This is a genomic window from Microcoleus sp. S36a_B3, assembly GCF_036700745.1.
GTDB lineage: Bacteria > Cyanobacteriota > Cyanobacteriia > Cyanobacteriales > Microcoleaceae > Microcoleus.
In genome coordinates this window covers 1-54,119 of record NZ_JAUBPN010000030.1, presented here as the reverse complement: position 1 = coordinate 54,119, position 54,119 = coordinate 1, and the positions used below count along the sequence as shown (strand labels likewise).

General features: G+C 43.9%; 40 protein-coding genes and 1 pseudogene. 19 read left to right on the top strand and 22 right to left on the bottom strand.

Annotated elements, in window-relative coordinates; translation table 11 throughout:
* Positions 1-753 precede the first annotated feature (753 nt).
* A complete protein-coding gene (locus QUA01_RS23410) occupies positions 754-1,494 on the top strand; it encodes a GerMN domain-containing protein (protein WP_194069054.1) in 741 nt (246 codons plus the stop codon).
* 447 nt (positions 1,495-1,941) lie between these two features.
* Here the strand turns inward: QUA01_RS23410 and QUA01_RS23405 are convergent, their stop codons facing one another.
* From QUA01_RS23405 to efp, 3 genes are all read right to left on the bottom strand, one after another.
* Positions 1,942-2,301, bottom strand: a complete 360-nt coding sequence (locus tag QUA01_RS23405; RefSeq protein ID WP_194011574.1) for an ArsR/SmtB family transcription factor — start codon at positions 2,299-2,301, stop codon at positions 1,942-1,944.
* A gap of 65 nt (positions 2,302-2,366) precedes the next feature.
* Positions 2,367-2,909 (bottom strand): acetyl-CoA carboxylase biotin carboxyl carrier protein, encoded by a 543-nt coding sequence (gene accB / locus QUA01_RS23400; protein ID WP_333091715.1) that lies wholly within the window; start codon positions 2,907-2,909, stop codon positions 2,367-2,369.
* A 185-nt stretch (positions 2,910-3,094) separates the two neighbouring features.
* Positions 3,095-3,652 (bottom strand): elongation factor P, encoded by a 558-nt coding sequence (gene efp, locus QUA01_RS23395; protein ID WP_333091714.1) that lies wholly within the window; start codon positions 3,650-3,652, stop codon positions 3,095-3,097.
* Between the two features lie 381 nt (positions 3,653-4,033).
* Between efp and QUA01_RS23390 the strand changes: the two genes are divergently transcribed.
* The 3 genes from QUA01_RS23390 (at position 4,034) to thiL (ending at position 6,877) form a co-directional block, all read left to right on the top strand.
* Positions 4,034-5,155: a peptidylprolyl isomerase gene (locus tag QUA01_RS23390; protein ID WP_333091712.1), complete on the top strand. Its 1,122-nt coding sequence runs from the start codon at positions 4,034-4,036 to the stop codon at positions 5,153-5,155.
* Positions 5,156-5,389: 234 nt separating this feature from the next.
* Entirely contained in the window at positions 5,390-5,704 is a 315-nt protein-coding gene (locus QUA01_RS23385) for a hypothetical protein (protein WP_333091710.1), read from the top strand.
* Between the two features lie 177 nt (positions 5,705-5,881).
* On the top strand, positions 5,882-6,877 hold the full coding sequence (thiL, locus tag QUA01_RS23380) for a thiamine-phosphate kinase (RefSeq protein WP_333091709.1): 996 nt from the start codon (positions 5,882-5,884) through the stop codon (positions 6,875-6,877).
* Between the two features lie 94 nt (positions 6,878-6,971).
* On the opposite strand, the gene QUA01_RS23375 is transcribed toward thiL, so the two are convergent.
* From QUA01_RS23375 to QUA01_RS23350, 6 genes are all read right to left on the bottom strand, one after another.
* Positions 6,972-8,435 carry a hypothetical protein gene (locus tag QUA01_RS23375; protein ID WP_333091708.1) on the bottom strand — a complete coding sequence of 488 codons (1,464 nt, stop codon included), beginning with the start codon at positions 8,433-8,435 and terminating at the stop codon, positions 6,972-6,974.
* On the bottom strand, positions 8,422-8,757 hold the full coding sequence (locus QUA01_RS23370; RefSeq protein ID WP_333091706.1) for a hypothetical protein: 336 nt from the start codon (positions 8,755-8,757) through the stop codon (positions 8,422-8,424). The genes QUA01_RS23375 and QUA01_RS23370 overlap by 14 nt, the downstream gene beginning before the upstream one ends.
* A gap of 148 nt (positions 8,758-8,905) precedes the next feature.
* Positions 8,906-9,742: an Rpn family recombination-promoting nuclease/putative transposase gene (locus QUA01_RS23365; RefSeq protein ID WP_333091703.1), complete on the bottom strand. Its 837-nt coding sequence runs from the start codon at positions 9,740-9,742 to the stop codon at positions 8,906-8,908.
* A 25-nt stretch (positions 9,743-9,767) separates the two neighbouring features.
* Positions 9,768-12,656, bottom strand: a complete 2,889-nt coding sequence (locus QUA01_RS23360; RefSeq protein WP_333091701.1) for a CHAT domain-containing protein — start codon at positions 12,654-12,656, stop codon at positions 9,768-9,770.
* A gap of 184 nt (positions 12,657-12,840) precedes the next feature.
* Positions 12,841-13,863: a hypothetical protein gene (locus tag QUA01_RS23355; RefSeq protein WP_333091698.1), complete on the bottom strand. Its 1,023-nt coding sequence runs from the start codon at positions 13,861-13,863 to the stop codon at positions 12,841-12,843.
* A 236-nt stretch (positions 13,864-14,099) separates the two neighbouring features.
* A complete protein-coding gene (locus QUA01_RS23350; protein WP_333091696.1) occupies positions 14,100-14,660 on the bottom strand; it encodes a Uma2 family endonuclease in 561 nt (186 codons plus the stop codon).
* 22 nt (positions 14,661-14,682) lie between these two features.
* On the opposite strand from QUA01_RS23350, the gene QUA01_RS23345 reads away from it, so the two are divergent.
* On the top strand, positions 14,683-15,039 hold the full coding sequence (locus QUA01_RS23345; RefSeq protein ID WP_333091695.1) for a hypothetical protein: 357 nt from the start codon (positions 14,683-14,685) through the stop codon (positions 15,037-15,039).
* 238 nt (positions 15,040-15,277) lie between these two features.
* Here the strand turns inward: QUA01_RS23345 and mutS are convergent, their stop codons facing one another.
* Positions 15,278-17,905, bottom strand: coding sequence for a DNA mismatch repair protein MutS (mutS, locus tag QUA01_RS23340; protein WP_333091694.1), 2,628 nt, complete (start codon positions 17,903-17,905; stop codon positions 15,278-15,280).
* 494 nt (positions 17,906-18,399) lie between these two features.
* Here mutS and QUA01_RS23335 point away from each other — a divergent pair, with 494 nt between their 5' ends.
* The 3 genes from QUA01_RS23335 (at position 18,400) to QUA01_RS23325 (ending at position 20,700) form a co-directional block, all read left to right on the top strand.
* Positions 18,400-19,566, top strand: coding sequence for a zinc-dependent alcohol dehydrogenase (locus tag QUA01_RS23335; protein ID WP_333091692.1), 1,167 nt, complete (start codon positions 18,400-18,402; stop codon positions 19,564-19,566).
* A gap of 27 nt (positions 19,567-19,593) precedes the next feature.
* Complete coding sequence (locus QUA01_RS23330; protein WP_333091691.1) at positions 19,594-19,809, top strand: acetyltransferase; 216 nt, start codon at positions 19,594-19,596, stop codon at positions 19,807-19,809.
* A gap of 210 nt (positions 19,810-20,019) precedes the next feature.
* On the top strand, positions 20,020-20,700 hold the full coding sequence (locus QUA01_RS23325; RefSeq protein WP_333091690.1) for an HAD family hydrolase: 681 nt from the start codon (positions 20,020-20,022) through the stop codon (positions 20,698-20,700).
* Between the two features lie 31 nt (positions 20,701-20,731).
* On the opposite strand, the gene QUA01_RS23320 is transcribed toward QUA01_RS23325, so the two are convergent.
* Both QUA01_RS23320 and QUA01_RS23315 read right to left on the bottom strand, forming a co-directional pair.
* Complete coding sequence (locus QUA01_RS23320) at positions 20,732-21,892, bottom strand: AAA family ATPase (protein WP_333091688.1); 1,161 nt, start codon at positions 21,890-21,892, stop codon at positions 20,732-20,734.
* A 15-nt stretch (positions 21,893-21,907) separates the two neighbouring features.
* The gene (locus tag QUA01_RS23315) at positions 21,908-22,696 is read right to left on the bottom strand and encodes an RNA ligase family protein (RefSeq protein ID WP_333091686.1); all 789 of its coding nucleotides are present in this window, start codon (positions 22,694-22,696) and stop codon (positions 21,908-21,910) included.
* Between the two features lie 144 nt (positions 22,697-22,840).
* Between QUA01_RS23315 and QUA01_RS23310 the strand changes: the two genes are divergently transcribed.
* Together QUA01_RS23310 and QUA01_RS23305 are read left to right on the top strand one after the other, a co-directional pair.
* Entirely contained in the window at positions 22,841-23,710 is an 870-nt protein-coding gene (locus tag QUA01_RS23310; protein ID WP_333091685.1) for a prohibitin family protein, read from the top strand.
* Between the two features lie 185 nt (positions 23,711-23,895).
* Positions 23,896-24,315: a peptidylprolyl isomerase gene (locus QUA01_RS23305; protein ID WP_333091684.1), complete on the top strand. Its 420-nt coding sequence runs from the start codon at positions 23,896-23,898 to the stop codon at positions 24,313-24,315.
* Positions 24,316-24,748: 433 nt separating this feature from the next.
* On the opposite strand, the gene yhdJ is transcribed toward QUA01_RS23305, so the two are convergent.
* Both yhdJ and QUA01_RS23295 read right to left on the bottom strand, forming a co-directional pair.
* Positions 24,749-25,600, bottom strand: a complete 852-nt coding sequence (yhdJ, locus tag QUA01_RS23300; protein WP_333091682.1) for an adenine-specific DNA-methyltransferase — start codon at positions 25,598-25,600, stop codon at positions 24,749-24,751.
* A gap of 66 nt (positions 25,601-25,666) precedes the next feature.
* Positions 25,667-26,791 carry a THUMP domain-containing class I SAM-dependent RNA methyltransferase gene (locus QUA01_RS23295; protein ID WP_333091680.1) on the bottom strand — a complete coding sequence of 375 codons (1,125 nt, stop codon included), beginning with the start codon at positions 26,789-26,791 and terminating at the stop codon, positions 25,667-25,669.
* 421 nt (positions 26,792-27,212) lie between these two features.
* Between QUA01_RS23295 and QUA01_RS23290 the strand changes: the two genes are divergently transcribed.
* The 3 genes from QUA01_RS23290 to QUA01_RS23280 all read left to right on the top strand — a co-directional run bounded on the left by QUA01_RS23290 (position 27,213) and on the right by QUA01_RS23280 (position 29,936).
* Positions 27,213-27,395, top strand: a complete 183-nt coding sequence (locus QUA01_RS23290) for a hypothetical protein (protein WP_194010158.1) — start codon at positions 27,213-27,215, stop codon at positions 27,393-27,395.
* A gap of 166 nt (positions 27,396-27,561) precedes the next feature.
* Positions 27,562-28,710, top strand: a complete 1,149-nt coding sequence (locus tag QUA01_RS23285; RefSeq protein ID WP_333091679.1) for a cupin domain-containing protein — start codon at positions 27,562-27,564, stop codon at positions 28,708-28,710.
* Positions 28,711-28,862: 152 nt separating this feature from the next.
* Positions 28,863-29,936 carry a sucrase ferredoxin gene (locus QUA01_RS23280; RefSeq protein ID WP_333091678.1) on the top strand — a complete coding sequence of 358 codons (1,074 nt, stop codon included), beginning with the start codon at positions 28,863-28,865 and terminating at the stop codon, positions 29,934-29,936.
* Here the strand turns inward: QUA01_RS23280 and QUA01_RS23275 are convergent, their stop codons facing one another.
* The 5 genes from QUA01_RS23275 to QUA01_RS23255 all read right to left on the bottom strand — a co-directional run bounded on the left by QUA01_RS23275 (position 29,937) and on the right by QUA01_RS23255 (position 36,206).
* Complete coding sequence (locus QUA01_RS23275; protein WP_333091676.1) at positions 29,937-30,371, bottom strand: GNAT family N-acetyltransferase; 435 nt, start codon at positions 30,369-30,371, stop codon at positions 29,937-29,939.
* A 147-nt stretch (positions 30,372-30,518) separates the two neighbouring features.
* On the bottom strand, positions 30,519-31,865 hold the full coding sequence (locus QUA01_RS23270) for a TldD/PmbA family protein (RefSeq protein WP_333091674.1): 1,347 nt from the start codon (positions 31,863-31,865) through the stop codon (positions 30,519-30,521).
* 95 nt (positions 31,866-31,960) lie between these two features.
* On the bottom strand, positions 31,961-33,448 hold the full coding sequence (locus QUA01_RS23265; RefSeq protein WP_333091672.1) for a TldD/PmbA family protein: 1,488 nt from the start codon (positions 33,446-33,448) through the stop codon (positions 31,961-31,963).
* Between the two features lie 165 nt (positions 33,449-33,613).
* On the bottom strand, positions 33,614-34,918 hold the full coding sequence (locus QUA01_RS23260) for an aspartate aminotransferase family protein (RefSeq protein WP_333091670.1): 1,305 nt from the start codon (positions 34,916-34,918) through the stop codon (positions 33,614-33,616).
* A gap of 274 nt (positions 34,919-35,192) precedes the next feature.
* On the bottom strand, positions 35,193-36,206 hold the full coding sequence (locus QUA01_RS23255) for an adenosine deaminase (protein WP_333091667.1): 1,014 nt from the start codon (positions 36,204-36,206) through the stop codon (positions 35,193-35,195).
* A gap of 453 nt (positions 36,207-36,659) precedes the next feature.
* Here QUA01_RS23255 and QUA01_RS23250 point away from each other — a divergent pair, with 453 nt between their 5' ends.
* Both QUA01_RS23250 and QUA01_RS23245 read left to right on the top strand, forming a co-directional pair.
* Positions 36,660-38,000 carry an adenylosuccinate synthase gene (locus QUA01_RS23250; protein WP_333091665.1) on the top strand — a complete coding sequence of 447 codons (1,341 nt, stop codon included), beginning with the start codon at positions 36,660-36,662 and terminating at the stop codon, positions 37,998-38,000.
* 502 nt (positions 38,001-38,502) lie between these two features.
* Entirely contained in the window at positions 38,503-39,114 is a 612-nt protein-coding gene (locus tag QUA01_RS23245; RefSeq protein ID WP_333091663.1) for a 50S ribosomal protein L25/general stress protein Ctc, read from the top strand.
* 219 nt (positions 39,115-39,333) lie between these two features.
* Here the strand turns inward: QUA01_RS23245 and QUA01_RS23240 are convergent, their stop codons facing one another.
* Complete coding sequence (locus QUA01_RS23240; RefSeq protein WP_333091662.1) at positions 39,334-39,996, bottom strand: Uma2 family endonuclease; 663 nt, start codon at positions 39,994-39,996, stop codon at positions 39,334-39,336.
* A 114-nt stretch (positions 39,997-40,110) separates the two neighbouring features.
* Between QUA01_RS23240 and QUA01_RS23235 the strand changes: the two genes are divergently transcribed.
* The 4 genes from QUA01_RS23235 (at position 40,111) to QUA01_RS23220 (ending at position 51,913) form a co-directional block, all read left to right on the top strand.
* On the top strand, positions 40,111-40,395 hold the full coding sequence (locus QUA01_RS23235; RefSeq protein WP_333091660.1) for a hypothetical protein: 285 nt from the start codon (positions 40,111-40,113) through the stop codon (positions 40,393-40,395).
* A 70-nt stretch (positions 40,396-40,465) separates the two neighbouring features.
* On the top strand, positions 40,466-45,139 hold the full coding sequence (locus tag QUA01_RS23230; RefSeq protein ID WP_333091658.1) for a tetratricopeptide repeat protein: 4,674 nt from the start codon (positions 40,466-40,468) through the stop codon (positions 45,137-45,139).
* 477 nt (positions 45,140-45,616) lie between these two features.
* Positions 45,617-49,069: a tetratricopeptide repeat protein gene (locus QUA01_RS23225; RefSeq protein ID WP_333091655.1), complete on the top strand. Its 3,453-nt coding sequence runs from the start codon at positions 45,617-45,619 to the stop codon at positions 49,067-49,069.
* Positions 49,070-49,147: 78 nt separating this feature from the next.
* A complete protein-coding gene (locus tag QUA01_RS23220; RefSeq protein WP_333091654.1) occupies positions 49,148-51,913 on the top strand; it encodes a methyltransferase domain-containing protein in 2,766 nt (921 codons plus the stop codon).
* Positions 51,914-52,040: 127 nt separating this feature from the next.
* Here QUA01_RS23220 and QUA01_RS23215 read toward each other — a convergent pair whose 3' ends face one another.
* Together QUA01_RS23215 and QUA01_RS23210 are read right to left on the bottom strand one after the other, a co-directional pair.
* Entirely contained in the window at positions 52,041-53,333 is a 1,293-nt protein-coding gene (locus QUA01_RS23215; protein WP_333091652.1) for a glycosyltransferase family 2 protein, read from the bottom strand.
* A 174-nt stretch (positions 53,334-53,507) separates the two neighbouring features.
* Positions 53,508-54,119, bottom strand: a pseudogene (locus tag QUA01_RS23210) (hypothetical protein); the annotation flags it as partial.

Below are 54,119 nucleotides of genomic sequence, written 5' to 3'. Positions count from 1 at the left end.
TCTATCAACGGCTAAGTTTTAGTCTGAGATTACAAAAAGCGCTCCTAGAAATAGGGGCGCTTTTTGTTTGGGGAAAAATATTTTTTTTGACCTCATTCTTGCTTAGACGTTTTGCACTCATTCGCTTTCAATTAGTGAATTATTTGCGTTTATCTTTGTCTTTTGGTTGAACTCTGCGGTTAACAGATCGAACTATTTATCAGAAAATTGGGTTGAAAACCCCGTCTTTTGAAGACGGCTTTTTTCCGTTGTTAAGTAAAACAATAAATCCATATACAAATGCAGCTCTGAACATTCTGTATAAAGGACTGAATATTCTTGGAGTTGAGTGGAATAAACACAGTACGCCAGGGCATGACGAATCTGGCTCGGACGAGCGAAAGCATGGGGAGAAGACCACCACTGCTGTTGATCAGCAATTTGATGCGGTAAGTGGACTTCGATGAACCATGAATAAGAATCCCCCACGCTGGTGCGGTACTCCGCGAGCGTGGTGGGAGTATGTCAAGACTACTATAGAATATAGCGGCGACTAGGCCGATCGACATACTGTGACATACTCCACGCGCGAAACCTCATATAATGGTCTAGGGTTCCAATAGTCGGATTCAGGATATGTGAGACTTGCCGTAAAGAGTTCGCTAGCAGCAATGCAATTGTGTCAATTCCAGAATCTAACCACAGACAAATGTAGCCGATCGGGAGTCGCTCCTCACCGTGCGAAGCACTCTATCTGTAAGGAGGATTTGTATTATGAAAGATGGACCAGAAGTAAGCCGCATCTCCACAGCAGTCATTGCCGGTGTTTGCGGGTTCGCTTTAGCAGCGGGAGGGGGTATTGCCTTGTGGACGGCGAACCGTTCGCCAAACTCCGCAGAGACGCACTCCTCCGCTCCGACTACCGCTCCGGCGCTGTCCCCAACTCCTGCAGAATCCCCTGCTGTAATTATTCCCGTACCTCCTCCCAATCCTGTTGAGGTGCCGCAGGCTCAGACTCCACAGACTCTGCCACAGCAGGCTCTGGTTTCCAAGTCGCCACAGCCAAAGCCTTTGCCGGAGGCTGGTGCTCCAACAGTCCAAGTTTACTGGGTTAAAGGGGCCGGTGGTAAATTTGAAGCAGTTCCTACGAAAGTAGCTGTCAAACCTGCTGACGAGCCTGATACAGCTTTAGAAGCTGCTTTTAACAGTTTGTTGGCTGGGCCCAAGGATGCAACTGTTTATAGCGAAATTCCCCAAGGGACAAAACTCCGCAGTTTGAGTGTCAAGAATGACGGAGTTTATGTCGATTTGTCGGCCGAATTTACTTCGGGCGGAGGCAGCACTTCGATGACCGGCCGGTTAGGGCAAGTTATCTATACGGCTACGAGTTTAAAACCGAATGCTAAGGTTTGGATTTCGGTGGATGGCAAGCCTTTAGAACTTTTGGGTGGCGAAGGTTTGGAGGTTGCTCAGCCGAGTACCCGCCAAAGTTTTGACAAAAATTTTCCTCTTTAAAAATTAGGAGTCATTAGTTATTAGTCATTAGTGCTGTCCCCGCTTGCGAAGATCATCGATCGGAATGAAAAAAGTAGGGATTGATAACTGATAACTGATAACTGATGATATTTTTATATTTTACAAAAAATAATATTTTCTGAGTGCAGTGCGATCGTGCAGCTAAGTGTCCCGCTCGTTTGTCAGGTATAATTCCGCAGTTACCGGATTTGAGATAACTGATGGCTGGGGACTAATGAGGTTTGCTATTGGGGGGCGATCGCACTTGTGACTAATGACGTTAACTGGTGGCTTTCCCAGAGCCTGGAAACCCATGTAAGCGAGCCAGAGCCGAACCATCTGCCATGCTCTCGAAGAGCATGGTAAGGAATAGTCCTGCAAATCCTGCAAGGATTACTGTAATGACTAACAACTAAGGACTAAGGACTAACAACTAACAACTAAAAACTAATTTTTAGTATTTGATGTCAGGCTAAATGCTCTAAAGTGCAGGGCTTGCTCTTCGATCCTGGTAGCAAGCCGATCGCACACCATATTGCACAGCTCAAAAATTAACTCGTCCTGCACCTTATAATAAGCTGAAGTCCCTTCGCTCCGGCGAGTGAGGATACCAGCTTGCACCATAAGTTTGAGGTGCTTAGAAACATTGGCTTGACTCGTTTGAGTAGCTTCCACCAACTCTTGCACGCATTTTTCGCCGTCGCGAAGCAAGTTCAAAATTCGTAAACGCATTGGTTCGCTCAGGATGCTGAAATACTCAGCAACTTGTTGCACAACCTCTTGCGGGACAGGCTGGGATGACTTCATCAAACTCACCGGAGAGAAGCGATTTGGAAATATTAGGATTTATTCCATAACAATAAAGTAATCTTTCAATCCGGATTAATTCGCATCAAAACTTGACCGTATTCGACAGGTTCCGCATTTTGAACTAAAATTTCCATCACTTGACCGGACACTTCATCAGCATCAATTTCGTTCATCAGCTTCATCGCTTCGATAATACAAACTGTCTGGCTGACTTTGATCCGATCGCCCACATTGACAAAAGGTGGCTCATCGGGGCCTGCCGCGCGATAAAAGGTTCCTACCATCGGCGAGATAATTGGCACCCATTTGGTATCGACAGGAGGAGAAACGGCAGCAGAAAAGGCAGCAGGGGGATGAGCCTGAGCCGCTCCTGAATTTTCGCCAACAGCATCCGGTGATGCCACAGTGGAGCTACTAGCAGCACCCAAGGCGATCGGAGCGATTGTCGCAGCAGCAGGGAGCGCTGCAGCGGTGCTTGGTTCGCTGGCTAGAATGCCTTTGCGTACTGTCAGTTCAAGCTCCCCACTTTTTAACGTCAGTTCCGAAATGCCTGTTTTGTCTAAAACAGTTAGCAATTCGCAAAGCTGGTTTAAGTCTAATTCCACAGCAAATTAAAGGGTAATTGAGAATTGATAATTGAAAATTAGGAATCCGGCGCAGCTAGGAAACTCACCGAGTTTGGAGATAAAAGGGATAGTTTTTAAGCTTTGAGCGATAAGTGTGGAATTTTTAGCTATTTAACTTAAAACTCTAAAACCCGAACTCAAAACTCCCTTTTCCTCCGTCGTTTCTACTCTCGACCGAGGTACTTGTCTTCACGAGTATCAATCCGAATCCGTTCTCCAATCGAAATAAATAGAGGCACCATAATCTGAGCGCCGGTGGAGAGGATGGCGGGTTTGCTGCCACCGGTGGCAGTATCTCCTTTGACTCCGGGATCGGTTTGCGTCACTTCCAAGACGACAGAGTTGGGCAGATCCACTTCCATGATTTGGTCATTCCAGCGAAGGATGCTAACTTCCATTCCTTCAGTGAGATATTTGACACGATCGCCTATTTCCTTAGCACTGAGGCGACTTTCCTCGTAAGTTTCCATATCCATAAAGACAAACTGGTCGCCTTCTTTATAGGTATGCTGCATCGAGCTCTTTTCGAGATTGGCTTGAGGCATATTCTCCCCAGCCCGGAAAGTTTGTTCTACTACGCTTCCTGTTTGGACGTTTTTTAATTTTGTCCGCACAAAAGCTGAGCCTTTTCCTGGCTTAACGTGGAGGAATTCGATAACCCGCCACACGCCGTTATTCCATTCAATTGAAACACCTGTTCGGAAGTCGTTACTGGAAATCATATAAAAAATTTTTGCGGGCAATCCCGTCGCCGGAGGGCACGGGGGAACTACAGTCAGTCGATTTTAGATTTGCCATTTTTCGATTTGAGATTTACTGGTGGCTGAGTGAGTCACCAAAGCAGGAACCTCGGTCTAAAATGTTCGATCTCTCCACGACAGGAGTCTGGGGATTGTATCAGTTTTTGAGCAGTGTCAGCTTAAAGCCGCAGTCTAGCCGACGGCATCAAAAAGCAATTGGCATTTTATTTTACCGTTGAAAGGGAGCAACTTCTGTACCGAAAGCTAAAAAGCTCTCTCAGGAATGAAGTTTGGGAACGGATGTAACGGTTAGAAGGCGGGCAGCGCTGTGGGAAGATAAAAGAGGCAATAAAAGTTAAAGTTATGTTGCATTTGCAGAATTTCTCGATCGATAGGTGCAAGCGCTTGGTCAAAACCGTCGCTTTAGCACTCCTGCTGTTCTCACTCTCCCTGAGTTTCAGTGAAGTATCCCATGCCAAACGCCCCAGCAGTATGCCTGCGGGGAATGCGATTACCGACGGCCGGGCGCTGCTGCGCTTAGCTTTACCGATTGACAATCAGACTGTGCGAGAATTGCAAATCAGTCTCGAAGATATTGGCAACCACATACGTTCTAAGCGTTGGGGGCCCATTAGCAGCGATGTCAGCAAGGCTTCAAGGATTCTCAACCTGCGGGAGTCAGATATTTTAGCGAGTATTCCCGAGGCGCAAAAGCCGGAAGCTGAGGCGCTAGTCGTGCGAGTCAAGGAGGGAGTTGCCCAACTGGAAAAGGCTGTTGAGGCTAAAGACAGGGAAAAAGTGATTGATTTGAAAGCCACAATCCTCGGTTCGGTAGGCGAAATCCAAGAGTTGATGGTGACAGAGTTTCCGTTTGAAGTACCGGCAAAGTATGCTAATCTGCCTCAACTGAAAGGGCGCGCTACTGTGGCTGTGGAAACTCAAAAGGGAAAAATGACTCTTGTGGTTGACGGTTACAGCGCGCCGGTGACTGCTGGTAATTTTGTGGATTTGGTCGATCGAGGTTTTTATGACGGTTTATCGTTTATTCGATCGGAAGAATCCTATGTTTTGCAAACGGGAGACCCCGAAGGCAAGGAAGTGGGTTTTATTGACCCAGCTACTGGCAAATATCGGAATATTCCGCTAGAAGTGCTCGTTAGGGACGAAAAAGAACCTGTTTACGGGATTACTCTAGAAGATGCGGGGCGCTATCGCGACGAACCTGTTTTGCCTTTTTCGGCTTTCGGTACTGTGGCGATGGCTAGGGAAGAAGCCGAGCCCGACAGCGGTTCTTCTCAATTTTTCTTTTTCTTGTTTGAACCTGAACTTACGCCCGCTGGTTTGAATCTGTTGGACGGTAGATATGCTGTTTTTGGTTACGTGACTGAAGGAAAAGAGGTTTTGGAGCAACTGAAGCAGGGAGACAAGATTGTATCTGCTAAGGTGATTAAAGGTAAGGAAAATTTAGTTCAACCTCAAGTTTGATCGGTACGCAAACAAAGACGGCGATTTAAATCGCTAGCAACACGATCGCACAAACAAAGCCCGCTTCTGCGGGCTGCAAGAATCAATTAAAACGGTGATTTAAATCATTTCTACAAAAACAAAGCCTGCAGAGGCAGGCTGCAAAAATTTATTAGATAAGTAGAAGTTGAATTAACATCATTATTTCATTTAGTTTTATTCAGCGTTATTCAAACTCGCAATACAATCGATTTTATGGCAATTTTAGAATTTTTATTGGTAATTGGTTTGGGCGGATTCGCAGGCTTGTTGATTGTCAATAATCTGAATGAAAGCAAGCAAAAGCGACAGTTGGATGAGGCTTTTTATCAGTTGTTGGAAAATCAAAACAGTCAGATGTCGCTGATTCAGTTGGCCGCCAGCGCTAGGGTGGAGGCTGAAGTTGCTCAGGAGTATTTAAACCGGCAAGTTAAAGTTTTTTCGGCTATTTTAGAAGTGGATGATGAAGGAGATACTTTTTATCGATTTCCTAGGTTGCGCTTGCCGCCTAGTTCGGGTAAGGAATGGTAATTGGGAAGTCAGTAGTCATTAGTCAGTAGTCATTAGTCATTAGTCATTAGTCAGTAGTTATTATTGATTGGTTGTTAGTGATTGGTTGTGAGTGATTGGTTATTAGTTATTGTAATTAGTTATTAGTTATTGGTTATTAGTTATTGGTTATTAGGAAGAAGGCAGGAGAAAGAAGGTATGAAAATTAAGGACATCGGAGAACAGGGACTTTTAACAATTTTGCAGAGATTTTGCCCTGCGGAAATTGTGGGAGATGATGCAGCAGTCATTGCCGTTCCAGCCGATCGCTCTTTAGTTATTACTACTGATATGCTGGTAGATCGAGTGCATTTTAGCGATCGCACCACAGGCCCTTATTATGCAGGCTGGCGCGCCGCAGCGGCAAATTTGTCGGATCTCGCGGCAATGGGAGCAACCCCTCTGGCGGTGACGGTAGCCCTGGCTGTGGCTGCGGATACGGCTGTGGATTGGGTGGAAGAGTTTTATCGGGGGATGACGGCTTGTTTGGAAGTTTATCATACGCCGATCGTGGGTGGGGATGCGGTGCGATCGCCCGTGGTGACAGTTGCGATTACTGCTTTTGGACAAGTTGAGGAAAATCGTACCATTCGCAGGTCAAATGCGATCTCGAATTGGGCGATTGTGGCGACTGGCGTGCACGGAGCCTCCCGCGCGGGATTAGAATTGTTGTTGAATCCAGAATTTGGGCTCAATCTGGAAAAGGGCGATCGAACTTCTCTAATTCTCGCTCATCAGCGGCCTAAACCGCGACTGGATGTTTTGCCGGTTGTTTGGGAAATTTTAGATGCTGCGGGTGAATTTTCCATCGCCGGAATGGATAGCAGCGACGGTTTAGCAGATGCGATTGTGCAAGTTTGTCGGGCTAGCGGTGTGGGTGCAAAAGTCGATCGCGCCACAATACCAATTCCTCCTATTTTAAGGGAAATCGTATCAACCGAAACAGCTTTAGATTGGGCGTTGTACGGCGGCGAAGATTTTGAGTTAGTGTTGTTTTTGCCGATCGCCCATGCTAAGCTATTGGTCGATCGAATTGGTGATGGTGCTGCGATCGTGGGAATCACTACCGAAAGCAAGGATATTTTGTTGAGTGATAGCAGCGGTATTTGTCCTGATGTGGGCTTAAAGATCGATCGAGGATTTCAACACTTTTGAATTATCTCTTAGCCGGCGGAATCAGAAACCGGCTTTTTAGGAAAAATCATTAATTGTGGCGCAAAGATTCGGTAAAAACCCGGTTTCTTTGGCCTTATTGTTCAGAAGTCTGTTGCACTTGGGCCGCTTCCTGTACAATATCATTAACTGGTGGACGTTGGGAATCGTGCAATCTCCGAGGTTCAGACTTGCGCCGCAACCATCTCAAATGATTAATCTTCCACGCACCATTAATCCAGCCCATCAATCCAGAAACCAGAATTACAACCAAAAGACTCAACAACAGACTAGCTACAGCCGGATGAAGCACATCCCCTTTTTGAGGTATTCTGAACACTAGGGGTGTCTGGATATAATTTGAAACCGCAGACACCACAAGGCCTCCAGCCCCTAATCCAGTACCCCATATTTGAATAGTTCTTTCTAAAGAGCGATCGATTTCTGCTTGTTCGATATCCACAATCCCCGCTACCAAATCCACCGCAATCTTAATCAAATCAGTACCATGTTTAAAATAGCCTAAATCGCCCTGAATTTGTCGTTGAAAATACGGACAACTTCTCTCAATGAAAAAATTAAATGTTGTCAATTTATCCGTTGAAAATTGCCATTTATAAGAAATCTCAGACAGCTTTTCCTGATAATTGTAAACGTGAATATTAATCGTATTATTAAAATCTTCGAGATATTCTAAGGCTCTTTCATAATTCAAACTTTCTCCCAGTAACTCTTTTAGTTTGATTTTGAGATAGGTTAAAGACTTATCTAGATTAACATTTTCCTGGGAATCAACATCATTGTTCGATTCAAAGTCAGCGATTTTTGTTTGTAAGCTAGCGATTGTCACCTCAATTTCTGCGTAGAGTTTCTTAAGTAAATCATAATTGCTGCGACTATCCAGAAAAGCTTTAGTGATTTTATGGCGGTAATAAAACAGTTCAAACAAAGGTTGAATAATTTGCCCTAATTTGCCCTCAATATCATCATCAACCAGATAAACAAAGACTTGCAGTTGACTTTTTATCGAACTATACTCAAAAATTGGAGAACCCAGTAACTCAGTATCGCGGTAAAAAGGTGGACGGACAGATGCTTCGGGGAACAGATTATTTAAACATTTATCTGCAACTTCGCGGATGGAATCTTTGGTTGGATGTGAATAACTTTGTAATTTGTAGGTGATAAAAATAGTCTGTCCTAGCCAATCTTGATAATTATCAGGAATTAGGAGATTATTTTCATTTAATTGTTGTAATCCTGTGATTTCGAGGCCTTTATTTTCATCGGTTTCTGGGCTACCAATTCTCGCTAAAATGCCTTCGCTATCCTCCAGAAGGCAAAACTTAAAAGAACCATCAATTTTATTGGAATGCGAGATTTTTTTGACTTTAGTTAGGGGATAACCGAGGTTGGCTTGGGAAAAAATTATCTCTTTTTCTAGGCTAAAATGTTGCCAGATACTATTAGCCCAAGTCCAGATTGAGTTAGCTTTGGTTTTGCTTTCCTGGCTGAGTTGGTAGCTGTAGATGTAGATTTGGGGATGGTCAATTTTTAGCATCGGCTTTGTCAATGCGTTTTTTCAAGCTTGCTTCTAGCTTTTTGATGTCGGGATAGGTATTGACGATTGTTTCATAACCGGGCGTGGCTTCTGCTTCTACATCATCGAGATTTTTTCTGACCAGATTTTTGATTGCATCTCTAATATCTTTAAATTGTTTGTAGAGTGTATTTATAGCATCTTCTACAGTATCATTATCAGCACCAGATTCTGCTAAAGGGAGGACTTCGGCGAGCAATCTTTCGATGAAAGGGGGAGTCAAAATTGCCGGGGCGGTGGTAATGGCGTTATAGATTTGGGACAAAATATCGACTTCGTTCATAATTTTATCTCACAAATGGATGTTGTTTGAATGAGCAATTAGGCAAGTGTCACACTTTGATCGACTTGTAAAGTGGGTCAGTATTAGGTTGGTCGAAAAATCAGGGTTTTCGTAACTGACGCACCCTACTAATTTTAGCGTGGGTTGATTAATTTTGCTCGGCTTGTTCAGCTTGTTCTTTTTGAGCTTCGGCGATAGTCGCTGTTACTTCAGCTAGGGGTAAGTTAAAGATTGTAGCAATTTGTTCTGTAGCCAATCCCAGACTAAACATTTTGAAAATAAGAGCTTTGTCTCGTTGTTTAGCTTTAGCTTGTTCTTCTGCTTGTCCTTCGGCAAAAACATCTTGATAAAATCGGGTTTGTTTTAAGTCGGTTAGGTTAAACATGGCGGCAACTTCCTCTCTAGTTTTTTGGGGTAATTTGTAAACAATGATGGTTTCTAGTAAGTTGATGAAGTTTTTTCTGGCTGTGGAATCCGATATTTCGGTTTCGGCTTGTCTGGCTAAATCTATGGCAAAGTTTTCGGCGGTGTTGTCTGGTTCGATTACCAGTTTAATCAATTTTATGGGTAGAGATGCTGTTTCTGATGCACTTAGTTCATTGATGTAAACACGGGTGATTTGTGGGAGGGCGAGCATTTCCTGAAAGTGGATGCTATTTTCTCTTTCGGTTTGCCGATTTGGGTAGATGACTACCAATTGCCAAGGGTGCGGCGGTTGGTATTGTTTGAGATAGATGAATAGTTCGGCAAAAAGACGGTAGTAGAGTGTTGGATCTGGTTGAAATTGGACTTCTACAACGTAGAATGGTAGTTGAGAATCGGGAATAATTGGTAGAAATAAACCGTCTAGGCGAAAAGCTAATTGTTTGACTTCTTGGGATGTAAATTGGTATTGGTTGGCACTCTCGGCGGGTATGCCCAGAAGGGCAAAGAATACAAAGGGGAATTCTTGGAAGATGTTGTAAAATATGCTATCGGTTTTCATCGATTAAATTAAATCTTTCCTTGGATTATAATCCTATCGCACAAAACGCTCCCCAATGATAAACATCGCCATAGGGTTGTTCGTCATCATTGTAGCCTTTTAATTCCTTGAGGATCGGTTTTTTTCTATCGGCCTCGAAACTGTCCGATTCCTGCACCCATGATAGCAAATCGGAAGTCGCGGCAGACTTAAACCAGCGCTGGGTATCGTGGAGGGCTTTACCGATGCTAACTCCTGGTTTGAGCAATTCATAGAATTTTACCATGATCAAGGCGGTGGAGAGGTCGTTGACAGCCCAAAGACTGGCTAGGGTTCCCATTGCACCGGCGTGGATAAATCCTGTCGGTAATCCAATATAATCGGAGCGATTGTTGGTGTCAATTAGCGCGGTTTCGCAGGCGGAAAGCACGACTAGGCGGCAATGTTTGAATTGCAGTAACAAGATATCTGCTAATGTTAGGCATTTGTTAATGTCCGCTGTTTTGCCGTCGCGCCATTCCACGTAACGATCCGATTCATCTAAATCCGATCCCCCTAAATCCCCCTTTAGAAGGGGGACTTTGACAACTTCTTGCTCTTCTTCTCGTAAATCCGATCCCCCTAAATCCCCCTTAAGAAGGGGGACTTTGACAACTTCTTGCTCCCCCCTTCTTAAGGGGGGCTGGGGGGGATCTCCGGGTTCAACAACGGGGACTTTGACAACTTCCTCCTCTTGCTCTCCCCTTGGTAAGGGGGGCTGGGGGGGTTCTTCCCCTACGATGCCGCCAGACAAGATTAAAAACGATTTTAGCGGATCGTCGGGATTGAAAGAGCCGTGACAGGAAAAGTGCGCGCAGTCGGCGTTTTCTAACTGTTCTAGATACTTTTCTAGGAGATTTGTTTTACTCGCTTCATCGCCGGGGAGAATTTGACTGAGCGCGAATTTGGGGGCGATGCTGGCGACTTCTAAATCGGTGTAGCGCAGATCGGAGGTGGGGTTTTGCAGGGCGAGGAGTTGGTCAAAATTTGGGTGGATGGTAATCTGTTGCAGGAGTTGGCAACTGGGGCTGTATTGAATGCCTTCGAGGTATTTATCTAATAAGAATTCGCCGTCTGTTAGGGGTAGGGCGTGGAGGGGGAACAAATGCAGCAACCAGTGGGGAATTAGGATTAATCTGGTACTTGATGGCGGCAGAATTGTGGTGATTTGGAGGATGTCGGCGAGGCGCTGGAGCCTGGTAGCAAGTTGTTTTTGCCAGTTGGTTTTGCTGGTTTTGTAGGATTCTCGGTAGTCGTTAACTAAGTCGGTTAATTCATCGTGTTGAGGGTTGCGATGCACTGTCAGCACGTCGGGGTAAGGGACTACAAAGGTGATGATTTCTGCGTCGGTGATGTACCACTCAATGAGGGCGGTGTTTGGGGTGAGGAGTTGGGTGATTTCGCTGAAGGTGATGGGTGTTAGGGTTTTGGGAATTTCCTGTTTTTGGGCGATTAATTCGGCAAGGTTGCGGGCTTTGTTCGCTTCGGCATATAAGAGTGCTTCTTGGTTGCTGGTGCGATCGAGACATACTTGCACCATACCCCTGTAAAGCCTATCCCACTGCAAGTCGTGTTTTTGTTTGTTTTCATTTTGCGATTCCAACTTCCGCAGTTTGGAGGCTCCGATTATGGCAGTTTTAAAGGTATCGTAGGCACTTTGGAGAGTTGCTGGTTTTTGGTTTGTGTCTGCTGGTTTTTCTAGGTTGATGTAGTCTAGTTTTGCCAGATAAGCCCAGCCCAGGTTATTTAAAGTTCGTGCGTTTTCTAACGGGAAATCCTCAAGGGTATAGACTGTTAAAGCTGCTTCAAAAAAGCCCATAGCCCGTTCCAGATTTTCCGGGCGCGAACCCTTGATTCTATTTTTGTAGGCATTAGCTAGGTTATTGTGAGTCAATGCCCATTTTTCAGGGAAATCCTCAAGGGTATAGACTGTTAAAGCTGCCTCATAACAGCCGATCGCCCGTTCCAGATTTTCCGCCCGCGAACCGTTGATTCTTTTATTGTAGGCATTAGCTAGGTTATATTGAATCATTGCCCATTTTTCAGGAAAATCCTCAAGGGTATAAACTGTTAAAGTAGCCTCACAAAAACCGATCGCCCGTTCCAGATTTTCCGCTCGCAAACCGTTGATTCTGTCAGTATAGGCAGCAGCTAGGTTATTTTGAGTCCATGCCCAATCTTCAGGGAAATCCTCAAGGGTATAGACTGTTAAAGCCCTCTCATAAAAGCCTATCTCCTGTTCGATATTCTCTGCTTTCTTTCCCCTGATTCTCTTACCGTAGGAACTACCTAGGTTATTTTGAGTCCTTGCCCAATCTTCCTTCCCCGGTTCCCGATTATTTGAAACTATTTGATAACCAGCGATGGCAATTTCAATATTATTCGCTCTATTCCCACGAGGAAAGTTACTAATACGAATACTCAAATTTTCAAGGAGGCTGACAATTGAGCTAATTGTTTCTGCATTTTCGCCATCAAGTAACCTCTGAGCTACTTGCTGTAAAGTCTCGGCAAAACGGGCATTGAGGAGATGTTGCCGCCCGTCCAGCATGGGGTAAATTACTTTAATATCGCCCTTACTAGCTTGTTGTGCTTGCAATAATTCTAGGATAAAGTTGGCATACTCTTGGGGATTTTCACCTTGAGAGTTATTGCTATCTCCGTCATCGTTCATATCGATGAATTGCCCTAGGTGACTGACCAGATTTCGGAGAAAATTCGCGCCATTTTCGCCTCCTTGTGCTGCCAACTTTGCCGCTACTGACTCGCAAGTTTCCAGAAATCCGCGATCCAATAATTCTGAGTTATCCTGTAATATCTGGGGTTCGTGTCCGTTGGGGCAATTCAGCAGGGTGTGAATTAATTGGAGATAAGCTCGATCGCGGTTTTCTTGCATTATGGGGAGTTGTCAATAACACGGATGTTTATTTACCATGATTCGTCGATGGGTTGCCAGAAACCGGATTTTTTCGAGAATATTTGGTTACAGGCGAAGAGATGGGAAAAAACCCGGTTTCTGAGATGGTGCGCGAAGATATCGGAAAAAACCCGGTTTCTGAGATTGTTAAGGCTACCTCACATTAGGCATTAGCCAGCTTCTTTTGAATCATTGCCCAATATTCAGGGAAATCCTCACGGGTATATACTGTTAAAGCTGCCTCATAAAACGATCGCGCTTTTGCCAGATTTTCATCCCGCGAACCGTTGATTCTGTCATTGTGGGCATTACCTAGGTTATATTGAATCATTGCCCAATCTTCAGGAAACTGTTCGGGGTTACGAACAGTTAAAGCAGCCTCAAAAAATGCGATCGCGCGATCAATATTTTCCGCCCGCGAACCGTTGATTCTGTTGGCGTAAGCAGCAGCTAGGTTATTTTGAGCCATTCCCCAATCTTCCGGGAAAGCCTCAAGGGTGTAGACTGTTAAAGCAGCGCCATAAAGGGCGATCGCCATTTCCACATTTTCCGCCCGCGAACCCTTTATTCTGCTAATATAGGCAGCAGCTAAATTGTTTTGAGTTTGAGCAAATTTTTGGCTTCCCGGTTGCCGATTATTCAAAACAATCTGATAAGCAGCAATGGCAATTTCAATATTATTCGCTCTATTCCCACCCGAAAAATTGCTAATATTAATGGTCAAGTCTTCCACGAGGCTGACCATTGAGTCAATGGTTTGGGCATTTTCGCCAGCAATTAACCTCTGCAATACTTGCTCTAAAATCCCCGAAAAACTGTCATTGAGGAGATGTTGTCGTTCAGCTAGCATGGGGTGAATTACTGCTGCATTGCTAGTGCTAGCATCTTCTGCTTGCAATAATTCTAGGATAAAGTTTGCATACTCTTGGGGATTTTCACCTTCGGAGTTATCGCCATCGTTGATATCGATTAATTGTAATAGCTGACTAATCAGATTTCGCAGGAAGCTAGCACCGTTTTCTCCTCCTTGCTGTGCCATTTTTTCTGCTACCAACTCGCAAGTTTCCAGAAATTCGACATCCAACAATTCTATATTATCTTGCAATATCTGCGGTTCCGATCCGCTGGGGCAATTCAGCAGGGTGTGAATTAGTTCTAGGTAGGCTTGGGCGCGGTTTTCTTCCATTGTGGGGAGTTGTGAATAATATCGGGATTTATTTTATCATGGTTGTGCGTGTGGCGAGAAACCGGGTTTTTGCGAAGATATTCGATTAGATGCGAAGATATCTGAAAAAACCCGGTTTCTGAGATTCTGCGTGTGGCGAGAAACCGGGTTTTTGCAAAGATATTCGATTAGTGGGGAAGATATTGGAAAAAACCCGGTTTCTGAGATTGTGCAGGGGTAGTAATTATTCAAAATCTCTAGACAAATAATGTGGCTACCGACACGCTAAAACCGGGTAACAAAGGACTGGTTAAATTATCTTCTTTAAATAAAGTCATCGCTAATTTCAAAATTCCGCTTTCCCGACGGTAAATTTCTACTTTTTGCTGTATGCGGTCAAATATCCAATATTCGCGCACGCCTTGAACTGAATATAATTTTAGCTTGGATTGGCGATCGCGCTTTTCATTCTCTTCACCGGGAGACATCACCTCTACCACCAACTCCGGTGCACCCGCCAAATGTCCGGCTTCATCTAATATCTGTGCTAAACGTTCATAGCTTACCCAAACTACATCAGGAATAACATTATCACTATCCGTAAAAACAAGACCCGGTACCTGGACAGCTTTACCTAACTTCGTCTGTCTTGACCAAATAGTTAATTCAACACAAACATTGTTAGCAACGTCTTGATGTTCCCAATGAGGTGCTCTTGTCACAACCAATTCTCCTTCGATTATTTCGTAACGGTTGCCGTTATCGGGTAAGGATTCTAAATCAGCGCTTGTCCAGCGAACTTTTTCTGTGGTTGACATAGCTTTGACTCCGCTCTGTTCTATGTTAATTATATACGAGTCTTTTCATAATTTGGCCGCAGATGTTGGCGGATTTACGCGGATGGACGAAGATAAATCAGGGGTTGGCGGCGAGAAATCGGGTTTTTCTGAGATTGTGCGTCGTAGCGAGAAACCGGGTTTTTGCGAAGATATTCGATTAGATGCGAAGATATTGGAAAAAACCCAGTTTCTGAGTGGAATAGCTTTGAACGACGGTTTTGCAGCGGATTTTGACCTACCTGCTGCACTTTGCGATCGATATGAGCGGGCGACTGAATACGGGCGGTTGCTAAATGAAGCTCTGGAAATTGGAATGAGCGTGCACAAAGAATTAATAAAGTTGAAGAATGAACGCTAGTTATTAGTTCGTAGTAAGGATTTTAGTCCTTAAATCTGAGTTTGGGTTCCCCTTTATGAACCAGTCGGCGCAGGCCGACATGGTTTGTGTAGATGCGGTTTCAACCGCCGAATCGTCAAGGAGGTATGTTACTTTATGAACCAGTCGGCGCAGGCCGACATCGTTTGTGTAGATGCGGTTTCAACCGCCGAATCATTCTGAGTTTTTAAGGGAGATGCTTTTAGCTATACTTAAAGTTTCAATCATCAAAGATATCTAACTGTTGGCCTTCAGACTCTTTTTCCCCTTCTTTTTTAACACCCTTCCGCAGTCCGATCGCAATTTTGCTATGTTTCTCAATCTGCTTCATCACCTGTCTCGCCCTCTCAATCACCGACGGCGGCAAACCAGCCAACCTCCCCGCTTCAATTCCGTAAGATTTATCAGCGCCCCCTGGCTGAACTTGGTGCAAAAATACAATTTGATCCGGCAATTCCTTCACAGTCACCTGATAATTTGCCACATTATCCAAAATAGAAGCTAACTCATTTAATTCGTGATAGTGAGTAGCAAAAATTGTCCGCGCCCGAATCTCGCTTGCTAAATATTCGGCCACAGACCAAGCAATCGAAAGTCCGTCAAACGTCGCCGTTCCCCTGCCAATTTCATCCAGCAAAACTAACGATTGTGGCGTGGCGTGATTGAGAATATTGGCAGTTTCGTTCATCTCCACCATAAACGTAGATTGACCCGTTGCCAAATCATCCACCGCGCCGACACGGGTAAAAATGCGATCGCAAATTCCCAAAGTCGCAGCTTTCGCCGGCACAAAACTGCCCATCTGCGCCATTAACTGAATCAAACCCACCTGCCGCAAATAACAACTTTTTCCGCTAGCATTTGGCCCGGTTAAAATTATTAAATCTGGGCGATTTAGCGATGCTTCCCGACCCAAAAAAGCCGAGTTTGGGACAAAAAATCCCGGCGGTAAAGACTTTTCTACCACCGGATGACAACCTTCAATAATTTTAATTTCCCGACTTTCAACCATAGTCGGGCGACAGTAATCTTGATAAACCGCTACTTCCGCCAAACCACACAAAACATCGGCCGCCGCCACCGCGCGGGAAACGTTGCGAATAATTTCCGCCTGCTCTCCTACCTCCGATCGCACTTTTGCAAAAATATCGTATTCCAACTGATTTAAATCTTCCCGCGCCGTCAGAATCCGCACTTCCCTTTCTTTTAATTCTTCTGTACTGTAGCGTTCTTCATTGGTAAGAGTTTGCTTGCGAGTGTAATCGTTCGGTACTTGGTCAATTTTAGATTTTGTAATACTGATGTAATAGCCGAAAGCTTTATTGTAGCCTACTTTTAAATTAGTAATTCCGGTGCGTTGCCGTTCGTTAGCTTCTAAATTAGCAATCCATTCTTGGTCTCCTGATGCACTCTGGCGCATCTCATCAAGCATTGCATTAATTCCCGATCGAATCAAACCTCCTTCTTTTAAATGAATCGGCGGTTCGTCAACTAAATGAGCGTGAATTGTAGCTGCTAATTCTTCGAGAATTGGCGGGACATTTTGCAGCGCTTTCAAATAGGGCGAGATCCCTTGAGTTGCGATCGCGGCCAATTCCGGCAGTTTCGAGAGAGAATCGGCTAAAGCTACCAAATCTCTGGCGCTAGCTGTTCCAGAACCGGCGCGCCCTGTCAGTCTTTCGATGTCGTAAATTTGGCGCAGCAACTGCTGCAAATCTTGGCGCAGCGGATTATCTTCTACTAATTCTTGAATCGTGTCGTGGCGGGCGCAAATACCTTTAATGTTGAGCAAAGGTTGCAGCACCCAGCGGCGCAAAGCGCGGCCTCCCATTGCGGTGCTGGTTTTGTCGATCGCCCACAGCAGCGAACCGTGAAAAATGCCATCTCTGACGGTTTGAGTAATTTCTAAATTGCGCCTGGTTTGGTAGTCGAGGGTGAGAAAATCGGTGAGGGTGTAAGTGTGCAATCTTTGCAAAGCAACTGCTTTTTCTTTTTGAGTTTCTTCGAGATATTGCAGCAAACCGCCGGCGGCGCGCACTGCGAGGGAAAGGTGTCCGCATCCCATACCTTCGAGCGATCGCACTTTGAATTTTTGCAAGATTCTTTGTTTTGCTTCAGACAAAGTAAACGGGATTTGCGATCGCAAAGAATAGCAAAACGAATTCGGCAAACAATCGGGTAAATGGTCGGATTTCTCTCCGGGCCTCAACATCGTCACCAAATCCGGCGCATTAGTCGGAACTAGCACCTCTGAAGGCTGCAATCGCAGTAATTCTAGGGTTAATTGTTCTAAACTGTCCGCTTGGGTAGTGACAAATTCTCCCGTCGAAATATCAGTATAAGCTAATCCCCAATGTTCCCCAGCGATGACAACTGCTGCTAAAAAATTATTTTGTCTCGGTTTGAGCATTCCATCATCAGTCAAAGTTCCGGGAGTGAGAATGCGCGTAATTTCTCGCTTGACTTGGCGGCCTTCACGGGCGGCGATTGAGGCATCTTCAACCTGGTCGCAAATTACCACAGCATAGCCTTTTTCTACTAACTGAGAACTGTAGCGATCGAGGGCGTGGTGCGGCACTCCTGTCATCGGCACTTTGCCGATTTCTTTGCCGCTTTCTTTGCTAGTACAAACAAGTTCTAATTCCCTCGAAATCGTCACGGCATCTTGGAAAAAACACTCAAAGAAATCTCCGACTCGAAAGAATAAAAGTGCGTGGGGATACTGTTCTTTCACTTCAACATACCGCTGCATCATCGGTGTCAGCTTAGTGAATTCTAGTAGGCGGTAGTCGGCATTGCGGATGTTGGATTGATTGGGGTCTGTTGGGGTAGATGCAGTGTAAGGCATAAAAGGCGATCGATAAATTTTAATCTTTAACAACTTTAGCGCAAGCTCGGCTTTTAGCTATGGCTAATGATACAATTTTTGACGATTAATCATTCTCAAGCAGGGTGCGTGACTCTCAAGATGCGATCGCAGTTATATGTTTTGTAGTGCGGACTCCAGGACGCACTACGAACTGCGCGTGCGGTTAATCGAGCGGACGCGATATCAGAGAGCAGCAACTGACGATCGCCAAAAACAACCTCAGCCATGCCGCCTTGAGCTGTTAACTCTTAACAGAAGAATGCGAAAGCTTCTGCAATTTATTTGGGAACTGAGTTACCTTTTTTGTGATTTTAAACAGCCCAAAGATAGATTTATAAATTATACCTCGGATAGAGAAACTTTTTATTTAAGATGATTAAAATTACAGCATCTCCCCAGTGATTTAGCTGCGGAGTAAATTTAAGATTTAAAAACAAAAAGTAGCTAGTAGTTAACTAGAGGGAAACCAAATAATGAAAGCTCTTTGCTGGCACAAAGCAAATGACGTGCGAGTTGATAACGTACCAGATCCAACAATTATCAATCCGCGCGATGCGATAGTTAAAATCACGTCAACAGCAATCTGCGGCTCAGATTTGCACCTCTACGACGGCTTCATCCCGACCATGCAATCCGGCGACATCATGGGTCACGAATTCATGGGGGAAGTAGTCGAACTCGGCAGCGAAGTCAAGAACTTAAAAAAGGGCGATCGCGTCGTCATTCCTTTTACTATTTCTTGCGGCAGTTGCTTCTTTTGCAACCGCGATTTGTGGTCGTTGTGCGACAATTCCAACCCCAATGCTGGGCTGGCTGAAAAAATCTACGGTCATTCGCCGGCCGGACTGTTTGGCTACTCGCATTTAACGGGTGGCTATGCAGGAGGTCAAGCAGAATACGCGCGGGTTCCGTTTGCAGATGTCGGCCCTTTGAAAATTCCCGACGGACTTTCTGACGAACAAGTATTGTTCCTCACTGATATCTTTCCTACCGGTTATATGGCGGCCGAAAACTGCGACATTCAGCCGGGGGATACGGTAGCAGTTTGGGGATGCGGGCCAGTCGGACAATTTGCGATCAGAAGCGCGTTTATGCTGGGGGCCGATCGAGTAATTGCGATCGACAGAATACCGGAACGCTTGCAAATGGCGGCCGCGGCTGGGGCTGAAATCATCAACTACGAAGAAATAGACGCGGGGGAAGCCGTTACCGAAATGACGGGGGGACGCGGGCCAGACGCTTGTATCGACGCGGTGGGAATGGAAGCCCACGGTACTGGTTTCGATGCTTTGTACGACAAAGCCAAGCAAGCTGTGCGCTTGGAGAGCGATCGGCCTACCGCCCTGCGACAAGTAATCCTCGCCTGTCGCAAAGGCGGCACAGTCTCAATTCCCGGCGTTTACGGCGGTTTTGTTGACAAAGTGCCCCTCGGTGCAGCTTTCAACAAAGGCTTGACCATAAAAATGGGACAGACGCACGTTCACCGCTATTTGCGCCCTTTGCTCGATCGCGTTCAAAAAGGCGAAATTGACCCAACCTTCGTGATTACGCACCGAATGAAATTGGATGAAGCGCCCCACGCCTACGAGATTTTCAAACAGAAAAAAGACAACTGCATCAAAGTTGTGCTCACACCCTAACTCACAATTTATTCACAAGGATCGACTATGCTTTTACAAGAAAAAGAATCCGGCGACTTGGTAGAAATTCTCGATATCGAGACTTTAGTCAGCCCTAGCAAGAATCAAGTATCGGGACGCATTCAAGCAGGTGAAGAAGAGCAAGATCCGGCAAATTTTGAGAAGGATAAATTAGTTTTTCCCTCCGGCGAAGTTCTGCCGCGCTGTTGGGTTGAGGAAAATTATAAAACTAAAGGTTTGTAGTAGCAACTTCAGTCCTCGATTGACTCATTAATTAATTAAGGACTGAAGTCCTTACGACAAATTTAAGCACAAACTGAAGTCCTTACTACAAACTCAGGTTCGTAGTGGGGACTTTAGTTCTCGATTGACTCATTAAGTAATTAAGAAATGAAGTCCTTACTAGCAACCATTTTTTTTACAAAAATTATCGTCAATAACAGCAAATAACCTATGAAATTGCAAGCAGTAATTCTCGATGTTGACGGCACTCTCGTGCTCAGCAATGATTCCCACGCTCAAGCTTGGATAGAGGCATTTGCGGCTTTCGGCTACGACGTGCCGTTCGAGAAAATTCGCCCGCTAATTGGTATGGGCGGCGACAAAGTTATACCCAAAATGGTATCAGGACTTTCTGAGGAAGAAGGCGACGGGAAAAAAATTGCACAGAGACGCAAAGAATTGATTATTAACCGTTTTTCATCTACTCTCGCTCCTGCACCAGGTTCGCGGGAATTGGTGTTAAAAATGCAGCAAGAAAAACTGCGGCTAATTATTGCTACTTCAGCTACCGCCGATGAACTTTCGGGTTTGCTCAAAGCTGCACAAGTTGACGATTTGCTCGATGAAGCGACAACTTCTAGCGATGTGGAAGCTTCTAAACCGGAACCGGATATTGTGGAAGCTGCTTTGAGCAAGTTGCAGGTGAAAGCGAGTCAGGTTGTGATGTTAGCTGATACTCCTTACGATATCGAAGCTGCAAGCAAGTGCGGGGTGCCGCTAATTGCTTTTCGCTGCGGAGGTTTCGATGATGCTTCGCTTGCTGGTGCTGCGGAAATTTACGATAGCCCTGCTGATTTGTTGGCGCATTATCAGGATTCTATTTTAGGGAAAAAGCCTTTGTCAGCCAGTTGATGGAATAGAGGCGAGGGCGGGTGGATTGCTTCTATGAAGCGCCGCCCACAATCCATTCTACCTGATGCGCTTCGGTGCGATCGGGAATATCCAGGCGATCGGCTAATTTGTGAATGATCGCTTCTGGTACTGCTGCTGTGCGCGATCGATTCCGCCGCCATATTTCCTCCAAGGGAACTTCGAGGTAAACAATCCGAATGCGCGCTTTGTAAGCAGCAAACAAATCAATCAATTGCTGCCGCATTTGTTTAGTTGTATTAGTGGCATTCCACACAAAAGAAGTTCCCGATCGCAAATATTCCTTAGCTCTTTGTTTTGCTGTATCTACAACAACACTTTGATTTTTATGTGGCGGTACATCCATCTCCAATCTCAGCGCATCTAAGGAAATCACAGGCCAATGGGGGAGGTTTTCTTCAATCCAATAATCTTTGCCACTTCCTGGCAATCCCGACATCAAAACAACTTCGCATTTGGTATCATCAAACATTTCAGCATCTGGGTTGCCGTTCTCTTTGCGGAAGTAGATAAATCCGCTGTGGGCGGAGGGGAATTGTCGCGGAGAATTCAAGCAATTATTTTCTTGACAAAACTCCCGAAATAGTTGTATTTTATCGAGCAATTCTTGTTTGTCGCCGCACTCTCGCCCGCGCACGTCTGCTTCGGCCAAAAGTGCGAGGAAATCGCAGCGAACAACTTGACTAACTTTAATTACAGACTGCTGGGGGTTGGGTTTGTCGATCAGCCAGATGGGTAAACTGCCGAATTGGACGATCGCACAAACAGTCTCGCGAATCTCAAACTGCACTGGTGGCTCGAATTGAGATAAAATTTTTCTCACCATTCTCGCACCTTGGCGGGCGTGACCTTTTGAGCTAATTCTGCCGTCGGCTTCTATTTTTGTAAAAGCCGGTTTTGCGACATCGTGCAGCAAAGCAGCCGCAAAAAGTATCGATCGTTCTTCATCGGGAAGTTGCCGCCAATTTGGAGAAGAGATTAAGGCTTCGCAGACCATTTTGGTGTGAATTAAAACATCTCCCTCAGCGTGATAAATCGGGTCTTGCTGACATCCTTCTAAGTTTTGAATCCAATCAAAATGATTTTGAATGCTGTCCCAATCCAGGAACCAATCGGGCGGTTCTGGACAAAAGGGAAAAGTCCAAGTTGGCGAGGGCGATAATAGTGTATTCATAAATTCACCTGCAGGTTAACTAAAATTAAATAAATCTGTGCCGGGACGCAGAATATTGGGTACAATCGGCCGGTTGAGCCAATGTCCCTCCGCATTTTTAATCGCGGTCAAAAAGCTGGCACGCACGTATTTGTAACGCGCCTTTACTATGCCATCTTCTTCGACTTTAATGTATAGACCCTCCATGCGATCGCTCTTATCAGTTTCTTTCAAACACCGATCCTCATCCCATCCCAATTCCCGACACTGCAAAACTAACCGTTCCAAATGTCCCGGCAAAATAAAATTAGATTTATCCATCAACTGCATCATTTGCTTCGGCGATTTCAAAACTCCTGAAAACAGCACGGGAACTGATACTAACGGCAATCCGCTTAACAACTGGCGGCGGGCTTCCGTGCTCAAAAATTGATTTTTTTCTAAGTCCAGCACGTCGTATTCCATAAAATAGTGCGGCAAAAAATCATAAAAAACAGTGTGTTTGGCATAAAGCCATTCGCCGTACAAAATATAACGATTTCCCAGCACTTTTCCCAGAGTTCCGCTGAGACTGAAACCCCACTGTTTGAACAAATTAAAATGTTTTTCTCTCGGCCCGCCGGTGAGATAGTGGCCGCGGCTTTGCAGCAGCATTTGCCCGTCTGGTGCGAAGCTGATGCCCGTATTTGCGCCGTCTACCTTTTCTTCGATGATTAAAGGGCGATCGGCAATAGCGCTAAACGGCACGCTGTCAAGGTCTTCGTCACCAGGCCCGAAACGCGAACCTTCGATATGATAAGTTCTGGGATATTTAATAATTGCCATAATCAACCGATTTTAGATTTTAGATTTTGGATTTTTAAGGCGAAACCATCCATTTTATATTTTATATTTTATATTTTATATTTTTAGAGGCGCATTCATTCAATTAAGCATTATAATAGATTTATCACAAAGGAGCGTGTTAAATTGAAAAATCAAAATTTCCAGAGCCTATCATCAGCACTCGCTGGCATTCTATTAGTAGTCGCGCTGCTCCTCGGCTTCAACTCTTTTGTTGTCATCAATCCAGGTGAAGCAGGAGTAGTTAGCATTTTAGGAAAAGCCACAGATGGAGCCTTGTTAGAGGGATTTCACTTCAGACCACCGCTGATATCTAAGGTAGATGTGTACGACGTAACCGTGCAAAAATTTGAAGTGCCCGCCCAGAGTGCGACTAAAGACCTTCAGGATTTAAATGCGAGTTTTGCCATCAACTTTCGCCTCGATCCTACGAGAATAGTTGATGTTAGAAGAACTCAGGGAACCTTGGAAAATATAGTATCAAAAATTATTGCTCCGCAGACCCAAGAAGCATTTAAAACAGCAGCAGCTTTGAGAACCGCCGAACAATCTATTACTCAAAGAAGCGAACTGAAAAAAGACTTTGATGCTGCACTGAAGGAACGGCTGTCAAAATATGATGTAATCGTGCTTGACACCAGCGTTGTCAACATTCGATTCTCCACAGATTTTGCCAAAGCAGTTGAAGAGAAACAGGTTGCCGAACAGCGGGCGCAAAGGGCTGTGTATGTTGCTCAAGAGGCCGAACAACAAGCTCAAGCTGACATTAACCGCGCTCAAGGTAGGGCAGAAGCTCAAAGACTTTTGGCTGAAACTTTGAAGGCTCAGGGCGGCGATTTGGTGCTGCAAAAAGAGGCTATCGAAGCTTGGAGAAACGGTGGCGCTCAGATGCCTAAAGTGCTGGTTATGGGCGGCGGTTCGAGTCGGGTTCCTTTCATTTTCAATATGAATGATTTTGAGGAAGAAACCAATCGCCCAAATGTTACCAACAATTAAAATATGACTGACGGTAACAAACCCGGTTGCCTCAAAAAGCGCGCAGAAGTCCTACGAGAGTTGTTCGAGTATGCTACACTTCTGAAAGTCAAAATATAGCGACAGCTTAAAACCTGTCGCTATAAAAGCGAAGTCCGCAATTAAAAAGCGGGCAGTACAGTCATTTTAGGAAGCAAGGAGAAATCATGACCCGCGCTATTATGGAAACCGACAAAGGTACTATCAACTTGGAACTGTTCGATGCAGATGCGCCGAATACAGTGAAGAATTTTGTTGACTTGGCGGAAAAAGGTTTTTATGACGGACTATTGTTTCATCGAGTCATTCCTAACTTTATGATTCAAGGTGGCTGTCCCAAAGGTAATGGAACTGCCGGCCCAGGCTACAAAATTAAGTGTGAAATCAACTCGCATAAACATTTGGCAGGAACTTTATCGATGGCTCACGCAGGCCGCGATACAGGTGGCAGCCAATTCTTTATTTGCCATTCTCCCCAGTCTCATTTGGATGGAGTTCACACAACTTTTGGGCAAACAGATGATATGTCTGTCGTGAATGCAATCCGCCAAGGCGACAAGATTATTTCACTCAAAATCGAGCATTAATTTTCAGTAATTAGTGGCGTTTGTAGTAAGGACTTTCGTCCTTATTGCAAACAATTAGGATAAACTCACAAGTGGGAAAATATTTTTTAAATTCTTCATTCATCTTATGGTTAAAGCCATGATTTTGAAGCTTTTGCTCGAATGGTAATTCACGCTGTATCTTAGAAAGATTCGTATAAACTGCACCTTCACAATCAGAATACATTCCTGTCTGATGAAAGTTTTTCACACAATAGTCTTCAATTAAAATATAGATAGCGTATAAGTTGGCAAAACTTCCTCTGGATTTTTAACCTCTATTTGCAGATTTAGTTTAGTCTTGATACTCAAATATACAATTAGCTGGCTTTCGTAAAATATTTTTTTCCAACTTCGCCAAAATTATCCTATAAAAATTTATTAATTATTTTTGTGAATTCATATTCCATTTTGCTCAGAGTTGTAAGTTTAATGTTAGCTGCTTTGGCGAATTTTCACCGGAGTTGACTTCAGACATCACATCCTCTTCACTATTATCTGCGGTAATTCCCAGCCTCCGCAATCCTATTTCTAGGTACTTTTCTTGGAATTCTATGCCAATTGACTTTCTCTTAAGCTGTTTGGCAACAAATGATGTTGTAAAAGTCCCTGAAAATATATCTAGTACAACGTCGCCCTCATTACTACTTGCTTTGATAATTCTTTCTAACAACAATGTTGGTTTTTGAGTAGGATGCTCCTCATACTCAGGCATACGATATCTAACTCTCGAAAACTCCCAGACGTTACCTGGAACTTTTTGAGAATTATATACTGATGGTGTAGACTTGCGATAGTCAATTAGTTTTCTCACAGCTCCGGTTTTTGCCTCTACCAGAATATCTGAGGAATTAAATGTATAATTTCTTTTGTCTTTGACGCAATATAAAATCGGTTCGTACAGAGAACCATAATATTTTTTTGCTTGTACGCCCGAACTGTCATAATACCACACTATTCTAGCAAGAACTGTTAAGCGATCGCGCAAATACAAATCAAAGTATGGCATACTTTGAGTAGATGCCATCAGATACAAACTGCCGTTATGCTTGAGTTTATTAATACATAAATTCAACCATTTATAACTCCATTCTAAATAATCGCTTTCTAATTCCCATTTGTCTTTAAAACCATTAAAATTTTTGCCGATATTATAGGGAGGATCGGCAAAAATTAAATCAATAGAGTTGTCTTTTACTTGACTTTCCAGCACTTCTAAGACATCTCCTAAAAAGAGCTTGTGTCCGTCAATTTCAAAAAAATTCATTCATCCTAACCTGTTCCAATTACTATTAGCTTGTACCAAGGGCAAAAAAAGATATTTTACACATATTCAATACAGTTCATACTTGAGCAAAGTACAGGGAATCGAGCCATTGAAAACCGGAATCCGCTTTGATGTCCTGAGTCCAACTTGTTTCCCCAACTCCTTATTTCCAGTCAAAATAAACGCATTCCAACCTTTAAAACGCTGTTTGAAAATATCGCCCAACATCTTATAAAGTTCTCCCAATTCGCTAGCATCTCCGAGGCGCTCTCCGTAGGGAGGGTTGCAAATCAAAACGCCTCTGTCTGTGGGTGCTTCCAACTCGGATAACTCGGTACGAGCAAACTTAATTTTACCGGCAATACCTGCTTGCTGCGCGTTAGTGCGAGCTTGATCTAACATATCAGAATCGCGATCGCACCCTGCAATCATTTCTGGAAGCTCTGGCAATTCGCTGCTCTCTGCTTCGGCCCACAATTTATCCCACAAAGGCTCGTCAAAGTCCCGCCACGTCATAAATCCAAACTTTTCTCGAAACAATCCCGGTGCAATATTCAAGGCTTTTAAACTCGCTTCCAAAGGCAAAGTTCCCGAACCACACATCGGGTCTAAAAACGGCAAATCTGGTGTCCATTCTGCCATTTCTAACAACGCCGCAGCGAGGGTTTCTTTGAGAGGAGCAAGCCCCATTGCCGGCCGGTATCCCCGCCGGTGCAAACTGCCACCAGAGCTGTCTAAACTCAAAATAGCGCGGTCTCGATGGATGTGAAGGTTAATTAGTAAGTCGGGACTTTCGACATCAACACTGGAACGTTTGTTAAATTGGTGGCGCTGTTGGTCGGCGATCGCATTTTTGACCTGCAAAGCTGTAAAGTGTGTGTGGTTCAACTTATCGTTGCCACCTGTACAGTTGACTGCTAAGGTATTATCAGGATTTAGATATTCGTCCCAAGGGATTTTCTGCACTTCGCGGTACAGCATATTTGAGTCGTAACACCGGAATTCGGCTATGGGAACAAGCACTCGAAAAATTGTTCTCGACCACAGATTGACGCGGTACAATAAAGCGCGATCGCCCGCAAAGTAAACTCCTGTAAAATCGGGCTTGACATCCTGCGCGCCTAGGCGTTCTAATTCTTGGGCGGCAATTGTTTCTAAACCGCGCGCAACTGTAGCAAAATATTGATTCATTGATGATTGGTAATTGGGAATGGAGAATTGGGAATTGGTTGTTCTGATCGCCCTTCATTTAGATAGTAGCTCGTTTTCATCCTAACTCTCACAAACAATACTCTACCTTAAGGTAGATGCTGGAAATCAAAAAACTGCTATTCTACAGGATAATTTCTCAACAGGCGATCACCCGCCTAGTCCTGTAGTCAAAAGGGCGAAAAGGGCGATCGGCCTTTTCGCTCAAACTCCAGAATCTAGCAGCAGAGCGGATTCACGCTTAATTATCACCAGCGCGAGCAACTGCTGCGAATTAGCCAAGTATTCTATTTATTGAAAAAAATTCTTAACTACTTGCACAGTTTATTAACTTCATGTTACGCTTTTAGTCAAAGTTGAGAATTCAAACCCTAACGTCACAGTCAGGGAAAATTTCAGCTAAATGGGTGTAATACAACAATTAGAGGCCATTATGTCAAAGCAAATCAACGGATCGGCTCTCAAACTGTCCCGCGCTAGCAAAATCCAAGTAGAAGTCAAGGAAATTGCCAAGCACGCCACAGCTAAAAACATCTCTTCTACCCTCAATGTTGATGCCGATGGTAGCGATGTTACCAACGAGTAATTGCAGGTTTTTCCGTTAGACTTCGCCTCCCCAAACAAGAAGTAATAGATTTTATTTTTTGATATCGGGAAGTCTGGAATAATTGAGGACAAGCGCAAAGTGTTGTCCTCAATTATTTAATTGCTAAAAGCTTATTGATAATATTTATCGTTTATTTTTAAAGTTTATGCGATCGCTCGCCAATCTCCTCAAACCATACAATCTCGAAGATTTTCTCAATAACAACTGGACAAACAAAGCAGTTGCGATTAAAAGCGAAGGCAAAAAAGACTTTGCACACCTATTTTCCTGGGAAAAACTCAACCACCTGCTCAACTTTTACCAATTAAAATATCCCGACATTCGCTTAGCAGTAGAAGGAAAAGTTCTCGACGAAAGCGAAAACGCCAATCTCATCAAATTGTGCCAATCGGGAGCAACTTTAATTATCAATCAAGTCCACAAACTAATACCAGAAATAGCTGAATTTGCAGCAGAATTTAAAGCAGACTTGGGTTATGGAAACCAAGTAAATGCCTACTGTTCTTGGCCGGAAAAACAGGGTTTTTCCTCCCACTACGACACCCACGAAGTTTTTATCTTGCAGACAGACGGAATCAAACAGTGGTACGTTTTTGCTGACACAATTAAATACCCGCTGACAGACCAAAAATCCTCGACTTTTTCGCCGCCAGAAACCCCACCCTATTTAACCTGCACCTTGCACCCCGGCGACGTGCTTTACATACCGCGCGGACATTGGCATTATGCAGTTGCTTCCGACGAACCGTCGCTGCATTTAACATTAGGAATTCACTGCAAAACAGGAATAGACTTGTTAGAATGGTTGGTGGGCGAATTGCGACAACAATCAGAGTGGCGGCAAAGTTTACCGCTGCGAATAAATCAAGATTCAATCGATACAAGTGTAAATAATTTAATTGCCCAATTGCAGGGCTACGCAAACAGTAAAAATCTGGGAGAAGAGTACAGCAGCTACCTCGACAGTTTAGCAAAACCTGTGGCGAAATATTCTCTCCCTTCTCAAGCAGGGTTCAACATTTTTCCCTACGGCATTCAAACTAAATATAGAATTCCCAAATTTCAGCGGGTGAGAATTCGCGAATTGCCTGACGGGGACGGATACAAAATCGTTGTGGGAGGCAAAGAAGTATCTCTCAAAGGAGTAACTGATAAATTTACGGAGAATCTATTCAGTACAGAATTTTTTACAGGAGAAGATGTGATGGATTGGTTGCCGGATTGTGATTGGGAAATAGATGTAATGCCGCTTTTGTCGAGGCTAGTTGTTGAAGGAATTATTTTTGTTAGTTAAAACTATAGAAGAGTAATATAGCCTTTCAAGCTCTCATATGAGGTACTATTCGGCATAGGGCATAGGGCTATCCTCACCACGCTTGAGAACCGCTATAACTGCGATAATTTTGTTATTAAAATAGTAATTTATGAGACACAATGAGGTATAACATGACGAATAGTTTTTTTTGCGCCGATACTTCTAAATGCGTTGAAGAGGATATTATTGGTAGCGGTACTAATTACCAAACCTATGTATTAATTGAATGCTGTTTGCCTTGGGAATCAGAAGCTTTTAATTCTCAGCAAATTCCCCAGAATCTAAGGGATTTAGTGAAGGAAGTAGAGCATTCAAAGCAAAAAATTAGATTTTTGTTAATCAATAGTGAACCAACTAAATTTGCTGATAGGCGCAAAATTTTGATTTACGACAATCAAAGCCAAGATGTTTTTGGCGGTTACGAAAAACACGAATTTAATGTGAATAACATTGAAGAAGTGGCGGGAATTGTCAAAAGCTATTTAGCTGGAGAAGTCCCGGATTGCGAAGTTGAAAATAACCCACGTAGAGATATTTTGGTTTGCACTCACGGGAGTCACGATAGATGTTGCGCCAGATACGGCAATCCTTTTTATGCCCAAGCAAAAGCTGTGGTTTCCGAGTTAGAATTGAGTGATGTTCGTATTTGGAAATCTAGTCATTTTGGCGGACACCGCATGGCACCGACTGCGATTGATTTGCCTGATGGTAGATATTACGGAAATCTCGATCGCACTTCGTTCAAATCTATTCTAACGCGAACTGGTGATATCCAATGTTTGAATAAAGTTTATCGTGGTTGGGGAATTTTGCCAAACGCAATTCAGGTTTTGGAACGAGAATTAATCATCCGCTACGGTTGGGATTGGTTCAGCTACAAAGTCTCGGGCCGCATTGTTGAGAAATATCCAGAAAATGATGGTTTTGTTGCTGAATTAACTTTTGAGAAAGCGGACGGTAGTTATAGTTATCGTGCTGATTTAGTGAAAGATGAAAGCAAAAGTGTTCGACTCAAAGGTTCTTGTGGTGCTCAAAAAGAGTCGGAATTTGTCAAGTATTCTGTAGAAAATCTCCATTTTTACTCGAAGAAGGAGGAGTTAATGTTTGTAAGCTACCCCCTTTATCATTCGGCGATTGAAATCGCTTCTTGTCAAACAAAGTCCCAGCAGAGGGGGACTGAAGAATCAGGTAGGATGTGCCGGTGATTAAATTTCTAACTGCATGAATACGTGCGGAATTCCCAGGTAATCAAAAGGCTTTTCTTGTTCGGAAAATCCGAGTTTTTGGTAAAATTTAATGGCGTTAATGCGAGACATCAGTCTTACAGTTTTGAAATTATTTTCCTTGGCTTGTGCGAGCAATTTTTCCATGAGTTTAGTGCCAATTCCTTGATTTTGAAATTCAGGAAGTACGGCAATATAAGAGATGGTTCCCAATTCTGGGGATAATTCTCGAAGTCTGCCCGATGCGATAATTTGGCGATCGCATATTCCAATTAAATGCACAGCGCCATCTTCGCGATCGTCCCTTTCGCGGCCCTTTTCCATGCCTAGGGGCGATCGCAAAACCAACCACCGCTGGTAAAACATCTCTTCTAATTCTTGTGCGTTTTCAACCGGACGTATATCTATTTGAGGCATTTTTTGATTAAATTAAATTTATAAAAATACTATAGCTGTCCTTGCAGGGGTCATAATTTTTTTTACCCCCCCCCAACCCTCCCCTTAACAAGGGGAGGGAGTAAGAAATTCACAAATGATTTAGGATTGCAATATATATTGCGCGAGTTACAAACTGTCAGTAATACTCGTGAAATTAAAAGCTTTCACGCGCACTCCCGGTACGACAATACCGCCGTAACGTTTCACTTCGCTAACTGCATCCACATCCCGCAACATATCAGGTAAAACTTGATTGAAACGGAAATTTTTAATCGGGTAAGCAATCTTACCGTTTTCAATCCAGAAAGTACCGTCGCGAGTCATGCCGGTTACTTCCGATGTTTTCGGATTCACGTAATTTACATACCAAGCTCGACTGACAAAAATTCCCCGCTCGGTTTGAGCGATTAAATCTGCTAAACTTTGATCGGAACCTGTCATCACGATCGGGTAATAACCACCTTTTGACTCTTTGCCTTTTTGGGCGGCCCAGTAACGAGAATAAGACAAACTTTGAGGGATACCATTTTTGATGATTTCCAAATAGTTATTGTTGAATCCGTTGCCGAAAAAATTACCCGATCGCAACAAAGGATGACTTGGATCGCGCAGTACCTGCACTAACGGGCTGAAAAGTTGTTCTCCCGCGCGGTTTCCAGCGGGTTTTCCCGACTCATCGGCGATCGACATAAACGATCGCCCCTCATCCGCCGCCCGCGCATCCATAGCCCAAATTACCCACGGTAGCAAATCTGCAAACGCAGCGCCCTCAAAAATTACAGGATAAACACCAGGAGTAATTTCGCGGGGGTTGCGGGAGGCTTTCGCGCGCGAGACAACTTGTGCGGCTAATTCGGCGACTTGTAGTTCGTGGATGCCCCAAGCCGTGCTTTCCGTCCAGCTAGAACCGTCTCCAATGCGGGCTGTAAAGCCGAAATTCGCCTCTGTAGAGTGGTTGCAGGCGCGGAGTCCCGTTGACGAGGCGATCGCGTATAGCGAAGCCTCAGCGCTCAAAGTACCGGAAGCTTCCGCACCTTCGCCAGATGCGATCGCGCAAGCCTGCTGTACCATTTTTGCCCGCTCTAAAGGCGATACAGCAGCCGTTGCTTCATCAAACGCCGCCGGGGGCAAATCGTAGGTTTGAGGGGGCAACAGCGGCATCCATTCGGGGTCTGCGGGGGCAATTCGGGCGAGTTCTTCCGATCGTTTGACGGTTTGGGCGATCGCATCTTCATCAAATTCGGTAACAGCAGCAGAAGCGCTTTTGTTGCCAAAATAGCTAGTAATGTTGAGGCTAAATACAGTTTTGCTGATATTTTGGGTGATTTGATTTTCCGAGAATCGGGAAAGAGATTCTTCGCCAGTAGAAAGACTGACAAATACCTCCTCTGCTTCCGATTGTTTGACTACCTTTTCTAATAAAGATAACGCTTGGTCTTCACTTAAAATTGCTGGCGATGTTGTTACGGTCATAAGCTATAATGCTAGGAAAATTTGTTGGCTTTATTATTTATCTCAGAGCTCTCTCTCTGTGTTCTCTGCGCCCTCTGTGGTTAAATCATTCCGAATTAAGCCCTTCCCCCAATTTGAATATCTCTAACTCGCACCGGCACACAAGCATGAGTCATTTGAGCAACCTGTATCGGTTCACCTTTGCCGCACATATTAGTACCGCATTGAACCCGTTCGGAAGCCGGCCCGATTGCATCTACTTGATTCCAGAAATCCGTGCTCATTGAATGATAAGTTACATCCTTCAACATACCGACAACTTTACCTTTTTCCACCTTCCAAAAAGCATCACCGCCGAATTGAAAATTGCGCCGCTGCTGGTCAATGGAAAAACTGCCTGTACCATCAATTAAAATCCCATCTTCCGTATCAGCAATCATCTGATCCAAAGTAGCAGTATGACTGCCGCCATCCGGGCCCGGTTCCAGTCCCAAATTAGGAATTCTCACCATCGGGACGCTAGACCAACTGTCAGCGCAGGCAGAACCGTTGCTGCTGGCGCGTCCGAGGCGATAAGCTGTTTCTCTGTCAGTGAGATAATCAACTAAAATTCCATCCTTGACAACGTACCAATCTTGCGATTTTACTCCCTCATCGTCGTAACCCATTGTACCGCGACCGTGGGGTTGAGTGCGATCGCACTTGAAGTTTACCCAAGGTGCAGCGTATTGCAGCTTATTTAACTTATCAGTAGTAGCAAAACTCGTGCCAGCAAAATTCGATTCGTAGCCGTAAACCCGGTCTAATTCTGTTGGATGTCCGACGGATTCGTGGATAGTCAGAAACAAATTTGTCGGCTTGAGAATCAGGGATTTGCAAATACCAGCCGGGACTTTCGGCGCAGCGACTTTTTCAATTGCTTCGGCTGCAACTCGTTCGACTTGACTAAGCAAATCGTCTGGATTAATATGTTCGTAACCGATGTTTAGCGGCGGGCGTTCGTAACTGCGACTTTGGGCATCGCCGCCCGCAATTGCCGTACAGCCAAAACCCGGATAGCTGCGGTAGATTGTTTGTTCGATTAGCGAGCCTTCTGTGGATGCCAAAACCTTGTCTTCGCGGTTGAATGTCAAAAAAGAATAAGCTTTTTTGATGCCTCGTGATTCGTGCGCTAGCAGGCGTTCGTTGATGGTTAATAAAAGTTCGGCTTTGTCAGCAACGGGGACAGAAAAGGGGTCAATTGCGATCGAACTAATGTAAGTATCGACATATTTTTCGACTGGTACTAAGCGCACCGGTTCCTTTTGAGTCAAGCGGCTGCCTTTAGCGATTTCTACAGCCAAAGCGACGATTCTGGCAACTTCTGCAGGTGTTTTGTTGTGACTGGCGGCAAAGCCCCAAGCGCCGTCTAGCAGAACTCGCACGCCAAAACCGGAACTTACATTATCGGAGATATTGCTTAAAGATCGATCGCGCGCATACAAACCTTGCCTGCGGTAACTGCAAAAGCGCACATCACCGTATTCGCACCCAGCTTTCCGAATTAACTCTACAGCTAAATTTGCCAACTCGCTAGCAGAGATTTTTGCAGTTAACAGTACCATAGTTATTCGTCGTTCGTCGTTCGTTATGAATGATTATAGCGCTGTTTAAGGATTTGAACGAACCGCGAAGACGCAAAGAGCGCAAAGGAAGACAAGAGAGAGAGATTTTCCCGATCTTCTTCTCTCTTCCTTCGTGTCCTTAGCGCCTTCGCGGTTTATTAAATCTCACTCCAATCCCTGCAAAACCCCAGTCAAAATTTCCACAATGCGATCGATATGTTCCTGCTCAATAATCAACGGAGGCGACAAAGCAATAATATCACCAGTCGTGCGGATCAACAACCCTTTTTCAAAGCACTGCAAGAAACAATCAAAAGCCCGTTTCCCCGGCTTCCCAGGGATAGATTCCAACTCAATCCCCGCCACAAGTCCGAGATTTCGCACATCAATGACGTGGCGCACGCCCTTCAAAGAATGAACCGCATTTTCCCAATAATCAGCCAACTTATTAGCCCGTTCAAACAGCCTTTCTTCCTCATAAATATCCAGCGTCGCCAAAGCAGCAGCGCAGGCTAGGGGATGGCCGGAATAAGTATAACCGTGAAAAAGCTCGATCGCATTTTCAGGAGCATTCATAAAAGCATCATAAATTCCCTCCTTCACAAACACCGCCCCCATCGGCACAGTACCGTTAGTTATCCCCTTCGCCACCGCCACAATATCGGGAACCACCCCAAAATATTCAGTAGCAAAACTCGAACCCAGCCGCCCGAAACCCGTAATTACCTCATCAAAAATCAGCAGAATTCCGTACTTGTCGCAAATCGCCCGCAGCCGCTGCAAATAACCTTGCGGCGGAATCAAAACCCCCGTAGAACCCGCCACCGGTTCGACAATTACCGCCGCAATATTAGACGCATCATGCAAAGCCACAATCCGTTCCAATTCATCCGCCAAATGCGCGCCCCATTTCGGTTGTTTGCGGCTGAAAGCATTGTGTTCTAAATTATGAGTGTGAGGTAAATGATCCACTCCTGTCAGCAAACTGCCAAAAAACTTACGATTAGGGCCAATACCGCCGACAGAAATTCCCCCAAAACCAACGCCGTGATAACCGCGTTCCCTACCGATTAATCTTTGACGAGTTCCTTCACCTTTCGCCCGGTGATAAGCAATCGCAATTTTCAAAGCAGTGTCTACAGACTCGGAACCAGAATTAGTGAAGAAAACGCGATCGAAATTGCCCGGAATCATCTTCACCAAACGTTCCGCTAATTCAAAAGCGCCGGGGTGTCCCATCTGAAAAGGTGGGGCATAATCTAGAGTCGATACTTGCTTGTGAATTGCCTCAACAATTTTCGGGCGACAGTGCCCTGCATTCACGCACCAAAGCCCCGCAATCCCGTCGAGAATTGAGCGGTTATCATCGGTGGTAAAGTGCATATCTTTTGCCGAAACCAAGATGCGCGGATTTGCTTTAAACTGTCGGTTAGCCGTGAAAGGCATCCAATAAGCGTCCATATTTGTCATATTTTTTTATCCTTTTATTTTGATACTTTTGTGTCCAAACTATAACTTGTTACCGATTGGCGATCGCCCGACACATATTATAAGTTTACAAATATCTCTTTTAAACGAACCGCGAAGACGCAAAGAGCGCGAAGGAAGAGAAGAAAGAGCTTTTCTTATTTCCAAGCATAGTCTTTTGCTGAAGACATCTACCTATCTCCCTCTTTCTCTTCCTTCATGTCCTACCCTTCGTTTCCTTTGCGCCTTCGCGGTTCGTTAAATTTTACTCCACCGACTAATGTTGCAACAAACCAGTCAGCATTTTTACAGGCCTCTCCCCGTAGGGCCACGCGAAAGCATGGCGAAAAGCAGCATCTTGACAGGCTTGTAACTGCCGAAAATCAATGATATCCCGAGTCAACAAATTCTCATACTCAAAAGGCAGCCGCACGTTGTGCAATCCCGCATTGTCGGTACAAATAGCAATATCGACACCAGCCTCAAAACATCGATCGAACACTACCTTCAATTCCCCCATATCCTCCAATGTCCCCGTTTTGAGATAGGTAGTCGGGCAAACCTCCAAGCATTGACCTCTGCGCGCGACTTCTGGCAGCAGTTCGGGATATTTTAGCGGAATTTGAATCCCGTGGCCGATACGCATCAAATAGGGCAAAAGTTCGGGATAACAGCCAGAGGTGGTTTCGTAGAGATGGCCGGTTGTCTTAATGCCGATCGACCTTGCGTACTGATACAATCCGACAAACTCATCCAGGCGATCGCCAATAGCAGCATCACCGCCCGCAAGATCGATCGCACAAACATATTCTCCCATCTCGGCCGCCAAATCGACGATCGCCCGATTCACCTCATAGGGTAAACGCGAGTGCATACACAAAATTTGGCTAGTCACAATCGGACAATCGCCAATTTGACTGGCCTTACCCACAACCCGTACAATTTCTGCCATCAAATCAATGCGTTTTGACTGATCCAAATGCTCTGGAGTCCGCAAATAAGGCGTATAGCGCAACTCCAAATAAGCCAGATTTTCAAATACGTAAGCGCCGCGCATCAACCGATAGATAAAATAAGGCAAAGTTTCCACAGTTTGCACGCTTTCTACCAGTGTGTGCAGTTCCAAATACTCATCGAGAGTATTGCGCGGACGAGTGTAAAAATCCTCAAACTCCGAATATTGTTGAAATCTCTCAACCATTGCGGCGTTATGGCGATCGAAATACCGCCACAGAATCCGAGGAACCACAGAACCGCCTAAATGTCGGTGCAACTCAGCGTGTAAAGTCATGGGATTTTAGATTTTAGATTTTGGATTTTGGATTGAATAATTGGGGAATAAATTACTCGACAATCAACAAGATTGCATTCATCTGCGTTTATCTCCGTACCCTTCGGGAAGTCGAAGCACATCTGCAGTTTCCCTCTCAATCAAAGATTTATGAATCTTATCTAATTACTTGGATCTTCCCTACAGTTGTATCTATTTAGAAAAGTAATCTCCTCTTAATCTTAATTCCTGCAAGCAGGTAAGCGACTCCACATTTAAGCTGCATATTTGCCAGGGACTATTCCCATTCTCCCCCTCTCCCATTCTCCCCCTCTCCCCCGATCGTGCTGGAAGTGGGTTGAAAGCGCCATAGAGCCTCAACTTTCTCAAGTGTAACAAAAATATATTTGACATCCGCGACACATTCGTACATAATCGGAGTTTGTGTCAACCTGAACTGAACGCGAGAAACCCTTGGCTAACGTAGTTGTGATCGGCGCCCAGTGGGGCGATGAAGGAAAAGGCAAAATTACCGATTTGCTCAGCAAATCCGCAGATATCGTTGTACGGTACCAAGGGGGCGTCAACGCCGGTCACACCGTGGTAGTCAACGGTCAAACTTTCAAGCTGCACTTAATTCCGTCTGGGATTCTCTATCCCGAGACACAGTGTATCATCGGCTGCGGCACGGTAATTGACCCTAAAGTTTTAATTGCAGAGTTAGATCAGCTAGAAAAACTGAATATTTCGACTGCCTCCCTGATGATTTCAGAGACGGCTCACATCACCATGCCCTATCACCGATTAATCGATGTGGCATCGGAACAACAGCGGGGAAATTATAAAATCGGGACGACGGGACGCGGCATCGGCCCTACTTACGCCGACAAGTCGGAACGCACAGGCATTCGGATGCTCGACTTGATGGACTTGGAAGGCTTCCGAGAACAACTGGAATGGACGATTCATCATAAGAATGTCATTCTGGAAAAACTCTACAATTTGCCGCCTCTCAATCCGCAAGATGTTTTTGATGAATATCAAGTTTATGCAGAACGTTTGCGGCCGCACGTAGTAGACAGTTCCCTGAAAATTTATGAGGGACTTCACACGCGCAAAAATATTCTGTTTGAAGGCGCGCAAGGCACTTTATTAGACTTAGACCACGGCACGTATCCTTACGTTACTTCTAGCAATCCCATCGCGGGCGGCGCTTGCGTGGGAACTGGTGTCGGACCCACAGCGATCGATCGCGTCATTGGCGTAGCAAAAGCCTACACAACCCGCGTCGGAGAAGGCCCCTTCCCTACCGAAATGGTCGATGGGATAGGCGCAGTTTTAGGCGAAAGAGGTGCAGAATTCGGCACCACAACCGGCCGGAAACGTCGCTGCGGCTGGTTCGACGCAGTAATCGGCCGCTACGCAGTTCGCATCAACGGCCTTGACTGTCTGGCAATTACCAAACTCGATGTTTTGGATGAATTAGAAGAAATAAAAGTTTGTGTTGCTTACGAAATTAACGGCGAACGCTGTATAGATTTCCCGAAAAGTTCCCGGATATTTGCTCAGTGCAAGCCCATTTACGAAACCCTTCCCGGTTGGAAACAGTCTACGGAAGATTGCCGCAAGTTGGAAGATTTGCCGTCACAAGCATTGGATTATCTCAAGTTTTTGGCGGACTTAATGGAAGTGCCGATCGCAATTGTATCTCTCGGAGCCAGCCGCGACCAAACTATCATTGTCGAAGACCCGATTCATGGGCCCAAGCGCGCTTTGCTGTCTGCTGACGGCCATCCCGCAGCCAAAGCATTTTAGATTGCCGATTTGGGATTTTAGATTGAAGAAGGCCGAGAAGATAGCGGGAGAGGGGAAGAATCGTAGGTGTCAACAGTCTGAGAATTAGCCCGCCGATCCCCCCTAGCCCCCCTTAAGACGGGGGGAACCAGAGTCCTCAAAGTCCCCCTTTTTATGGGGTATTTAGGGGGATCGAGGCTCCGATATAAACTACAGATACAAAGGTTTTTAGGCCATTGTTGACACGCCTTGGGAAGAATGCCCAATGACCAATAACAACTGTCAACTGACCAATAATATCAATTCCGGTTGTATCGGAATGATTTAACCGCAGAGAACGCAGAGGACGCGGAGGGAGAGAAGAGAGAGATGAATGATTCCGATGCTGACGGAACTGATATAACAACTGTCAACGGTCAACGGTCAACGGTCAACTGTCAAATCTTCAGCGACTTTAATTAAGTTCGATCGCGCTTTGCACAAATTTGATAAAATGTAAAAACAATCAACAGAAAGTAATAAAATGGAACTCGCAGTAGAATGTCAAAAGCGGGCAGAAGGCAGCAAGCCTAACGCCCTTCGCCGCTCAGGATTGATTCCCGCCGTCCTCTACGGCCACAAAGGCTCTGAATCCATAGCCCTTACCGTCAAAGCCAAAACAGTTGAAAGCCTGCTCAAAAAGCACGTAGTCAACAACGCCCTAATTGACCTCAGTATTCCCGACCTCTCTTGGAGCGGAAAAACCTTGCTCCGAGAAGTTCAAGTTCATCCTTGGAAGGGCTATCCTTACCACCTGAGCTTTTTCTCCGTCGCGAGTCAAGACAGCCTGGAAGTTGAAGTGTCGCTGAGTTTTGTCGGCGAATCTGTCGGTGTCAAGTTAGAAGGCGGCATCTTGGATACCGTGCTGACCCAACTAGCAGTTAAGTGCAAACCTGACAGCATTCCTGAATCAATAGAAGTAGATATTTCTAATTTAAAAGTAGGGGATGCGCTGCACATTGAGGAATTAGTTTTGCCTGCGGGAGTGGTAGCTCTCGGCGAACCAACTCAGGTGGTTGTTAGCGTGCTGGGAATTCAAGCAGGTTCTGAAGCCGAAGACGTAGAAGAAGAAGCAGCAGCCGCGGCAGGAGCTTGATTAGTAATTACTAATAGTTGTTAACTAATTGTTGACAAAAAGGCGATCGCACGACTTGGGAAAATGGCGATCGTTTTTTGCTAAAAAGACTCTTCTCCTTTGGGTGCGATCGCACGGCTAATGTCAAATGATTGTTGATAATTGGTATTATATTGTGTCCGGTCAATTGACAGCAATGTTTTTATTACGATCGCCTACCGGACACGATATTACTGCGAATTATGCCGATCGCACTTTCTCTACTGGGCATTGAATCTGCCCTCGCACCCATTGACGAAAATCAATCTCTGCGGCAACTTCATCAATGAAAGCCACTTCTAGAAATTGGTATAAATCCGTTTTTTCAATGATGCCAAAAGTCGGAGATCGATCGCACTCGACATAGGCTCCATCAACTAATTGCAGAATCCGCCATACCCGCCCGTTAAACCGCCAAAACTCAGGCACTCCCATACTTGCATAGAGTGTATTTTTATTGATATCGGTATTAGTAATATCCACTTCCACGACTAAATCGGGCGCTGGATCGACATTTAAATTAACCGGGCGATCGGCAACTAAGGCATAATTCTGGATGTAATACCCATTGTCTGGCTCGGCGCTCTTGAGTAGGTCTTCGCGATCGAGTGTAGTCGATCCCATCGTCTTAATTTTCATCCCCATTTCAACCACAAGGATTCTGATAAAGAGTTCTATCAAGCGAGCAGATCGTTCGTGTCCTTCGAGGGACTTGGTAATTTCTAAAACTCCATTATCGTAGGTAAAGCGGGCGCGAGTGCGTTCTCCTAACAAGCTTTGAATTTGCTTGAAGGCGCGCCAATCGAGATCGCGAAATATCAGGCGCTTTTCACCGACAAGTTGAGGTGGTGGCTCTAATAACATCAAAATCACCGCGACATCATATAAATGATTCTACTCGTTACCAGGCAGAGCCTGGTAACGCAGATCGGGAGGCTCTGCCTCGATTTTCGCAGGCGAGGCAGAGCCTCGCTTACATTGATTCCCAGGCCAAGAGCCTGGGAACCAGTTATTGAAACTGCTGAACGGATTGCTATATCAACCCGCCCCCACTCGACCAAAATACAAGGAGGAGGTTCGCCAAGAGCCAGCCAAAACTCCAGAGCCAGTAAACCAGCCGCAGCCCGCACCGAGGAGTTCGATCGACCTGACTGTATCATCTTACTGCTGCGATCGCCCTCTTTACCTTTCTTGAAAAACACCCTAGAGACCGGCCCGATCTATAAAATTTTTAAATTTGGGGAACAAGAGAGCGATCGTTGATGTCAAACCGCTGTAGACTTATTAAGTGTTTTGAATATATACATAAATTGCTATATCTGGAGCCGCCCCTATGCCATCAACAGTAAATACAGAATCAACAGCGGTTCAATTTAACCAACAGGGAGAAATATATTTATCCCAAGGAAAATTAGAAGAAGCGATCGCCTCCTGCGAGCAAGCTTTGAAAATGCACCCCAATTTTGCACCGGCTTACAAGACTTTGGGTAAGGCGCTGCAAGCTCAAGGCAGGATGGAAGAGGCGCGGCACTGGTACGCTAAAGCTGTGGAAATAGAACCGAATTTTGCGGAAGTATACGCGAATTTGGGCAGCCTTTGCGCGCAGCAGGAAAAATGGCAGGAGGCGATCGGATTTTATCAAAAGGCGATCGCCCTGAAACCCAATTTCGCCGGAGTATATCGCAATTTAGCAAAAGTATTCGGACAAATTGGCAAAGGGGCAGAATCTCAGGAATGCTGGTACCGCGCATTTTCTTTGGAACCGCAAACAGCCAAGCCCTCGGAACATTTGAGTATGGGCGATGCTTTTTTCCTACAGGAAAGGTTGCCCGAAGCTATTTCTTGTTACGATCGCGCTATAAAATTAAATCCTAATCTGGCGCAAGCCTACCAAAATATCGGCGAAGCCCTCAAAAAACAAGGCAAGTTAGAAGAAGCGACAGTATATTATCGCAAAGCTATTGAACTGAACGCAGCTAATGCTAGAAACGGCAGCGATGGAGAGCAAACTTTGGCTGGTGCAACCGCGACAAATGGTGCTGCTAAGCCGCCACAAGTTCAACAACAAATACCGCAACAGGTTCAACAACAACAAGTTAAACAACAAATACCTGAGCAAATATTGCGGAAAATACCGCAAGAAATACTGAAACAAATACCGCAACAACTTCAACAACAGCTTGGGCATCAACAAGTTCAGCAACCTGTTAATGCTGGAATTACTACAGAAGATCCAGAAGCATACAAAATACTCGCAGAAGGTTATTTTGCTCAGGGTAAATGGGAACAGGCAATTTCGGCTTGCAAGAAAGCTCTACAAATTAAGCCGGAAGCGCCGCTTTACAAAATGCTCGGCAACGCCCTGCAAGCGGTTGGAAAAATTGATGAAGCTAAAAGTTGCTATGTCAAAGCAATAGAAATTAATCCGAATTTTGCTGAAGCTTATGCTAATTACGGCAGCATTTGCGCGCAGCAGGAACAGTGGCAGCAAGCGGTTTCTGCTTACGAAAAGGCGATCGCCCTGAAACCCGATTTTGCAGGTGCTTTCCGCAATTTTGCGAAACTTTTAACTCAATTAGGGAAGTCTGAGGCGGCTGCTGAGGCTTTGTACCGGGCCTATGCGATCGACCCGAAATCCGCCACCGCCGAGGAACACGAGAATTTAGCTAAAACTTTGATCGAGCAAGGTAAGGTAGAGCAAGGTATTGACTGTTACCGGCGCGCGGTTGAGTTTAACCCAGATGCTGGGGCGGCTTATCACGAATTGGGGGAAATTCTCAAGGGTCAAGAACAGTGGGAAGCGGCGGTTGATGCTTACAGCAATGCTATTAGAAATAATCCCGGACTTTCTTGGTCGCACAACAATTTAGCTGAGTCGCTGGTGAAGTTGGAACGGTGGGAGGAAGCTGTAAATGCTTACCGGATGGCGATCGAATTAAATCCCGATTTTAGCTGGTCTCACAACAATTTAGCTGATGTTTTGCTGAAGTTGGAACGGTGGGATGAGGCGGTAGAAGCTTACCGGAAAGCAACTGAGTTAAATCCCGATTTTAGTTGGTCGCACAATTATTTGGCTGACGCGCTGGTGAAGGGGGAACGCTGGGATGAGGCGATTTCGGCTTACCAAAGGTCGATCGAACTGAATCCCGACCATTTTTGGGCGCACAACAATCTAGCAGAAACGCTGGTGAATTTGGAACGCTGGGATGAGGCGGTTGTTGCGTACCGGCGGGCTAACGAAATCGACCCGAATTTTTTCTGGTCGCAGAGCAAGTTGGGCGACGCGCTGCTAGAAATGGAAAGGTGGGAGGAGGCGATCGCAGTTTACCGTCGCGCGGCGGAGTTGAATCCTGATTTTGCGTGGACTTATTACAACATGGGGACGGCTCTGGAGAAGCTGGAACGGTGGGATGAGTCGATCGCTTCTTACCGCCGTGCTGTGGAAATTCAGCCGGATTTGCCGTGGATTTCGCAAAAGCTGGCTGATGCTTTGAGGATGCGATCGCAGTGGGATTTGCAGCAGTCAATGGGTTTGTACCGAAAGGCGATTCTGGAGAATCCCGAGGATGTGCAGTTGTATCACAAGGCTTTGGAGATTGCGCCGAATGATGCTGACCTTTATGTTGAGTTGGCGAATGCTTTGGTGCGGCAGAGTTGGCCGGATGGGGCGATCGTCTTTTATCAGATGGCGTTGCAGATTCGGCCTGATGACAAGGCTATTTCTGGGCTGTTGGAAGATGTGTTAAAAAAAAAGGGGGTAAGTAGGGCGGTAGAAAAAAGTGCTGCTAGCCGACAATCTGGAAGCGCGATCGAAGACACCCCTGGGGTAGCTGCAGAGTACCACGAATTAGGCGAGTCTCTGCAACAAGAAGGTAAATTTGCCGAGGCTGTGGGTGCTTACCGCAAAGCAATTGCCATTAATCCCAATTACTTTGGCACTCACCACAATTTAGGCGATGTCCTGAAATGGATGGGTAAAATTGATGAGTCTATTAAAAGCTATCAGAAAGCCGCACAAGTAAATCCAAATTTTGTTTGGTCCCACCACAACTTAGCGGATGTATTTCAAGAAGAAGGTCGGCTTGATGAAGCTGTTGCTGCTTATCGGAAAGCGATCGAGGTGGCTCCTGACTTTGGCTGGTCTTACCACAATTTAGCAAAAACTTTAGCTAAACAAGACAAGCTTTCGGAAGCTCTGGAAGCTTATCAGACGGCGAGCAAACTCGATCCGAAACTTTTTGGTTTGGATTATCAAAACTTGCGAGATTCGCTATTCCTCGGTCAAGACCCAGCTTACACGAAGTGGCGCGCGAAGAACAGCCCCAGAGAAGCTGATTTGCGAAAAATGGCGGAAATATTAGAAATCTTTAACTACAAGCCGCTGATTAGCATTGTCATGCCTGCTTACAATACGCCAGAAAATTATTTGCAGGAGGCAATAGAATCAGTTATCCATCAGATATATCCTTATTGGGAATTGTGCATTGCGGATGATGCATCAACCGCGCCTCATGTCAAGCAAATTTTGCAAGAATATGCAGCCAAAGATAGCCGGATCAAAGTAGCTTACAGAACCAAAAACGGTCACATTTCTCACTGTTCTAATTCTGCTTTGGAGTTGGCGACGGGTGAATTTGTATCTTTATTAGACCACGACGATACGCTGACACCAGAGGCTTTGTATGAAGTGGTGCTGCTGCTGAACCGCCACCCGGAAGCGGACATGATTTATTCAGATGAAGATAAGATTTATCAGGATCAGGAACTGATAAATCCTTTCTTCAAGCCAGAATGGAGTCCGGATTCATTTTTATCTCGGATGTACACTTGCCATTTGGGAACTTACAGGCGATCGCTAATTAATGAAATCGGCGGTTTTAGAGCGGGTTTTGAGGGCGCTCAAGATTACGATCTGGTTCTGAGGTTTACGGAAAAAACTGACAAAATATTTCACCTCCCTAAAATTCTTTACCACTGGAGAATGCACGCGGGTTCGGCTGCTGGCGGTGTAGATGCTAAACCCTATGCCTATGATGCAGGCCAAAAAGCGTTGCAAGAGGCGATCGAACGCCGGGGCGAACCGGGAAGGATTGAAGGGGTTCCCTACTTTTTGGGACACTTTATTGCCCGTTACAAGATTGCGGATTACAAGCGGGTAAGCATCATTATTCCGACGCGGGATTTGGGCGATGTTTTGGACAATTGCTTGGAGTCTATCTTTACTAAGAGTGTCTATCCCAACTACGAAGTTATCGTCATCGATAACGGCAGTCAAGAGCAACACACGGCGGAAATTCTGGCTAAATGGACGGCTGAGGAATCAGCAAGGTTTAAAAGTTACCGGCTGGATATTCCTTTCAATTTCTCGAAGATTAACAACTACGCTGCTAGCAAAGCGGAGGGAGATTACTTGCTGTTTTTGAATAACGATACAGAGGTAATTACTCCCGATTGGATTGACGCAATGGTTGAGCAAACTCAGAGAAGCTCGATCGGGGCTGTGGGCAATTTGTTGATATATTCAGATAACAAAATCCAGCACGCAGGAGTGGTGATGGGACTCGGCGGCGGAGTTGCCGGTCACAGTTATTACCATATGCCGCGATCGATTCCTGGCTATTTCGGGAATGTGGTAGGCATGAATAATGTTTCAGCGGTAACTGCTGCGTGTTTAATGTGTCGTCGCGAAGTATTTGAAAGTGTTGGGGGATTTGACGAAGAACTAACAGTGGCGTACAATGATGTGGATTTGTGTTTGAAAATGCTAGAGAAAGGGTATCGCAATATTTACCTGCCTCATGTAGTTCTCTATCACCACGAATCTAAAAGCCGGGGTTACGAAGACTCGCCTGAAAAGAAAGTGCGGCTGAGGAAGGAATCGAAGTTGATGGAAAGTCGCTGGCAAAAATATATTGATAATGACCCTTACTACAGCCCTCATTTAACTAGGGCTTGTCAAGACAGCGGTATCAGGTTGGAGGACGAGAATTGGCTGCCGAGTCATTAGGAATATCTCTAAGATTTTAGGGTGTAAACTTAAGCCTCAAGCCCTCTGTCTCTCTGGTTTGTATCGAAGTCTAGATCCCCCTAAATCCCCCTTAAGAAGGGGGACTTTGAAGGCTCTTTCCCCTTGTAGCGGTGCCCCGTGCCCGCCCTGGACTAGGGGAAATCGAGAGGATTGTGACTCTGACTCAAGAAGGGGGAATTTCAACACTCTTGTCCCCCCCTTTGCTAAGGGGGGCTAGGGAGGCTCGAGGGGACTAGGACGTTTTTTCAAACTTTGAAGAAACCCGGAGATCCCCCTAAATCCCCCTTAAGAAGAGGGAATTTGAGTATTCTTGTCCCCCCCTTATTAAGGGGGGCTAGGGGGGATCGAGAGAATTGTGACTCACACAGAAGACTGATACAAGATACCGATCGACCCGATCGACCAAGCTAAAAAAAATAAACTCTACGGTACAAAATTATGAATAACTCGTTACAAGTGAATGAAGAAACTGCTTCTAATTATTTTCACAAAGGCAACCTCCTGAAACAGTCTGATAAATTACAAGAAGCCGCCGCCGCCTACCAGCGCTGTACTGAACTCAACCCGGATTTTTCCTGGTATCACCACAATTTGGGTGAAGTTTTGGCGAAATTGGGGCAGCGGGATGGGGCGGAGAAAAGTTACCGCAGGGCCTGCGAACTTAACCCGAATTCGGCTTGGTCTTGGCATAATTTAGGGGAGGTTTTGCAACCGCAAGGCAATCTCGATGAGGCCGTGGCAGCGTACCGCAAAGCTGTGGATCTCTATCCAGATTTTTATGAGTTTTATAATAGTTTGGGTCAGGCTTTGTGCTTGCAAGGTCAACTGGATGAATCTGTAAGTTGTTTACGAAGAGCGATCGAGCTTGACTCGGAATCGGCTTGGCCTTACCAAAATTTGTGGGAGGCTTTGGCAAGATTGGGACGGGTTGATGAAGGGATGGATTGCTTGCGAAGGGCGATCGATCTAAATCCGGGTGATGGGGAATTGTACCTGAAGTTGGCAGAGGCTTTGCAAGGTAAGAATGAGTTGGCAGAAGCCGTGAATTATTACCGAAAGGCGCTTCAGTTAAAACCGGATTTCCACTGGCTGTACTATAAATTGGGCACGGCTTTGTCGGCTCAGGGCCAATGGGAGGAGGCGATCGCATCTTACTCGAAAGCGGCTGAGTTGGAACCGGGTTCGGCGATCGTCCACCATTATTTGGGGCATACTTTGTCGATCGTGCAGCGGTGGGATGAGGCGATCGCCTCTTATCGGAAAGCGCTAGATATCGTACCGAATGCCGCAGTGATTTACCAGCATTTGGGGGATGCTTTGGCGAAACTGCAAAAGTGGGAGCAAGCAGCCGGGGCTTATCGCAAGTCGGTTGAGTTCGAGCCAAATTCCTTGGAGGCTCAGGATCATTTGGGGTTTGCTCTCTATCAGTTGGGGCGGTACGATGAGGCGATTTTTGCCTATCGCAGAGCGCTGGAAATTGCTCCTAATTCGGATGTGGTGAACTGTCATTTAGGAGATGCTATGGCAGCACTTCAAAGATGGGATGAAGCAATAGTTAATTACTTATGTGCTATTGACATTAAACCAAATCTTAGTGAATTTCATCACAAATTAGGAGACGTATTTCGGCAACGAGGTACTAATTCTGATTTAGGCAAAGCTTATCAATGCTATTGTAAAACTATTGAGCTGAACTCTGGTGATATACAAGTATATCACAAACTGTTGTCACTCAAGCCCAATGAACCAGAATTGTACTTGCAATTAGGCAAGGCTTTAAAGCAAATAAATAAAAATGACGAAGCCATCATGTTTTTTCAAATTGTTCTCCAGATGAAACCTGAATCTGTAGAAGCATCTAAATGTTTACAAGACATTTTAGATGAAAGAAAAACTATTTATAAAGATAACACTATAGAGATTGTCCCCATAAATCAAGCTAAAGTAGCTAAAATAATAGTATTGCCGTATAGTCATAATCCGGTAGTTTCAGTCATTATCCCTGTCTTTAATAAAATAGAGTATACCCTCAAATGTTTGCGTTCTTTACAAGGTAATATTTCTGTTGATACAGAGGTAGAGATTATTGTGATTAATGATGCTTCACAAGATCAAACACAATTTTTATTAGAGAATGTCAGAGGATTAAGACTGATAAACAATACGAAAAATCTTGGTTTCATTAAATCTTGTAATAAGGCAGCTGATTACTCTCATGGTAAGTATCTATGTTTTTTAAATAACGATACAGAAGTGCGTCAAGGCTGGCTAGAAAGCCTGCTAAAAATAATGCTTTTAGATGAAGATGTAGGAGCAGTAGGCTCGAAATTAATTTATCCTAATGGGGTATTACAAGAAGCTGGGGGCGTTATATGGAGTAATGCTTCAGGATGGAATTATGGAAGAATGGATAATCCCGATGCTCCTCAGTATAACTATGTAAGATCGGTAGATTATTGTTCGGGAGCCAGCTTATTAGTAAGAAAACAAGTATTTGAAGATTTAGATGGTTTTGAGAAAAATTTTGCCCCCGCTTACTACGAAGATACAGATTTATGCTTTGCTATTCGTAATAAGTTAGGTTTAAAGGTGGTTTATCAGCCGAGTTCAGAAGTGATTCACTATGAAGGTATTACATCAGGCACTTCTACAACCACTGGCACTAAAAGCTATCAAGAGATAAATGCTATAAAATTCAAAAATAAATGGCAGCATACTCTTGAAAATCACTTATCTTCTGGTCATGCGGATAATCCTCTCCAAGCTCCGAGGAGACTATGTGGAGAAAAAGTAATTTTGATCGTTGACGATTCTTTACCGTGTTACGATCAAGATTCAGGAGGGAATAGGCTTTATCAGCTTATTAAGATATTCAAAAACTACCTTAATTATCATGTCATATTTGCTCCTGATAGGGCTCTTAAAGAAGAGCCATATACTTCTGAGTTGCAAGAGATGGGAATAGAAGTTTTATATAGCTGTGAAAATTATGCTCATTCTATAGAAGAGCAAATAAAAGAGAGATTGCCATTGGTGAATTTTGCTTGGATTTGTCGTCCAGGACTTAATCAAAAGTATGCAAGCATGATCCGAAATTATAACGCGAATATCAAAATCATATATGACACTGTAGACTTACATTATGTCAGGCTCAAAAGATTATGGGAATTGTTACCTATTTCTCAAGAAAAAGATGAACAAGCAAGAGAGTGGCAAGGTACACAAGAACTGGAATTAAGTATAGCCCGTTTTGTAGACTTGACTGTTACTGTGACAGAAGTAGAAAAAACTATCTTATTGGATCAATCAATCAGTAAGGTAGCTGTCATACCCAATATTCATCAACCAAATGAAGTAGTAGGGAAAAATTTTCAAGAACGTCAAGATATCTTGTTTATAGGTGGCTATAAGCATTTACCAAACATTGATGCTGTAGAATGGCTCTGTCAATCGATTATGCCAAAAGTATGGGTACATCTACCAAACGTAAAAGTTGTGTTACTGGGTAGTCATCCACCATTAGCAGTCCAACAGCTAGCTATTGACAATATTGACAAAGTAATCGTTACAGGTTATGTTAAAGATGTTAGCTCTTTCTTTTTGAGTCATAAAGTCTTTGTGGCTCCACTTAGGTATGGTGCAGGTATGAAAGGAAAAATTGGGCAAAGCCTCGAATATGGATTGCCGATAGTTTCTACTACAGTTGGTGCTGAAGGAATGGGCTTAATACATAGTAAAAGCGTATTAATAGCTGATACCGCTGATGGTTTTGCTGAACAAATTGTTCAGCTTTATACAAGTGAGAGGTTGTGGAATAAATTGGCTAGTAATTCTAAACAAGCTCTTACTCCTTACTCTCCTGAGTATGTGCAAGTCCAGTTGGCTCAAGTCATGGAACAATTAAGCTAAGTTTAAGTTAACTTGATACCTGTAAATTCCGAATCTAGATTAGTTTTGCATCCAATAATATTTCAAAAAAGGGGAAGTATGCAAGAAGAACAACAAATTAGAGAATATAGAAAGCAACTAGAAATTGAAAAAGAAACTTTTTCAAAACAATTAAACAAGTTGCATCAGCTACCACCATGCTACTCATATATAGCTACTAAATACCTCAGCAAAGTTATAAAAGAGATTACTGGATTTTCTGACTTCAGAGATTTTTTTGTTTCAGAAATCAAGAGCTTTTCAAACTCAAAGCAAGGTCAGATTAAAATTGCCAGCATAGGTTCTGGGGATAGCAGCGAAGAACTAGAGTTATGTAAGCGAATAAACTTAGGTAACAAAGTTGTCTTCGATTGTTATGAAATGAACGAATTTATGATTGCTGAAGCTAGAAAAAAAGCTGATGCAATGGGCATAGAAATGAATTTTTTTGAACAAGATTTTAATCAAATTAGTTTTTCTCATCAATATGATGGCTTTTTTGCGAGCCACTCACTTCATCACGTCACCAATTTAGAAGGACTGTTCACAGCCATCCACAATAGTGGAAAGCCAGGGTACTTTTTTTTGATTAATGATATGATTGGTCGCAATGGTCATATGTCATGGCCTAGATCTCAAGCTTTCTTGGAATCTTTATGGTCTACTTTACCGGAGAGACTTAAATGGAATGCTTTATTTGAAAGGTTTGAACTAGAACTTCCTAATTATGATTGGAGTGCAAATGGGACAACTTTTGAAGGCATTCGCGCTCAAGATATTTTACCCCTACTCTCTGAACACTTTAAGTTTGAGTATTTTGTTCCCTTTTATTCTTTGATTGGTAGAATAATAGATAGATTCTTTGGTTATAATTACAATGTCGATGCTAATGACCCTAACAACGATTTAGCTATGCTAGATCATTTATGGTATATGGATGAGCTTTTTCTATCTCATAAATATTTACCACCCACACAAATGTTTTGCAAAGTTGTAGACCCTCGCTTAGATGAAGTCATATTAAAATCAAGAATTTACAAATCTGTAGAAGAAGCCTGTTATCAACATTATCTTGATGTTCCTGTTGACAAGGATAATAAAAAAATACCTCTTACTATAAGCCCTTCCAGTCAAGGTTTTGCTAATCCAGAAATATTAAGACTAATAGATGAACTAATGCCCCCACAACAGCTTAGGGATCATGTGGGAAGTGGTGATTTCAAAGCAATTGGAAATGCTATTTTGGGACACTTGATCAACCTTGGAGAATTGATGCCGAATGGTCGAGTTCTTGATGTAGGATGTGGATGCGGTCGAGTAGCTTTACCACTGATACAGTATTTAGGGATTGAAGGTAGTTATGAAGGATTTGATATTCATGCACCCTCTATTACTTGGTGTCAAGAAAATATCAGTCACCTATACCCTAATTTTCAGTTCCAAGTATCTGATATTTACAGCAACAGATATAATCCAGAAGGAACAATACAAGCATCAGATTATAAATTCCCTTACCCGGATGAATATTTCGATGTAGTATTTCTAACTTCTATCTTCACTCATCTGCTACCTAATGATTTAGAACATTATTTGTCAGAAATTGCAAGAGTGCTAAAAACAGGAGGGAGATGCCTAATCACTGTATTTTTATTAAACGAAGAATCACTCAACCTTATGACGACGCCCTCAAATAATTTGGTTGAAGCAGGTTATCAATTGACGTTTAAATACCATTATGGATACTACGCTGTTAATGATCCTAATATTCCTGAAGGCGCTGTTGCTTATGATGAGAATTTCATCCAGAATCTTTATAAAAAATTCAGACTAAGCATTGTACAACCTATTCATTATGGAAGCTGGTGTGGCCGGCAACTAGCCTCTACTGGTCAAGATTTGATTGTAGCTGTCAAAGCAGAGCGTAACATTAATTTTCCAAGTGAGTCTATTCCATTAAGATTAATTCAAGAAGACTTGTCTGCTGATGTTGCTATTCTCGATCAGCCAAAAGCCTTCACAGATGGTCATTTTTACTCTCCTATTGCCAATATTAGGGATCTTCAAAAAAACGAAGCTAAGATATGGCCTAATTCATTTGATGTGCTGGGGATTGATTTTAATGATGCTAGCCATCGTAATTTACTCTTCTATGTATTTCCAAAATACATAGAAGAGTACGACTATCCTTTAGAAGCGTCTAATGAAATAACATATTACATAAACAATGGGCAATTTGGCTGGTGTGATTCCAGAATTCTGTTTTGTATGCTTCGACATCTACAACCAAAACGGATGATTGAAATAGGTTCAGGCTATACTTCATTATTAACTGCCGATGTCAATCGCCGCTTCTTGAAGGAAGAATTAGAATTCACCTGCATAGAGCCTTATCCAAGGGATTTTTTATTAAAAGGTGTTTCTGGTATTAACTATTTGATTGCGCAAAAGGTAGAAGATTTACCTCTGTCTACTTTTTCCAATTTACAAAGAGGAGATATCTTATTTATTGACTCTTCTCATGTTTCTAAAACAGGTAGCGATGTAAATTATCTTTTCTTTGAAGTTATTCCGAGATTATCAGAGGGAGTATTAATCCATATCCATGACATTTTTTTACCTGCCGAATATCCGAGAGAATGGATTATTAATGAAGGTCGTAGCTGGAATGAACAATACCTTGTACGAGCCTTACTGATGTACACCCACGGTTTTGAAGTTCTTTTTGGCAGTGCCTATGCCTTCTATAAACATCCTGAATTGCTCAAGAAAGTTTTACAGAATCATCTACAATTAGGTGGTAGCCTATGGTTGCGAAAAAAAGTGTAAACCCCAAAAAGTACATTTGTTGTACAACAATCTTAAACGCCACGTTCCGCCCCAAGTTAGAGAGAGAGATTTGAGATTGTCTTTCATGTATTGCTTTTCAGGGATCTTCCAGTGAGAGAACTTTAGATTAATGGCTAGTTGCAGAACTCAAGTGTATATTCTCACCCGTGCTAATTAGATATGAAATTACTTGTTTCCATTCGTTAGAGTTACTGAGAGCATAAGTATCAAATCTCAAGCCTTTTTCTTCCGAGAATGTGGTAAAAGTTTCTAACCAGTTTAAGAGAGTTTCCGTTAGCGAGAAAGGCGTATAGCTCAAGGATTTCTGTAAGTATTTAGCCATCCTACTTAAGTCACCATTTTGATAGGAGTACCAAGCGTCACAGACTAGGAAACCGTACTGTATATTATTCTGTAAATCCCTTTTTCTGGATATTAATTGCTGAACTCTCAATGGTCCAAAGTGTTCCTGAGAATGATTCAACTGAGACTCAGCTTGATCGAGCTGCTGCTGAAGCTGCTCATTTTCTATTGGCATCTGCTGAATTATCGCAAATAATTGCTCTAGTTCAGCTTTCATTAAGTTACGCACTTCCTTGGCAAACTGTTGTTGAATCTGTTGATTGGCTATAAAATATGACGGGCTATATAGCATCTTTGCTCTTAAGATATGATTATCTAGTGCATTTATCAAACCTAGATTAGTGTAAGATGCCTGCTTAGGATGAATGCGAAATTTGACTAGAAATTGGTCTACAAAACCAATTTTATACTTGCACATAATTCTAAACCACATATCCATATCTAATGTCTGATATAGATCCGAGTCAAATAGCCCTACTTTATCAAAAACTTGCTTTCTAAGCAGTACATTACTGGGTTCTCCAATTTTATTCAAAGGATGTTTAAAAAAAATAGAATGAGCTAGAAGTTCATAGCCTACATTAACTGACCTCAGTTCAGACCAGGCTTTATGTACATCTTTAGCATATCGATACACATCCATACAACCTGGATTCTGCTCAGCCTCTTTTGTCAGGATTAGTTCACGAGGACAAAAAACCAAGCCAATTTCTTCATCCTCTTCAGCCAAGCTAACCATCTCTGCTATACATTCTGGTTCTAATAAATCATCTTGAAATAAAAATTTTATATACTTACCTTGAGATTGAGCGATACAGAAATTCCAATTTCGAGCTATTCCATAACGTTCGTGCTGAAACAGCAAGAAGTTATTATTTGAAAATCTTTTCTGTAAAGAACTAACTATTTGAACTGTATTGTCAGTAGAATCATCATCTGAAAGAATCACTTCTATATAAGGGTATGTTTGAGCCAATACACTTTCTAAGGCTTCCGTAATAAATTCTTCACCATTGTAGGTGGGAATGCAGATCGAAACAAGTGGGATTTGATTCATATTTTTTTTGCAGACTAGTAAGATGAGTTTTACGATTATATAGCGATGGACAGGCAAATTGTGACAACGATCAAATTACAGAATACGCTACTGTATTTAAACTGCACTGTTTATGGTCTATATCCCATGCTGTAAGGGATTCATGCAAGAAATTAATTTTAAATAACTAACAGCTTATTGCCTTGGCTTCACCGAAATGATTTGTTTGAGCAACTGTTGCCATGCTTCTGATTTAACCAGAGATTCAGTATCAAACTGAATGCCTTTTTTCCAAGCATACTCAGAAAAACTATCTAACCAGTTCAAGATTGTTTCTGTACGTGAGGTAGGTGAACATTTTAAAGATTTATGCAAAAAATATTGCATTTTGGCCATATTGGCTTTTTGATAAGCACACCAGGCGTCCCCTACTAAAAGTTTGTATTCCATTTGACTTTCTGAGCCTGAATTGCTAACTATTATAACTTGCTGAAATTGCAATCGCTCTAATTCATTGCTAGTGTGCTGTAATTGAGATAGGGTATCCTCCAGTTTCTCCTGAATTTGATTTAACTGAACCTGAGATTGCTCAAAGAATAACTCGGTCTGGTGCAGTTGAGACTGGGACTGTTCCAATTCCGCTTGCGTCTGGTGCAGTTGAGACTGGGACTGTTCCAATTCCGCTTGCGTCTGGTGCAGTTGAGACTGGGACTGCTCCAATTCCGCTTGCGTCTGGTGCAGTTGAGACTGGGACTGCTCCAATTCCGCTTGCGTCTGGTGCAGTTGAGACTGGGACTGCTTCAATTC

Bases quoted from the DNA above. Each gene is read 5' to 3' on its own strand.
- QUA01_RS23410 (WP_194069054.1), top strand. From the start codon at position 754: ATGAAAGATGGACCAGAAGTAAGCCGCATCTCCACAGCAGTCATTGCC.
- QUA01_RS23405 (WP_194011574.1), bottom strand. From the start codon at position 2,301: ATGAAGTCATCCCAGCCTGTCCCGCAAGAGGTTGTGCAACAAGTTGCT.
- efp (WP_333091714.1), bottom strand. From the start codon at position 3,652: ATGATTTCCAGTAACGACTTCCGAACAGGTGTTTCAATTGAATGGAAT.
- QUA01_RS23390 (WP_333091712.1), top strand. From the start codon at position 4,034: ATGTTGCATTTGCAGAATTTCTCGATCGATAGGTGCAAGCGCTTGGTC.
- QUA01_RS23385 (WP_333091710.1), top strand. From the start codon at position 5,390: ATGGCAATTTTAGAATTTTTATTGGTAATTGGTTTGGGCGGATTCGCA.
- thiL (WP_333091709.1), top strand. From the start codon at position 5,882: ATGAAAATTAAGGACATCGGAGAACAGGGACTTTTAACAATTTTGCAG.
- QUA01_RS23375 (WP_333091708.1), bottom strand. From the start codon at position 8,435: ATGCTAAAAATTGACCATCCCCAAATCTACATCTACAGCTACCAACTC.
- QUA01_RS23370 (WP_333091706.1), bottom strand. From the start codon at position 8,757: ATGAACGAAGTCGATATTTTGTCCCAAATCTATAACGCCATTACCACC.
- QUA01_RS23365 (WP_333091703.1), bottom strand. From the start codon at position 9,742: ATGAAAACCGATAGCATATTTTACAACATCTTCCAAGAATTCCCCTTT.
- QUA01_RS23360 (WP_333091701.1), bottom strand. From the start codon at position 12,656: ATGCAAGAAAACCGCGATCGAGCTTATCTCCAATTAATTCACACCCTG.
- QUA01_RS23355 (WP_333091698.1), bottom strand. From the start codon at position 13,863: ATGGAAGAAAACCGCGCCCAAGCCTACCTAGAACTAATTCACACCCTG.
- QUA01_RS23350 (WP_333091696.1), bottom strand. From the start codon at position 14,660: ATGTCAACCACAGAAAAAGTTCGCTGGACAAGCGCTGATTTAGAATCC.
- QUA01_RS23345 (WP_333091695.1), top strand. From the start codon at position 14,683: ATGTTAATTATATACGAGTCTTTTCATAATTTGGCCGCAGATGTTGGC.
- mutS (WP_333091694.1), bottom strand. From the start codon at position 17,905: ATGCCTTACACTGCATCTACCCCAACAGACCCCAATCAATCCAACATC.
- QUA01_RS23335 (WP_333091692.1), top strand. From the start codon at position 18,400: ATGAAAGCTCTTTGCTGGCACAAAGCAAATGACGTGCGAGTTGATAAC.
- QUA01_RS23330 (WP_333091691.1), top strand. From the start codon at position 19,594: ATGCTTTTACAAGAAAAAGAATCCGGCGACTTGGTAGAAATTCTCGAT.
- QUA01_RS23325 (WP_333091690.1), top strand. From the start codon at position 20,020: ATGAAATTGCAAGCAGTAATTCTCGATGTTGACGGCACTCTCGTGCTC.
- QUA01_RS23320 (WP_333091688.1), bottom strand. From the start codon at position 21,892: ATGAATACACTATTATCGCCCTCGCCAACTTGGACTTTTCCCTTTTGT.
- QUA01_RS23315 (WP_333091686.1), bottom strand. From the start codon at position 22,696: ATGGCAATTATTAAATATCCCAGAACTTATCATATCGAAGGTTCGCGT.
- QUA01_RS23305 (WP_333091684.1), top strand. From the start codon at position 23,896: ATGACCCGCGCTATTATGGAAACCGACAAAGGTACTATCAACTTGGAA.
- yhdJ (WP_333091682.1), bottom strand. From the start codon at position 25,600: ATGAATTTTTTTGAAATTGACGGACACAAGCTCTTTTTAGGAGATGTC.
- QUA01_RS23295 (WP_333091680.1), bottom strand. From the start codon at position 26,791: ATGAATCAATATTTTGCTACAGTTGCGCGCGGTTTAGAAACAATTGCC.
- QUA01_RS23290 (WP_194010158.1), top strand. From the start codon at position 27,213: ATGGGTGTAATACAACAATTAGAGGCCATTATGTCAAAGCAAATCAAC.
- QUA01_RS23285 (WP_333091679.1), top strand. From the start codon at position 27,562: ATGCGATCGCTCGCCAATCTCCTCAAACCATACAATCTCGAAGATTTT.
- QUA01_RS23280 (WP_333091678.1), top strand. From the start codon at position 28,863: ATGACGAATAGTTTTTTTTGCGCCGATACTTCTAAATGCGTTGAAGAG.
- QUA01_RS23275 (WP_333091676.1), bottom strand. From the start codon at position 30,371: ATGCCTCAAATAGATATACGTCCGGTTGAAAACGCACAAGAATTAGAA.
- QUA01_RS23270 (WP_333091674.1), bottom strand. From the start codon at position 31,865: ATGACCGTAACAACATCGCCAGCAATTTTAAGTGAAGACCAAGCGTTA.
- QUA01_RS23265 (WP_333091672.1), bottom strand. From the start codon at position 33,448: ATGGTACTGTTAACTGCAAAAATCTCTGCTAGCGAGTTGGCAAATTTA.
- QUA01_RS23260 (WP_333091670.1), bottom strand. From the start codon at position 34,918: ATGACAAATATGGACGCTTATTGGATGCCTTTCACGGCTAACCGACAG.
- QUA01_RS23255 (WP_333091667.1), bottom strand. From the start codon at position 36,206: ATGACTTTACACGCTGAGTTGCACCGACATTTAGGCGGTTCTGTGGTT.
- QUA01_RS23245 (WP_333091663.1), top strand. From the start codon at position 38,503: ATGGAACTCGCAGTAGAATGTCAAAAGCGGGCAGAAGGCAGCAAGCCT.
- QUA01_RS23240 (WP_333091662.1), bottom strand. From the start codon at position 39,996: ATGTTATTAGAGCCACCACCTCAACTTGTCGGTGAAAAGCGCCTGATA.
- QUA01_RS23230 (WP_333091658.1), top strand. From the start codon at position 40,466: ATGCCATCAACAGTAAATACAGAATCAACAGCGGTTCAATTTAACCAA.
- QUA01_RS23220 (WP_333091654.1), top strand. From the start codon at position 49,148: ATGCAAGAAGAACAACAAATTAGAGAATATAGAAAGCAACTAGAAATT.
- QUA01_RS23215 (WP_333091652.1), bottom strand. From the start codon at position 53,333: ATGAATCAAATCCCACTTGTTTCGATCTGCATTCCCACCTACAATGGT.